Here is a 55,621-nt window from a genome sequence, read left to right as displayed (position 1 = left end):
CAGGTACGAAAGTAGGAGTTAGTGATCCGGCGGTTCTGTATGGAAGGGCCGTCGCTCAACGGATAAAAGGTACGCCGGGGATAACAGGCTGATCCTGCCCAAGAGTTCACATCGACGGCAGGGTTTGGCACCTCGATGTCGGCTCATCGCATCCTGGGGCTGAAGAAGGTCCCAAGGGTCCGGCTGTTCGCCGGTTAAAGCGGTACGTGAGCTGGGTTTAGAACGTCGTGAGACAGTTCGGTCCCTATCTAGTGTGGGCGCAGCAGGATTGAGGGAATCTGTCCTTAGTACGAGAGGACCGGGATGGATCCACCTCTAGTGTACGAGTTATGGCGCCAGCCGTAACGCTCGGTAGCTAAGTGGAGCATGGATAAACGCTGAATGCATCTAAGCGTGAAGCCAGACCCAAGATTAATCCTGACAGTGAGACTCCTGGTAGACCACCAGGTTGATAGGCTGGATATGTAAGTGCAGTAATGTGCTCAGTTGACCAGTACTAATCAGTCCCTTGGCTTGACCGTAAAATTTACTAGCAGCAACGCTCTTGAATTTCGAATTAGGAATCGCGACTTGCGAATTTCAGTTCGGAATTAAGCGCGCGAAGCTTTAGACACGGCACAGGCTTGCCTTGTCGCTATTCGATTGAATTTGTACTTGGTGCTTTGTACTTAGTACTTTGATTTCGTCTTTCAAAGTACCAAGCTCAAAGCACTAAGCACGTTTTTTAAGGTTCCGTAGCGCGGACTCAGGGCCCACTCAGGCGGTGCGAAGCAATTTGCACGCTGAGGCGCCGAGCCCCCGCTACCGAAAGAGATCGCGTTTTTAAATCTTTGATTTGAAAACGCTCACAAGTTTTCCGGTGGTTGTGTCGAGAGGGCCACACCCGTTCCCATCCCGAACACGGAAGTTAAGCCTCTTGGAGCCGATGGTACTGCGCGGGCAACTGCGTGGGAGAGTAGGAAGCCGCCGGGATTATTTCTGAGATTTCAGCTCCACCTGAGATCTCGACAAGTCGAAAAGCCTGCGAGAGAAATCTCGCGGGCTTTTTGTTTGGGCTCAGTCAATTAAGAATTTCGCTTTCAGTCTAATTTCCCGAGATCCCAATCAATCCCTTGTTGCTGAAAAGTCCGTGTAGCTTCACTCTTGTTTGTAGGTCTCTCGGCGCGCCCGAAACATTGTCCGGCAGTCGCACCACCACCTGGGTCACGTCTGTAACTCCGGCCAGAATCGTAACGTGCTCAACTACCAGCGTATAGCTCCCACCCTGATCGTCTTCCGCCACGACGGTAAGATCTGCGGCCCCGTCGCCGGGCATGAGTCCCAGGCGCCAGACAAAAAGCGAGACGCGCCGGCGCAGGTCGGGACTCAGGTTGAACGGGTTCGTCAGCGAAAAGGGATCACGCGTCTGCGTGACTAAATCGAGGGCAATGACTCGCTGCGAATCGTCTATCAGCAGCAGTGGTGCGTCCAGCACAACCTGCTCGACCTGCCCACTACTGGCGAGCCAGCCATTCGTCCCGGCAAAGTCTGCGGTGACGTTGTGGCTTCCGATGCTGAAAGCGGAATAGCTGAACAATGCGTGTCCGGCAGAGTTGAGAGTGGCGGTGCCGAGAACGGTGCTGCCTTCTCTGAATGTAACCGAACCGGAAGGAATCCCCGGCGCCCCGTTTGCCGCCGTCACGGTTGCGTCAAACATTATTGACTGTCCAAAGCTCGCAGGATTCGCTGACGAGGTGACCGCGGTTGAGGTTCCATTCTGGACAACCTGAACTATGCCTCCGGTACTGGCGGCAAACTGAGTGTCGGACGCATAAGTGGCCACGATATTGTGACTTCCCGGGACTAAACTGGTGCTGTTAAAGGTCGCGACTCCCGACGAATTAAGGGGTGCCTGCCAGACAACCGTCCCGCCATCCTGAAAAGTCACCATTCCGGTTGGCGTGCCCGCGTTCGTCGGAACTGACGACACGGTGGCAGTAAAGGTTACTGCCTGACCAAAATTAATCGGATTCTGTGACGAATTCAGCGTCAGGTTGGTAGCGTTCGCATGGACCTTCTGCACCATGGTTACGGATGAGGCAGGATGCCCGCCATCTCCGCTGTACGCCGCTGTAATGAAATGGCTGCCGCGAAAATTGCCGCCCGCCGCGAGCGCCGACGTGGTCATCGACGCCGTCCCATTCGCACTTAGTGGAACATTGGAAGCCAACGTGGTCGTGACGGGGGTGAGACCGTTGTAAGTCAGATCGGTGAACGTTACCGTGCCGGTCGGTGAGGCCGGCGTGCCGGTGACTGTAGCAGTAAAGGTAATCGCGCTCCCCACCACCACCGAACGTGAATCCGGGGCTGAAGAGTCTATAGTGACGTTAACTCCGGGCCGGTTCCCCAAAGCAAAGAAGATCCCGCCGTTAAGTGTGTAAACCGTTCCATCGGGACCAATGACAGTCGGCACGTAGGGCTCGAGCACACCCGGACTCAAGACCACTGACTGGTCCAGCGCATTTGTGGCCAGGTTCCAGCGATAACTGCGTCCGTCTTCGCTGGTAAAGTAGACACTCTTGTTCGCCGGGTTAACCGCCGGCGCGTTAATGCACCATTCTTTTCCCGCCAGCGGAAACACCGATGGATTTACGTCCGGATCCGGTGTCGGAGCGATTACCGTCAACACCTCTCTCATCTCGATCAGTCCGCCTGCCGAAGTGTGAGGATCGATTTGAGTAGCATTAGGGTCGAGCAGCGCCACGCGATTCACTCCGCTGCCGTCGGCAAACGGATAGTCGTTGTACTTGGCAAATATCAAGTATGACGATGATCCGGTGTAAGAAGGCACCATCGACGCGGGAACGATTCCGGGCGTGTAGTCCCAGCCAAACCCGCCCGGTGTCTTGGTTACCGAAAGGTCTCCACTGAAGCGCAAGAGAAAGCCGCGCGAACCGCTGTTGGCAGCTAACACTCCGAAATAGACATCGCCGTCCGGCGCGATTACCGGCGATGACGTAGCGTCGTCCGGAACTGAAGCGGGATTGCCATTGCGCGGGTCCCTGAGAAACATCGAATATTTTGTTGCCAGAGTGGACGAATTCAAACCCAAAAGGTACGCATAGCTGTTATTGGTCGCCCACTTGACCACGACATAGAGGGTGCTGCCATCACTACTCAACGCCGGCGCCACGTTGTGACTCACGCGGCTGATCGCACCGTCGCTTGCCGCGGCGGCGGCGAGCACATAGGTCGCATTTCCGTTCGCATCTATCCGGGCGATGCCGCTTTGAGTCGTATTCAGCGGTGCCGGAGCAGTGCCCTGTACGCGAAAGCCAAAATAGATATTTCCGTCCGCATCTGCCGTGAGTGGTGTGTTGACGAAGATCGCATTGTTGTAGGCTGCCGCGTTAGCGTTGTAGCCGGCCAGGGACGTGTAGAAAACCTGTTTTACCGGCGCGCCAGGCGAGTTTGAGTCAGGATTATCGATGTACAGGATGGTGCCTCCCGCTCCTGCGTAATACAGGCGGGTGCCGAACGATCCGGTAGCGATACAGGGGTTGTAAACCGGGACCCAATTGTGCGCCGGAAGAATGTAATCAGTATTGATGATGTACTTTGCCGTCCCGTTGTTACCGTTGAAAGCGTCGACCCGAAACCCATCGGTGGATGTTTTGACCGGGACCAGCACCGTGTTATTGGCGGTGATTACCGGCGCGCCATAATGAGCGGTTGTGGTGGGATGAAAGTCGATCGTCGTGGACCACTTAATGGCGTTCAGGTTTTGCGCGGGAGTGGTGTAGACGCTCGTATGCTGGGCGTTGCCGGCGAAGGTGGGTGCCTGAGCCAACACATTGGCGGAATTGAGAATTATGAAGCCGCAGAGTAACGCGCCAGTGAAAAGCCCGGTTATGTACCTGGTTGGAACAGACAGTTCGCTACTCATCGTTCAAATTCCTGATCGAGCGCCAAGTTATCAGTAATTTCCTGGAGAGACTATTGGCGAAACCCGATGTCCGATTCTACTTCGCTGACAACGGGCTTTGATGACATTGGGGCTTGGCGTGTTGCAGTTAGGGTAAGTGATTTCGTGAGGTGTTTCTGTGCAACTAAATAAGAAAGCCCGCGAGAGAAATCTCGCGGGCTTAGGTTATTTTAGGGGGGTAAGAATAAAATTCTTCCGACTAGCCGCAACGCAGTCTTAATTAATCACACGCAGGTCGCGCTCGCTGACGATCTTCCAGCCGTCATCGGTGCGCTGCCAACGAAGTTCCTGCACGACTTCGCCGCGTCGATCTTCGCCACCACCCTCAATCGCATATTTCTTTCGGAAGCGCATCGTGGCGGTGCGTCCGTCGCGGCTCACGCGGATACCGGGCGCCGCGGCCTTTATATCAACCACTTCGGCACGGGCGAAAACGCGTGACTTCTCGGCGCGGACCGCTTCGCGCGGCACGTTGCGCGTCAGATAGAAGGCGTTGACCGTCTGGTTGTAGAAATTCATCTGCCGTTGGATGTCGCGCGCATTCGTCGCGGCGATCCAGTCGTCGAGCGCACCCTGGAGCTTCGCACGCTCCTCGCCACCTTGCGTGTCAGTCATGGGCTCGCTTGTGGCTGCCTCGTCCGCGCGCGGACGGGTGGCCCGCGTTGCTTCCGCGGCCTTCGGTTCCACGTCATTTCTACGCTCTTCCGCAGCACCGGGCCGCGGAGGTGCTTCAGATTCCTTCTGCGTTGGCTTCACCATCGGGCCGGTACTGACATGGCTTCCTTCGGGCGCGACGTTCGCCGCCGGCTTCGAAACCTGCGAACTGTTTGCGTAGCGCGAGAGGGCCAGCCCAAGGACCGCACCCACGAGGCTCGACGCTAACATCAAAATCAGCGCGAGCGGCCACAAACGCCGCCCCTTAATCCGCCCGAGCGGCACTGCCGGTTGGGCGTTCTGAATCGATATCTCGTCGAAGTGCGGAGTATCAAGGGTTTGCTCCGATGTAATGCCATCATTATCGGAAGGACTTAAGGAACTGTCGTGAGGTCTGTTTTCCATTTTAAATCTCCTGTTAGGTGCAAAGCCGTACACAATTCGGCCCCACGGCGTGAGATAGCAATCAGCAGTCCGCAGCGCACCGGCGCGAAATTGTCAGGGCAAAAGAGGTCGCTCGGAGTAACCCTGAACAGGGTTTTGTCGTATAAATTCCCGAGCGCAGCTCATATCCTGTTAATTAACCCTGGTTCGGTAGTTTTCGCTAAGACTATGCTTATGAAGATTCTAAAGAGCTTTTTTCTCATTACCTGCCTGTTGTCTGCATTGATGCCGGTGACGGCCCAGAAGCCGGCGCCGAAAGGCGTCTTCAAAGTTGAGTACGAGAAATTCACCCTCGCCAACGGCTTACAGGTGATCTTTCACATCGACCGCTCAGATCCGGTGGTGGCGGTCGCCCTTACGGCGCATGTCGGTTCGGCGCGCGAGAAAGCGGGACGCACAGGGTTTGCCCATCTCTTCGAACACCTGTTGTTTCTCGAGTCGGAGAATCTGGGCAAAGGCGGTCTCGACAAGATGAGTGCGCGCATCGGTGGCTCGGGCGCGAACGGCTCGACCAACCGCGACCGCACCGATTATTTCCAGACTGTCCCCAGCGATGCCTTGGAGAAGATGCTTTGGGCGGAAGCCGATAAGCTCGGCTGGTTTATCAATACCGTAACCGATCCGGTCCTGGCGAAGGAGAAGGAAGTCGTAAAGAACGAGAAGCGTCAAGGCGTCGACAATAATCCTTACGGTCACACCAGCTATGTAATTGATCGAGCGCTTTACCCGGAAGACCATCCCTATAACTGGCAGGTGATCGGATCGCTCGAAGATCTGCAGCGGGCCACGCTCGCGGACGTCAAGGAATTCTTCCGGCGCTGGTATGTTCCGAACAATGTCACCCTCGTGGTGGCCGGCGATTTCGATCCGGTCCAAGCGAAGAAGTTAGTGGAGAAATACTTCAGCGAAATTAAGAGAGGCGAGGAGATCAAACCGCTTCCGAAAAGACCGGGGGTGCTCAAAGAAACGGTTAGCTTCTACCACGAAGACAACTTCGCCCGGTTGCCTGAACTAACCAGGGTTTGGCCCACGGTCGAAGAATACCATCCTGATTCATACCCGCTCGACGTGCTGGCCCGGTATTTGTCGCGCGGCAAGAAGGCGCCCTTCTACCAGGTTTTAGTTGAAGAGAAAAAATTGACTGACGCCGTCCGCATGTCGAATGAGACCTCGGAGCTTGCCGGCCAGTTTAGCGTCGCGGTCCGCGCCTTTCCGGACAAAGATCTCGACGAAGTTTCGAAGGCCCTGGATGAAGCATTCGCGAGATTCGAGAAAGACGGGATCTCGGAAAAGGATCTGAGCCGCATAAAAGCCGGTCAGGAAACTCAGTTTTACAATTCTCTCTCGAGCGTGCTCGGCAAAGGATTCCAGCTCGCTCAATACAATATCTTTGCCAAGGACCCCGGCTTCATTTCCAAAGACATCGAGAACATTCTCGCTGTCACGCCGGTGGACGTGACGCGCGTCTATCAAAAATACATAAAGAACAAACCATTCGTGGCGACGAGCTTTGTGCCGAAGGGTCAGCCGGCCCTCGCTTTGGACGGGGCGAAGAAAGCCGAGGTCGTCGAAGAGAAAATCGTTCAGGGCGCCGAGCAAGGTGTTGACCCGAGCGCCCAGGCCGCCTATGAACGCACCCCTTCGAGTTTTGATCGCAGTGTCGAACCTGGCTACGGCAAGGCGCCCGAGGTTAAGGTCCCCGCGATTTGGGAAGACAAACTTACAAATGGATTGCGTGTGCTGGGGATTCAAAACACTGAAGTCCCGCTGATGCAGTTCGATGTCGTGATCGATGGCGGACAGTTGCTTGAAGACATCAACAAAGTGGGCGTGGCGAATCTGATGGCCCGCATGATGACGCAGGGAACTCAGAAGAAGACTCCTCAGGAGCTTGAAGAAGCAATCCAACAACTCGGTGCGGCGATCAACGTGACGGCCTCAACTGAGAATGTCCGCGTCCGGGTGAATACCCTCGCAAAGAACTACGACGCGACCCTGGCGCTGGTGGAAGAGATCCTGCTCGAGCCGCGTTGGGACGCCAAGGAATTCGATCTGATCAAGCAAAGCACCCTCAGTCAAATCCGGCAGCAACAAGCCAATCCGAATGCGCTCGCGCAGAATCACTTCAACCTGTTGATTTTCGGGAAGGACAACATCCGTTCGCAAAACATTCTGGGCACGGTGGATTCGGTTAATGCGATCACGCTCGAGGATCTCAAGGCGTTCTATGCCCGAAGCATCTCGCCGTCGGTGGCGCGAGTGAACGTGGTTGGGGCTTTGGATAAAGCGACAATTACTTCTTCGCTAAAACGAATTGAGAGCAAATGGGCGAGCAAGAAAGTCGACATCCCCGCATACAAAACCCCGGACGCGCCGGCCAAGTCTGTCGTTTATTTTTATGACGTCCCCGACGCGAAGCAGTCCGTAATTCGGTTTGGTTATCCGGCCCTGGCCCAGACGGATAAGGATTTCTATCCCGCCACCGTCATGAACTACATACTCGGCGGCGGCAGTTTTGCTTCCCGCCTGACGCAGGTTCTGCGCGAGGGCAAAGGCTATACCTACGGCATCAACTCCGGTTTTGCCGGAACGCAGAGTCCCGGCGCCTTTACGATTTCCAGCGCCGTCAGGGCGAACGTCACCCTCGAATCGGCGCAGTTGATCAAGGACATTCTCCGGGAATATCCGAAAACCTACTCAGAAGCAGATCTCGAGACCACCAAGGGCTTCCTGATCAAGAGCAACGCGCGGGCCTTTGAAACCGCGGAGGCCAAGCTGAACATGCTGGAGAATATCGGCAAGTACGGTTGGAAATATGACTACGTGAAAGAGCGCGAACAGATCGTTCGAGGGATGACGGTTCAGCAGGTGATGGCTCTGTCGGGAAAATATCTGAACACCGACCGGATGATCTGGCTGGTGGTGGGAGACGCCAAAACCCAACTACCGCGCCTGAAAGAGCTCGGTTTCGGTGAGCCGATTGTGATTCGAAATTAATTTCGACCGCAGCCTTCGGGCGGTTCGGACTAAGCGCTTAAAGAAGCCCGCGGGGCGAAATCTCGCGGGCTTTTGCTTGCCCACAATTAAGGTAGTGGCTGAAACGTGTATTGCCGGATCGGGTCAAAGTTCACTCTGAGACTTGACGGCATGTTATGCTTGGTGCATGGCGCAGACCAAACCGCTAGAACAAGACGAGCCTCTCAAGTTCGCTCGCGGCATCCTCGATTCCATCATCGCCAAGCATGACCCGAAATCCGTTAAGGGTAAGGACGCGCAGAAGGTAGCTTCCGGCCTGCGCGGAGGCTCTAAGGGCGGCCACGAACGCGCTAAGAACCTCTCAGAGCGTAAGCGTAAGGCTATCGCCAAGAAGGCCGCTAAGGCTCGCTGGGCGCGGAAAACAGCTTAAAACGCGGCGTAACACAAAAGTAAGGGACTAGGTCATTGATATAGTCGAAAACCGCTTTACTCTGCCGACTCAACTATGATACTTAGCTAATACATACTCCGGCAGGATCGTAATGAGCATGTGTAAACGATCCTGCCGATATTTGCATTCTCTCGGCATAATTCTGGACATCGTGTTCGGAGTTTCCCCGCTCTAACCTTTGGGACAGTAATGGCTTCATTAAGAGTACCCGATAAGTATGTAGGAGGCTTGGCGAAGTTTCTGAGTCTGTCTGATGAGGATTCGGAGCGAGCCCTTGCGCTACTCGAAGGGCTTTCGGTCTCCGTCAAACCACGAAGGACAATTAAGGAAGCGTTTTTGTCGGCGGCGACGATTGCTCCTAATGAAGCAGATAGTATTGCGGACGCCGTGATGTCGCTTTTCACGATATTCAATTATGAATTCAAATCGCCGACTGAAGCAGCGCGTAACATCGCAGAAGCTATTGAAGAAAGCAGTGCAGAAGAATTAAAGGATGAAGATATCCGCAAGAAAGCCGAACCGCGTTTGACTAGACTGTTTTCAGCGACAACTTTGGCAGTATCAGTCAAAGCTGAAGCTAGGCGGTTTGATTATGATAAGGTCTTTGCTTACGCAAGAATATCGTCTGACATTCGGCCGATTTTTAGTGATAACGCCACCGAATTGCCAAGAGCAGCGGTGGTAAGCCACATGATGAATATTCATTATATTTCAGAGACTGAACACAAAGACTTCTACGTCGTATTAGATGATATTGACCTTAAGGAGCTTCAGCACCAAGTAGAGAGGGCGGTGTTGAAATCGGAGAATCTACAATCCCTGCTCCGTACAAACAACATTGAGTGTTTACCGGCGGAGTAAAGCCTTTTGCCATGGCAGGACTTGAGCACAGGAGAGAAAACTACGATGGATGCGATTTGCATTCGTTGCCGAACCGTGTCCATGAGTTGTGGCTAGTTCCGAAAAAATCCTACAAGATCGTACCAGAGAAAAGAGCTACTTGGGTAGGAAAACTACGTGAAGAAGTTGAGGCACAGTCGTCCCTTGACGCTTTCGCACGGCTAGATGCGGCTGCAAAATTCAAAAATGTCGCTGTATTTCTACAAGAAATAAAATCTATCGTTTGGTCTAATCAATCAGCGTCACACATCCTAAGAGCAGTCGATCTGTCTCTTGGGATAGGAGCACACGTTGCCGCTCGTGAGCTTGCTACTCAGGGTGCACAAATTCATCCGGAAAACGCAGAATTGCAAAAGTACGCGCGCATACTCGCTCCGGCGAGAATAACGGATAAGCGCCCCACTTTAGATGTTAAACCGAAGGCTAACATCGAATGGCTTAAGGCAAACCGATTAACATTTAAAGGCAAGTGGGTTGCTCTAAAATCCGGAGTATTGGTAGGCGCAGCCGACTCTCGCCAAGCACTCACAGATCAAGTTGGCGAGACTAAAGGCACCGGTATCTTACTAACTCTCGTCTAAATGCTGCTTAACTTTGAAGACGATACTCCCTTCGCCACAGGTGTCGCTACTTATGACGCTGAGCCGATCCCTGGCGGTGATGATACCCAGAGAATTCGTGTTTACATTGAAGTTGACGAGGAATTAGAACAAGCGATTTTAGACACTGGCGGCCAATACTTCTGGTGCACCCAAGAGATGGTTGGTCGCGTGGCTTTTAGTGAGACAATTGGCGATAAGAAGATAAACCTGAAGGGCCAAGACGTTCGTGGTACGCTTGCGAGGATTAGCATAGTTCTACTTGCAGACGAGGGCGAATCATTACGGCTTGAAGTTACAGCTTTTCTCCCCGATCTAAACCAAGAGTTTGGGCCAGCGTTTCTTCCATTTCCGTACCTCGGCTTTCACAATTGCATGGATCGGGCACGCTTCGCGATCGATCCATCACAAGACCAAAACAAGATTTATTTCGGCGCACAACCCTAACTAAGACATTCAGCATCTCTCCCTTCATGTAGAGGCCAAAAGCTAATGACCAGACCCTAGATCGAAATCTCCACTTGACATTCATCGCCGCCTAAGCATAATTGTGTTGCTACACAGAAGGCGGCTAAAATGGATTGTCCAACCTGCGATAAACCCTCAAAGCGATTCGGCAAAGACCGAAAAGGCAATCAGCGGTATCGGTGCTTGTCCTGTGGCAAGACTTTCGGCGAGCCGAAGATTAAGACCCTCGACAATATGTCGCTGGACGAGGGCAAGGCTCTGCAAGTTATCTCTTGCCTGATTGAAGGTTGCAGCGTTAGAAGTACCGAACGCCTCACGAATGTTGACCGCAATACGATCCTCAAACTTCTAGCCATCGTTGGCCGCAAGTGTGAAGCTTTGATGCGCGAACGAATTCATGGATTGAAGATTAATTTTGCCCAGTGTGATGAGGTTTGGTCTTGGGTGGCAATGAAAAATAAGACCAAGATTCGCAAAGGCGAAACATCTGACGAGGTTGGCGATTGCTGGACGTTCACTTGTATTGATTCAGAAACGAAACTCATTCTTGCTTGGCACGTTGGACATCGGGGTTACGATGATACGGTGGCCTTCACCGATAAGATCGCTCACGCAACGGCGGGAAGTTTTCAGATTTCAACGGATGGCTTTGCGGCTTACCGCGACGCGGTTGTAATGAGCCTCGGAATGCAACGAGTTGATTTCGCGCAGTTAATCAAAATTTATCGCTCGTCACTTATGGACGAGCAAAGATATTCTCCGGCTGAATGCACAGGCGCAAGGAAAGAAGCGATCATGGGCAACCCCGATATGGATCGTTGCAGCACGTCACACATCGAAAGACACAACTTGTCGCTGCGCATGGAAAACCGAAGATTCACGCGGCTAACGAACGCCTTTTCAAAGAAGCTGGACAACCACAAGGCGGCCTTGGCGTTGTATCTCTGCTACTACAACTTTTGCAGACCGCACAAGACACTTCATGGCGCGACGCCAGCAATGGAAGCGGGAATCGTGAGGCATTTGTGGAGTGTTAAAGACCTACTTCACGCAGCGGCTAAATTCTGATTCTGATTCTGATTTGCTGTTGCTTGGCGGTCTAGTTGCGGCTCATAATGACTGTTCATGGATGTCATAGAAACCCAAACTTCCCGCGAAAACCAATTCATCAAGCTAGTTCAAAAGCATTATCCCAAAGTACAGGTTCAACGAATGGTCAACGGCTTGTACTTTTTGACACCTGACCGGCTATTTCATCCGAGCCAGTCAATGTTCAGGGTTCATAAGAAAAATCAGGAGGCTTGGTTGTTTAGAGACGGCATCTGGGTGCCGATAGATATTTACGTTTACAACGAGGAGTTTTTTGCCTTGGCGCAAACGATTGGCAAAGAATACACCGAAGCAACTAATCAGCCCGTGAGGATCATTAAAGAATTCTGAATCGGGCAACACAACATTCAGACACTACCACAATTAATCACGAGCTGCGGCATTTCCATGTAAGATTCCATCATGAAATTTACTCGCCGGAACTTCCTGGGTGGGCTAGCGACGAGTGCGACCCTGCTTTTGCAACGTAACGCTACCTCGGGCAAAACGGATTTGCCTGCCGCTTCGCCAAAACCTTCGCGAGTGAATCGTCCCAATGTCATCTTCATTCTTGCCGATGATCTCGGGTGGGGCGATCTCAGCTGTTACGGTCGGCCAGACTATCGGACTCCCAATCTGGATCTGCTTGCTTCACAAGGCGCGAGGTTTACCGACGCATATTCTGCTTCAGCCGTCTGCACTCCCACACGCGTTGGATTTATTACCGGTCGATACCCGGCGCGGTTGAAGATCGGCTTACTCGAGCCGTTGCCCGCGAACAACCTGACCGTGGGCCTGGATCCGGGCCACCCGACGATCGCTTCACTTCTTAAAACGAGTGGCTATGACACAGCGCTGATCGGAAAGTGGCATCTCGGCTTTCGCCCTGAGTGGGGACCGAATGCGCATGGCTTCGACGAATTTTTTGGGAATCTCGCCGGCGCGGTAGATTATCACCTGCACAAGACCGGTCGCGGTGCGCCTGATCTTTATGAGAATCTAAAACCCGTTGAGCAGCATGGTTATATGACCGATTTGCTTACTGAGCGGGCGGTTGAATACGTTCGCCGGCGTCGAACCAAGCCGTTCTACTTGAGTCTTCATTACACGGCTCCGCACTGGCCCTGGCAGGATCGCAAAGGCGGCGAACGGATCACCTTCACCGACAAAACCATTGAACCGATAACCATGGGCGGCGGCGGCTCTCTCAAGTTGTATGCGGAAATGATGCGTAGTTTGGATGAAGGTGTCGGTCGTGTGCTGCAAGCTTTAAGCGCTGCGGGCAAGGACCGAAATACTCTGGTGATCTTTACGAGCGATAACGGCGGCGAGCGCTTCTCGTATCAATGGCCCTTCTCCGGCAGGAAAGGAGATCTGTTGGAAGGTGGCATTCGCGTTCCGGCAATTCTTCGCTGGCCGGGCGTCATTCCGGCTAATCGCGTTACTCATCAAGCGGCGATCTCGATGGACTGGACGGCGACCATTCTCGCGGCGACGGAAACAAAACCGGCAGACGGTTATGCGTTGGATGGAATTGACTTGTTACCGATAGTTAAAGGATCGAGTCCGGTTGAGGACCGCACGTTCTTCTGGCGCATCTACGATCAGGATGCGGTGCGTCATGGGAACTGGAAGTATCTTCGCAGCGGTAATCAGCGTCGTCTATTTGACTTGTCAGTCGATCACCACGAGCAAGCTGAGTTTGGGAAGAAGAACCCGGACGTGCTGCAGCGGCTCATCTCGGAATTTGATAATTGGAACCGGCAGATGTTGCCGCGTATCGACAGAGCAAACCCGTTAAGAACTTAAGTTCGGACGATTCGGGATCGCGGCCGTCGCTGAACTGACGGCTTCGATTTGTTTCCTGCTCCATCCGGTGCGGTGTCGGCCACCTCTGCGGTGAGACTCATCAGCGCAGCTTCCTTCAACTTCGGGTTCTTTATCCAATCCTTTGCGGACACAAACGAGACTTTGTCGTAAACCAGGACGATGGTTCCGACTTTTAAAAGCTTGCTGACTTCGCGGGCCGCAAAGAGTGGTATGCGAATGCAACCGTGGCTTGCCGGTTGATTGGGGACGTTGCGGCTGCCGTGTATGGCAACGCCGCCACTGATGTAGTTGGGGTAGTAAACCGATCCGAGCGGGCCCGTCTCCCATCCGACGCTCTTGTCATAAACAAGGAACCGGCCGCGCGGTGTGTAGGAGATGCTCTCCTGCCCGTCGTCCATGAACGTCTTGCCATTGCCAGTCGAAGTCGGAAGGACTTTGATGCGTCCTTCGCCGTTCACCAGCATGAGTATTTGACGATCGAGATCTACTTCAACGTGCTCGTATCCGAGTTCTCTCGCTTCCGGTCTCGAGCTGGTGCGAATGACGTCAAGTTCGTCGCTAGTGAGTTGGCCGGTCACGTCGCGACCGTGCCATTTCTGAAATGCAATCAACGCTGCGCGTGAGCCGTCGTCAAAGACTCCGTCAACGGGGCCGGTCCAGAAGCCGGCGTCAGCAAGTTGTTGTTCGGCCTCTTTGATTTTGACGCGGGAGAGATTACTGCGTTGGCCAAGCGCGATGGTCGGCAGGATAAACGCCAGACAGATCGTGATAAGAATTTTCATCAGTACTGTTGGAAGGAAAATATGACGGACACGGTTGCCAGTCAACAGTCGCGGAGCGGCGAAATGTTTATCGCACCCCGGCCGATTAGAACTTTGCACCTCCGTTAGGAGTGGAATGTTTCGCCCGTAAACGGGCTCGGATTGTCGAGTGGGGCGCAGTGTATAGACATTTCGTTCCTACGGAACGATAAACGCTGGGCAAGCCGCCCCGTGAACGTACGGATCTACCGGTCGGTTTGAAGGCTTTAGCTGTGCGTCCTAAAAATATCTGGCGGCCTTTCGAGGTCATTTGCTACAATCCTCACCCCTTCTCACCTTGTCCCGCCGAAAACCGTGAATGGTAAATCGTGAACCGTAAATGTATTCGCGCTTTCACGAGGATTTCCTAAGACCTAAGACCTAAGACCTAAGACCTAAGACCGGGGTTCTCTATGTGGTGTCCGCGATGCAAAAGCACACGTGTTCAGCGTGGCTATAACGATTCATCTTTTGTTTTGCAGATGGCCGGTCTGCACGAGCTGCTCTGCAACAATTGTGGCCTCGAGTTCAAGGGGTTCGATCCGCTACGCAAGCTGGAGCGCAAACCTACCTCGCATCGCGAACCGAACGAAAACAATCGCCGCTTTGCCCGCTACAAAGTTCATTTGCCGGCCACCATCAGCTTAGTCGAGCGACACGCGCTGAGTTGGGATGTTTCATACTCGACCCCTGCCCGCGGCCACTGCGAAACAATTAGCCAGGGAGGCATGGCACTGTCGTTTGTCGGCAGCCGGTTTCCTCAAGAGCAACTCACAAAACCTGGTTGCTTCCTGTACGTCACCGTCAATTTGCCGGCCGCGGCCGTGGCGGCGGTGGTCTCAATCATTAATTGTGAGCGACTGGGCGTTAACGGTCAGGCGAAATGGTTCGTGGGCGCCAAAGTGATGCAAATGAGCGATGCCGACGCAGCAAGGCTCGCCGCGTTTTTGGAAAAGCGAGGAAAAACAGAGCCGTTCGTAGTCCTGACCTGAGTGCCGCGAATGCCGCGATTATTAAAGGAAGTCCGCTCAGGGTAAACTTGAGCGGGCTTTTTTCATCAAAGCACGTTGCATGCAGTTTGGCACCTACTTCCGTCTGACTTCCTACGCGACGATCGCCGCCGCGGCGCTGGCGCTCTATGTCGCGGGCGGGGTGGGGCTGTGGTTGCTGGGCGCGTTTGCCCTGGTGATGGTCGTCGCTTTCAAACTTGAAGACAGCCGTTGGCAGTTGAGCGAGCGACTCGCGCTGGCAGTCATTCTGGTTTCGATTCCGTTTTTCTACCTTGATTGGCAGGTGCTCACACCGCTCCTGCTCTCAGGGCTCGGTGACGCCGTTGACCCAACGGGAACTGGCGCGACGGAGGGCGGCTCAATTCCGCGTGGTGGTGTCGAAGTAGCTGTTCTTTCGCACCTGATTCTTTTTCTCTCGGCCGTAAAACTTTTCCAACGCAAGCACGATCGGGATTGGTTCTTTCTCTACCTGATCTCATTTTTCACGGTGTTGCTGGCGGCCGGACTGACGGCGAGCCCGATGTTCCTCGGGGTACTGATTCTTTATCTGCTGTGCGCGCTCTCGACGATCGTCGCGTTTGAAATTCAGAAAGCGCGCAAGAAAGTTACCGCTACGCAGACGCGCCTGCTCGTTCCGCCGGATTCAACACTTTTTCAAAAGCTGCCGATGCGGCTTTGGCGCCGCCGGTATCTCGAGACGCGACGCTTGCCGCTGGTCTCCGTGGCCTTGCTGATCCTGATTGTGATTCTGGCGCTGCCGTTCTTCTTAATCGCGCCGCGTACTGCGTCCAGCGCATTGCGTCGCGGCGGAGCCGGGATTTCCGGTTTCGTCGGCTTCTCAGACAGCGTGACGCTCGGTCAGATCGGCCAACTTAAACGCAATGACGAAATTTTCATGCGTGTGCGTATTGATGAATTTGGCAGCGTGCCGCCGACGCGTTTGCGCTGGCGCGGAGTCGCTTTGGATAGCTTCACGGGTAAAGCCTGGAAGAAATCGGCTGGCGCGGAACGGTTTGATAAAAAGGAGAGTAACAACGGCCTGTTCAAACTTGGCACCGCTGAAAGCCTGGACCACCTGACGACGCAAACTTTTTTTATGGAGCCGGTGGATACTCCGGTTCTATTCGGCGCGCCGCGCGTGGTAGGAGTGAGAGGTAACTTGCCGTTTGTCCGCGTCGATGCCGAGGGGGCGATTCAGACGCGTCCGCACGATCAGGAGCGCCTGGTGTACCGAGTGCATTCCGATACATCCGAGCCAAGCGTAAATGCACTTCGCAACGATCGGCTTCAGTACGTGGTTGAGTCGGTGCGGTATCTGGAGTTGCCGGCGAACCTCGATCCGCGTATCCGCACACTCACGCGCGATGTCATTCAGCAGAGCGAAGCGCGCACCTGGTATGACGCGGCGCGCGCGGTTGAATCTCATCTGCGCGACGGATATGGCTACTCGCTCGAGATGAAAGCCAGCGGATCCGATCCGCTCGCGGATTTTCTTTTTAATGTGAAGCAGGGCCACTGCGAGTATTTCGCTACGGCCATGGCCGTCATGTTGCGCACGCAGGGCGTGGCGACGCGTCTGGTAAACGGCTTCCTGCCCGGTGAATTCAACGACGCGTCGGGCGCGTTCACAGTGCGACAGAGCGATGCGCACTCCTGGGTGGAAGTCTATTTCCCCGAAACCAAATCCTGGGTGACTTTCGATCCGACTCCGTCCGCGGGCCGCGCTGCGACTACGCGGACCGGCTTTGCCGGCATGCTGAGCAAATATTCTGAAGCGCTGGAGTTGATGTGGTTCCAGTACGTCGTGGGATACGACAAGCAGGAACAGCGATCTCTGGTAATTTCGGCGCGGAACAAGCTATTTGATCTGCAGCGTGGCTCAGTTAACAAATTCGCGCAGGCGCGGGCGGCATTTCCTGCGCTCATTGGGCCAATTCTGTTGGGCGTGACATCGTTGTTTGGACTGATGGCCGCCGTTCTGTTGACGCGCCGGGTGCGGCGATTTGGCTGGCGCCGGGGACTAACAGTGTGGCGAGGCGCGAATGAGTCGGAAGCAAGCCGCGTCGAATTCTATGAACGATTGCTAAAAGCCCTGGAGAAGCAGGGTATCAAGCGCGAGCTGTACGAAACGCCCTTAGAGTTCGCTTCCGCCACCGGCGTGAACGAAGCGCGAGATATTACGAACGCGTACAATCGAGTCCGTTTTGGGGAAGAGAAGCTGTCCGACGCGGAACGAAGTCATATCGAGAGTCTGTTGGCGCGACTTGAACAAAGTAGGAAGAATAATTGAATCGCGAGGACACGGAGGGAAGACAAAGCAGATAAAGATAGTTTAGAGGCGGGCTACTGCCCGCCAACGCGATATTGAAAACGGGCGGGCGGTAGCCCGCCTCTAAACAACTTCGATTTTCTATTCACGATTTGCGATTCACGATTTACTAAGCAAATGAACAAAGTTGGATTTATCAGTCTTGGCTGTCCAAAGAACCTCGTCGATAGCGAGGTGATGATGGGGCAACTCAAGCAAAAAGGTTTTGAGATTACCGCTGACGCGGAAGACGCGGACACGGTCGTCGTAAACACGTGCGGCTTTATCGATTCAGCAAAAAAGGAATCGATCGAAGCAATTCTCGAAGCCGCGCGTTTGAAGACTGAGGGGAAAGCCACGCGCTTGGTGGTCGCCGGTTGTCTGGTCGAGCGTTATCGAGATGAATTGAAGGCAGAGATGCCGGAAGTCGATGCGTTCATCGGCACGAGTCAGATCAACGAAATCCTGAGCGTTTGTGATCCGCAGACGAACACACGGTCGTTGCCGGTGATTCCGCTCGGGAATCAAAGCGCCACTTATCTCTACGACGAATCGACGCCTCGCGTGCTCGCGACGCCGAGTCATTACGCGTACATCAAGATTGCCGAAGGATGTGATCGGCCCTGCGCCTTCTGTTTTATTCCCCAGATGCGCGGCCACTTTCGCAGCCGTCGTTTTGGTTCGCTCGTAGCCGAAGCTCATCAGCTGGCTGAAGAGGGCGTGAGGGAACTGATTCTGGTGGCGCAGGACTCTTCGCGTTATGGCGAAGACCTGGGCAAGCCGGACGCGCTCGCGCGTCTCTTGCGCGAGCTGTCGCACGCCGATGGCATTGAGTGGGTGCGCGTGATGTATACCTATCCGACGCATATTAGCGACGGCTTTCTGGACGTGCTCGCCGAAGAGCCAAAGGCCGTGAAGTATCTCGACATGCCTTTGCAGCATGCTTCGCAGAATGTTTTGAAGCTGATGAAGCGAGGCGGGAACCGGGCGTCGCTCGAACGTTTGATCGAGCGAGTGCGCCGCCGCGTACCGGGAATTGGCGTGCGCACGACTTTCATCACTGGTTTTCCGGGCGAGACCGAAGAGGATTTCGATGAGCTGATGACCTTCATCAAGAACGTCGGATTCGATCGCGTCGGTGTTTTCACGTATTCAGATGAAGAAGGCACGCCGGCTTACGAGCTGCCGAATAAAGTCGATCCTAAAATCGCCAAGCGCCGTCGCGATCAGCTAATGAAAGAGCAATCGAAGATCGCCAAGCGAAAGCACGCCGCGATGGTCGGTAAGACCGTCCGGGTAATGTTCGAAGGCGAATCAAACGAGAGTGATTTGCTTTGGCAGGGAAGAATGGAAACCCAGGCGCCGGACATTGATGGATGTGTTCTGATCAATGACGCGCCTGAAGGTCTCGTTCCGGTTCCCGGCCAGATGGTTGATGTGCTAATCGAGGAAGCGCAGGAATACGATCTGGTCGGACGGATTATCTAATCAATGAAGCACCTTCTAAGTGCAGTGTTGTCGCTTCTCGTATTGGGCACTGCGTACGCCACCCGAGCGCAGGCGCCAGACTTCTGGGTTAAAGTCTCTTCTCCTCGGGATTACTTCCAGGTCTTGATGCCTCATCGGCCTAAGGAAGAAAGTTACACGAAGTTGAAGAGTAACTTCGGTGACCTCGACATCAAGGTAAAGTCCTATCAAGCTTCTGCGCCGAACGGCGCGACGTACCGACTTTGGGTGTTAGAACTCGCCGCTGGTTCCGGCGCCGAGCCCCTCATCACGGACACCTACCTTGATTCCAGCGCTGACGTCATTTGGGATGGTTTGCTGAAAAGCGAACGAGATAAACTTCCTGACGACCGGCGAGCAACAGCCGGGATGGCCTATGTCAAAGAGTTGGCACCGAAGCCGTTGCCGGGCCGCGAGTACACCCTCACGATCGGAAGCGCAACCGGGACGGCGCAGTTTTATGTTACTGAGTCGCGTCTTTATGTTTTATTGGCGATGAATTCGATCGGAGCGACCTGGGAGCAAGAACCGTTCTTTCAATCATTCGCCGTCGCGAAGGATGTGCCGGGACGGTTGCCGATTGACAGCGTTGAGCCGGGCACGCCCGGCACGCGGGTTCGGCACCCAAACGACCTCACCGACGAGAAAGTATTTAGAAGCAGCGAAGTCACCACAAGGGCACGCGTGCTGTCCAAACCTGAACCGTCATACACCGAAAGCGCGAGAAAGTTTTTGACCACTGGAACGGTCGTTTTGCGCTGTGTCTTTTCAAAAGACGGCAAGGTAACGAACCTCTGGGTTATCAGAAAACTACCTCACGGTTTAACGGTACGGGCTATCGACGCCGCGCGTCAGATACGATTTACGCCGGCCACCAAGGACGGGCAGCCGGTTTCGATGTGGATGCAGCTCGAATACAACTTCAACCTCTATTAGTTCGCCATCAACTCCGTCTAAAACTTCACGAACTCAAACTTCAATCTGATACCCCGGCGCGGACTGTTGTAGAACGAACCGAAATCTGGCGCGTGAATATTGTTTTGGAAATCGCGCGGGTTCCAGTGGTTGGTGAGATTGAACAGTTTTATGCCGAAGCGTCCAGGAAACTTCCGGCCGCGAAACTGCGCGGGAATGAATCCCCAATTCGGGACTCGTGGGGTCAGCCCCTTCGTAATCTGAAGATCGAGCGCAAAAAAGTTCGGATAGCGACCGGCGCGATTGCGCGCGCCCACAAAGTTTTGATTCTCATCGACCAACGAAAAGGGAAAGCCCGTGTGCCAGTCCATTACGGGCGAAACCGTGATCTGTTTCGGCAGGCCAATGTCGCCCCAGAAGAGCAGCCGGTTCGGCGCGTCGAACGGTTGCAGCGAGCGTTCGTTCGCGCGAATCACAGGATTGCGAATGTTGCCGAAGTAGTTATTGAATGGGTTGAGATCGCCCGTCGCGCGCGAATGTACATAGGCGAGATACAGATGCCTTCGCTCCTGTAAGCGAAACCGACCAGTCACCTGAAATTCGCGATAACGCGCTTCGCCATCATTTCTCAGCAGCAGCCGGCCATCAGCTGTCGGATCAAGAATGAAATCGCGCCGGGTACGTCGTTCTTCAAAACCAAATCTGAGAAGCAGTCTTTTGATTTCGTGATCGATCTGAAGAGTGCCAGCAACGCTGTAGGGGTTCCGCAGACCGCTGGGGTCGACGACGTGACTGAATGTCCGCGGGCCATCAATGATCACGGCGAGGGTTGGGGCAAACGTCGTCACCACTCGTTGTTGATATTGCTGAAAGATGCCGACGTTGATCGGAATCTTGTCGTAAAACAGACCGACTCCGCCGCGAATCACCGTCCGCTCATTCGCAAACGGCAGTAAAGCGAACCCGAGTCGCGGGGCAAAGTTGTTGTTCTTGCTGATGCTGTCCCTGTCCCAGCGCAAGCCAAGATCAATCGTTAACCTCTGGTGTGCATGCCACGTCTCCTGCGCGAAAGCGGCCAGCTCAGTGTTGTTTCGTTCTAAGGCACCCGCACCAGCAAAAGTGATGAGCTGACTGAGGGTGCCATCGCGGCGGACAATGCGAACCGGCGCCGACACATCGCTGCCGTCGAACGTCGTATGGCTGACGTTGATACCGAATCTAAGATCGTGTTTGCCGTAATACTTCTTTTCCGGCAGAGACAACGTCTCGAGCCATTCGGCCCGACGGCTCTCGCGGCCCTGCCGATTGAACCAACCGCCCGAACGTCGCTCCGGCGAGATCACAAAGGGCCCGCCGCTGTTTCCAAAGACATCGAGGTCAAACTGTTTCAGACTAAAACTTGATTGGAGCAGAGCGCCCTTCGCGAAAGTGGCCTGTTCATTAACGGCGAAGAACCATCCGCGTTGGTGCAGGTTCGCCGCGGTGTCGAGCGGCGTGAATGTATTCAGGTTAATGCCGTCCCGTTTCTGCGGGAAGAGCGAAAAGCTCACGGCCAGACGGTTTGAGTCGTTGAGATTGAAATCAAAACGCGTAAACGAATCAAAGCTTTCTAGCTTGCTGTCGCGCTGGGCGGGTGGCAGGCTCGTCACTTCGGATCGCACGAAGCGATATTCAAAACTCTGGAAGAAGAAAATTTTGTCTTTCTTGATTGGACCGCCGACAGCTATCCGGGGCGTCGCGGACTGGACGCCGTAAATCTTGCCGTCGCGAATGCGCGGACGCATCAGCACGTTCGTCACAAGATATCGCCAACGGTTGCTCCCGGAGCGAGTCTCGATCGCGGTAACCGCGCCGGTGAATCGGCCGTACTCAGCGGAAAACGGATTTGAGAAAACCTGCACCGATTCGACGGCTTCGAGCGGCAGGTCGATTGCGGCATCGCCGGTCACGGGATCGCTAACGTTCAAGCTCGAGACCAGCGTGCCGCTTTGGTCGGGTCGCGTCCCCTTAATGTTGAGAGCGCCGTCGGGACTTCGCGTCACTCCCGGAAGCAGCGGCAGCGCGTCCTGGAACTTTTCGTTCACCAGTGGCACGTCGCGCAGCTTCGTGGCCGATAACTGTCCGGCGACGGTGGTGTCGGTGGTGTTGATGCGGTCCGGTTCGGGTGCAACATCGACAATTACCTGAACGGTGCTGGGCTGCAAGGACACATCGAGATCGACTGTCGCGTCGATCGCCAGGGTTATTTTCTGTTCCGATCGTTCAAAGCCCGCATGAGTCGCGACCAGCGTATAATCTCCGGCCGCCAGGCGATTGAATGAATACTCGCCCTGATCGTCGCTGATGATTGCCAGTTTGTTATCGCCGAGTGCCGGGCCCGTGAGTACGAGCACGACGCGCGGTAAACGCTCACGCCGATCGCCGGTGACAGCGAGAGTGACTCCGCGAATCCGACCAGACGGTTGCCACGCGGGCTTTGGATTAGCGGTGACGCGAGCCGCGTAAGGCAAGCTCAGAACCATCATCAAGCAGACTACGATGCGTAGCGAAATCAGCTTTGACCGACTTGCCGCTAAATGATTTATCCACATGTCGTAGTTTGATGGCACTCGACACTTCAAGAACTTGTCTGATAAAAGACTCGGAAGTATTCGATGCAGCATTGCGGGCTGACGAAACGCGGTTGGTAAAGGGGAGGACGTTGACAGCATAGGCCTAAGCCGCAATCGAAAGCAATTAGCGAACCGGTGGGAAGTGGCACAGACTTCAGTCTGTGTTCCAAGCCTAAGAGAGGCTTTTGTTGAAATCACACACTGAAAGTCTGTGCAACTAGTTGAAACCACAAATCTGAAGTCCGTGACACCACCCACGCATGCCAATCAAAGAATCCAGTGATGAGTTCAATCCCGATGTCGTTGTTCCGGCGGCAGAAGTTCCCGCGCCGAAACGACGCTCAGCGAGCGATTACGTTGCCCTCGCAATTGCCACTTGCGGCGTCGGGTACTTGCCGGTGGCGCCGGGCACTCTGGGAGCTTTGGTAGGTGCTGGTCTGTATCTAAGTGTTTCGGGTTGGTTTTATGGAGTGCTTGAAGCGAATGCGCAACGAACAGGGGCGAGTCTGCTTTACGTGTTCACGCCGCAGTTAGCGTTCATGCTGCTGCTGACGTTTGCGACAACGATGCTGGGCATCTGGGCCGCGACCCGCACCGAAAAAGTAATTCAGCGGAAGGATCCGTCGATAGTCGTCATCGATGAAGTCGCCGGCCAAATGATCGCCCTCCTGTCAGGCCCGTTTTGGCTGCACACTTGGTGGAGCATCCTGTCGGCGTTCCTCTTGTTTCGTCTGTTCGACATTTGGAAGCCTTATCCGATTCGCCGCCTCGAGGGGCTGGAATCTGGATTGGGAATCATGGCCGACGACGTGCTCGCAGGAGTTTACGCCCTCATCGCCAATGCTCTACTTGTTTCGACTTATTTATTAATCGTCCGGTGAGCGGAATAGGTGAGTCGGATTAGGCGAGAAAAATCGTGTCGTAAACGGATTGGAATTTGAAGCCTGATCGTTTGTAGAAGTCATGGGCGGCAATGTTCTGCTCGTTTACGAGAACGCAAATGGAATCTACGCGCTGCAGCAGAAGATGTCCCAGCTCAGACATGCAATTCAAACCGTAGCCTTTGCCGCGATGTTCGGGCGCGGTCCAGACACCTTCAAGATAAACGACTGATTCTGTATACGAGACGATATCGGTCTTGAAGATAAGTTTCCCGGACTCGATCCAGACCCACGTCCGGCCCTGCTCGATCCGCCGCAGACATCGTTCGCGAAAACCGACGGGATCGACTTCGAGGGGATTGACGCCACTTTCATCAAACGCCATTTCCGCATGCACCGGCAGAATTAGTTCCAGATCTTCTGGGGTCGCCAGTCGCAGTCCCTCTGAGGGCTTGCGGACTTCGATGGGCCAGCGCAGCTCAAACAACAGCTCGCGGCAGGCGCGGCGCATTGTCTGTCCGTCATTGGAGTAACAGTTCCAGAACTCCTCGATGCGCTCTTGCTCGCCCATGATCATGCGAGCGGTCGTGCACTTCTGCGCGATTTCCGCAAAAGCCTGAAGCGCGCGCTCGGTGCGCGTCTCCATCAGCGTCGCATGGCCAATCAGCGCGACCCCTTCAAGTTCGCCCGCGCGGTTGCGGCAAGCGTAGAAATTGCCGCGGTTAAATGCACTGACAAGGCCATTGTCTCTGATGATTCCCACGAGCGTAACTGTGTGCAGCGGGCGTCGCGCCAGAAATTCGAGTACTTCCGATTGACACTCGTCTGTAAGTCTCTGGGTGATTACCTGTTGCGCCCAGCCTGACATCGTCGGCACGGGCGGGGGCATGATTTGGGCTTGGGCAGTCTGTCTATACATGGTGTGTTCTCCTCCAGTAGCAGCCCAAATCAATAGGATGGACTCATCGCGGACGTGTTATCGCCCTTTGAGATGGCGTCGGAAAGCAGCACGCCATCACTGAGAAGCACACCGTCGCTGAGCAGTACGCCGTCGCTCAACAAGACACCATCGCTCAATAACACGCCGTCGCTAAGCAGGACACCACTGGTAAACAGGGTGCCATCGCTCAACAGAACGCCGGTGACCGTTACCGGTCCCGCAGTAAGCGCGATACCGCTGGTAATTAGGGTCGTGTTGCGCACGATTACGCCATTCGTTATCGAAGTTGCGTCGGCGATCACTTTGCCATGCCCATACATGCCTTGCCACTTGGTCATTAAGTCGCTGCCATACAGCACGCAGTAATCGCCGACGATACCGCGTCCCCAATCAATGCGCTCGTTAGTGCTGGAAATGTAGTTGTCCTGATCGTTCTCGTCCCAGCTATTGAGCATCGCGCTTCCCTGCGACAAAGTGCTCGCATTTGACTTGACCAGGCTGGCGAGTTTGACTGCGCCTTCAGCGTTTACCTGTCCCGCGCCTTGCTCGAGTGTGTTGAAGCCGTCGATCGGCTGGGCTGAATACATCAGAATGGCCTTGACCAGGCTGGGAGTGAGGTTCGGATTCGCCTCCAACATTAAGGCAGCGATGCCCGCTACTATGGGCGCGGACATCGAGGTGCCGCTCAGGTACATGCACTGGTCTGTGGCGGTGGAGCTGCCGACCTTGAGCGACGGATAGAGGGTTACGAGCGCTGCCAATTTGCCACTGCTGCTGGGAGACATGGCGCCGATCAACTTGTTACCTGGCGCGACGATGTCCGGCTTGATCAGATTGTCATAACGCTTGATGCCCGATGAATCCTTCGTATAGCCGCGAGTCGGCCCGCGGGAGCTGTACGAAGTGATCCTGTCATCGTATCTTGCGTCAGTGCCGAAACTGTTGGTGGCGCCCACCGTAATGACCGACGGGTCAATGCCGGGTGAATCGATGCCGCCGTAGATCTTGTCGCCATCTAAATCTTTGCCACGGTTTCCCGCAGCAGCTACTACGACGATGCCGGCGTTGTGAGCGCGGCGGGCGGCCAGACACAATGGATCGTTCTTGTAGCTGTCTTTCGGCGGCGCGCCAAGGCTCAGGTTGATGACGCGGAGGTTATAGGTCGCCTTGTTCGCAATACACCAATCAATCGCCGCGATCACATTGCTGGCAGTCCCGCGGCCCTGCGCGTCAAGAACGGCCAGGCTAATGACTTTCGCTTCGTAAGCAATGCCGCCGTAGTAGTTGGACTTGAATCCCGGATTACCCATTAGCATTGAAGCTACGTGAGTACCATGTCCAAAGTAGTCTCGGTTCCCGGCGATACCGGTATAGGTCTTGGAATAAGCGACCCCGGGGCGACCCGTAGAAGCTTTAATCAGGTTGTGCGTGTCGTCTATGCCACTATCGAGGACGGCGATGCCCACACCCGTGCCGTTGAGGGAAGAGAAACCGGTAACCTCGCTGCGCGCGTCGGCTTGAGCGGCGGCCACTGAGGTCTCGATGTGTCCGTGGGAAACAACCTCGCGGTCCGGGCTAATGTATGCAACGTCCTCGTCATTTTCCAGATCGCGAATGCGCGACATCGGCAGATCTGCGGTAACCAATCCTAAGTTGCGATAAGCATTCTTGAAGCGACCCTTGCGAGCGGCGAACTTATTTTGGAGATCCGTATCGGTCGACTTCTGGGGGTCGTTTAGTTGCACAATAACGCGGGCAGTTTTGTCGGGCTTCTCGCCAGATGAGACGCGATTGACGTCGTCGTCCAGATCGGGGGCGATCTTCGATCGTTTTGCCGAACCTTGTGATTGCGGCCCGTTGTTTTTCGCCTGGTCGGCCCTGACTCCCATGGGGATCAGGGGCGCGAAGAATAAAGCCATTAGGGCTAAGGCGAATTGCTTCTTGAGGGTCTCTTTCAGTCTCATCGATCTCGTCTCTCCAAACTAGTCTCAGTACGCCACACGTTGGCGCGACCCTCGTTTGGCAACGGTTGTGCCGCAAGAAATATGAGCAGAAACTTCAACAAAATATGACAATTCACGAAAGTGAGACGTCGGGCCTGCGGGCTCGAGCGGTCAGACAGCACGACGCCTGACCGACTGAGCAAGTTAATCTGACTGCTAGTTTTGCAGGAAGGTTCGCAACCCGAAGGGTTGCCAGAGAGTAGCCGGGGGTCGCAGCGAAGCGTAGACCCCCGGAAAAGTCGGCGTCAAATTCGGCACCCTGGGAGGGCCTTTACGATCGACCAAGCCACCCGCGGGCCCAAAAGAAAAGCAGCATGCCGATGGCGACGAACACCATGATCGTGAGTACTACGAAATAGCCAAACCGCGTGGCCAGCTCAGGCATGTTTTCAAAGTTCATCCCGTACACACCGGCGATGAACGTCAGTGGCAGCATGATCGCGGAAAAGATCGTCAACACTTTCATGATTTCGTTCATGCGATTGCCGACCACCGACATGTAAGCGTCCAGGCAGCCGCTGATTAGATCGCGATAGCTCTCAGCCAGGTCGGTAATACGAATGATGTGGTCGTGAATGTCACGATAGAACGGCAGCATCGGTCCCGGAATCAATGCAAATTCGCCTCGGCTCGTGCGGAGGATCACCTCCATTTGCCGCGCTGAGATGCGCCGCAGACGAAGCACGCCACGTTTTAAATCCATAATCTCTTCGAGGATGGCCTGGTTCGGCCGGCTCAAAGTAAAGATGTCGTCTTCGAGTTTCGCTATCCGTTCATCGAAATCGTCGAGCACGGGCGAATAGAAATCGACAATCTGATCCAGGATTTGATGTAACAAAAACGCCGGCCCGCGTTGGCACGCGATAGGCGTCGTCATCACCAGCTTCTTCACGTTGTTGATACTGCGAAACATGTCGTGGTGATAAGTGATGACATAGTTCGGCCCGAGAAACGCATCGAGTTCGATCGTATTGAAATGATCGGGACTGGTGTCGGCGCGCACACCATGCACGATGAAATAAAGATAGCCGGGGAACTCTTCGACCTTCGGATAATTCCGCGTCTCGCGGCAATCCTCCAGGGTGAGCGGATGAAAGCGAAATACGTCTGCTAACAGCTGCTCGTCCGCTGCCGTCGGCGCCTCCATATCAATCCAGGTAACGGCCTTTTCATCTTTCAGAAGCTCAGCTAGCTGTTCAGCGGGGAAGCCGGATTCAACTCGTTCCGCGCCTTCGCGATAGACATAGATTTCCATCAGGGGGTTTCTCTCTTGGTTAGTTAATGATCTTAGTCGCCGGCATCTGCGATATTTGCCAGGCGATGAACGCAATGAAAACCAGCAGCAATCCCACGATGACGATGACGACCGGTTCCAGACCCAAAGCGCCGTTTCGATCTTCAGCCGCGGCCACCTCTTTTGCCAGTTCCGTTTGCGCGGCGCCGACGACAATTAATCCATTTTCCCGAGCCACGAGTTGCGAGGCATCGGTGTTAGCCTCACCCGACTCGCCCAATTCTTCCAAAGGCGCTAACTGTGCAGCTAGTTCGCGCGTGTCACCAGAACGGCGTCTAAGGCGATGCGCGACGAACTTTGAGAGTTCCTTGCTTTTCACAACCAATCCACTTTCTTCAGATAAGCATACAGCGCCAGGCCGACGGCGACGATACTCAAGAGCGCGAATACGTATCCGTAGCGCCATCTTAACTCAGGCATAAACACGAAGTTCATGCCGTAGATGCCCGCGATCAAAGTCACCGACATCAGAATCGTTGAGACTGAAGTCAGGCGCTTCATTACTTTGTTCATACGATTTCCTGAGACCGATAAGTAAGCGTCCATCGTTGAGCTCAACATATCGCGCAGCGTGTCGATGTTGTCGGCGACGCGAATCAGATGATCAAAAACGTCCTGGAAATAAACATGGGTCTCGCGCGGAAAGATCGGCTGTTCACGCCTGAGCAGGGTATTAAAAACATCGCGGAGGGGCGTAATGGCGCGGCGCAGGTAAAGCAACTTCTTCTTGATCATGAATATTTCTTCAATGACCGCAGCGCGCCATTCGCCGAATATCGAATCCTCTAAATCGTCCATCCGCTCGCTGATGATGTCGAGGAGGGGAAGATAATCATCAACCGTGGCATCGATGAGCAGGTAAGCCAGCAGTCCCGCGCCCGCTTCCGATCTATCGAGCCACTCTTCCCAAAGGCGGCGCGCGGTGGCGATAGCGCGGATCGGGCGACTGTGAACCGTGACCAGAAAGTTCTTGCCGAGAAAAATATTCAGTTCGCGCAACTCCAACGCGTCGTTCGGGCCGACCAGACTGGCTTCATAGAGCACAATGAAATAGTAGCCGGAATATTCCTCAACCTTCGGTCGCTGATGCTCGTTGCGGCAGTCTTCGATCGACAGATGATGGAAGTCGAACTCTTCAGCCAGGTCCGTAAAGTCCTGGCTCGTGGGATCGCTGACGTCGGCCCAAATTACATGCTGAGAATCCTGACGAAGGTCACTGATGTCCGGCACCGGACAGTTCTCTGAGATTTCCTTCGTCGCGGTGTTGAGGCAGGTTACGGTAATCAAGTCGATCTCTCCGGACCGCACTGCGTAACAAAATCGTTTGCGGCAGTGTATCACTAGTGGCGCGAACGACGCCGCTTGGGAAAAACCGATATAATCCGCGCACGATGAGTGCACCGAAGGTTTTAGTGGCCGATGATGTTAGTGACAGCGGGCTTCAGCCGTTGCGTGATGCCGGATTCGAGGTCGAGAAGCGAACGGGTCTGTCGCCGGCTGAGTTACAAACCGTCCTCGCCGATTGCGATGGGCTGGTAGTGCGGAGCGAAACGAAGGTCACCGCGGGGTTAATGGATTCAGCGCCGAGACTTCGAGTGATCGGCCGCGCCGGTGTCGGCGTTGACAACATCGACGTGCAGGCGGCGACGGCACACGGAATCGTCGTCATGAACGCGCCTGACGGCAATACGATCACGACTGCGGAGCACACTATCGCGCTCCTGGTAGCGCTCGCGCGTAACGTGGCGCAGGCCAACAGCAGCGTCAAAGCCGCGCACTGGGAGCGAAAGCGTTTTATCGGCGCGGAATTGCGCGGCAAAACGCTCGGCATCATTGGCTTGGGCCGCATCGGTCGCGCCGTCGCACAGCGGGCAGCGGCGCTGGGAATGAAAGCCCTGGCCCACGATCCTTTCATTGCGATTCAGCCGGCGGGCGAAGCGGAAGTCGAAACCGGGTCGCTGGATGAAGTACTCGCGCGAGCTGATTTCCTGACGATTCACACGCCGCTGTCGAATGAAACACGGGGACTGATTAATGCAGAGGCGTTCGGCAAAATGAAAACCGGAGCGCGCGTCATCAATTGCGCGCGCGGCGGGCTGGTCGATGAGGCGGCGTTGCACGACGCGATCCAATCCGGAAAGATCGCCGGCGCGGCGCTGGATGTCTTTGAAAAGGAACCGCCGCCGGCAGATCATCCTTTGCTGCGTCTCGATCAGGTAATCGCGACGCCGCATCTCGGAGCTTCGACGGCGGAAGCCCAGGAAGCCGTCGCTTTCACGGTCGCTGAACAGATGCGTGACTACCTTCAGACCGGAGCGTTGCGAGGCGCCGTGAACATGCCGGCTGTAGGCGCAGCCGAACTGACCACGTTGCAACCGTACTTGTCGCTCGCAGAAAGTCTGGGACGTTTTCAGGCGCAGTTGGCGGATAGCGCAGTTCGCGAGGTGCGGCTCGAGTTTGCCGGCGAACTCGTGGATGTTGATGCCGCGCCGGTCACGCGTTTATTTCTTGCCGGTCTGTTGCGCGATGTCAGCGCGCGCGTGAATGCCGTCAACGCTTTTCTGATTGCGGACGAACGCGGCATCGCGGTGACTACATCTTATGTGCGTGGTTCAAATGCCGTCTCGGCGATAAGAACTTCCGTGGTCACGGCAACCGGCGAGCAAACCGCGTCCGGCTCGGTTTTCAACACCGCTGAAGGTTACCGCGAAGGCCGTCTCACCAGAATCAACGGCTTTCGGATCGAGGCTATTCCCCGCGGCCACATGCTGGTGATGCACAATCGCGACGTGCCCGGCGTTATCGGGCGAGTTGGCAGCGTGCTCGGCGACGCGGGCATCAACATCAGCGCATTTCATCTCGGCCGGCGTGAACGGGGCGGGGAAGCGATGGCAATCATTCAAGTGGACGGGGCGCTGGATGAGCCCACGACCGGTAAGCTTCTTGAACTCGAGCCAGTGATCTCATTGCGCCAGATCGAACTCTAGCGTTCGAGACAAACCCATGAAGTGCAAAATCGGCGATACAGCCGCAGTCACAAAGACGATCACCCAGAACGACATCGAGAAGTTTGCGGAGCTTTCAGGTGATCGAAATTCGATTCACCTCGATCAAAGCTACGCGAAGGGAACCCGTTTTCACGGTTGCATCGCGCACGGGATGCTGACGTCGTCTTTTATCTCGAACGTTATCGGCAACGAATTGCCGGGCTTGGGCAGCATCTACCTCAGCCAGACCCTGAAATTTGTTGCGCCTGTCTTTCCGGGCGATACGATCACGGCGCGCGTAACCGTGACCTCCGTGCGCCCGGACAAGCCAATCGTGACGCTGGAGACAGTTTGCACTAATCAACGCGGCGAAGCGGTGGTCAAAGGTGAAGCTGTCGTACTGGTAGAGTAGGTCGCTTTCCGGAGCCGTCCCATGGCGTTGCCTCAAAGTGCTTAAGGCCTCACCTTCACTTGGTATCACAACCCGAAGGGTTCACAGAGAGTAGCCGGAGGTCGGAGCGAAGCGGAGACCTCCGGATCGGTGCGTTCGTTTGTTGCACCCTGGAGGGGTGCCAGATAATCCTCGAATTCTTGCATCCTTTCAGGATGCAACTCACTGGGTCCGCGGTTCCGGTGGTCTGCGACCACCGGCTACTATCTATCAGCCCTCCGGGCTGAAGGATTTATTCGAACTCCAGGGAACTTTGAGGTAAAGCATCAACCTAGTTGTTACGTTTCCGGGTGCGCGCCGCCCTCTTAGCTGCGCGCGAACGATCCTTCGCCGAACGTTTCTTCGCCGCTTTCTTAGCCTGTCGTGACAGAGCGAGTTTCGAACCAGCGCTGTGAGGTTCGTCCTTTAGTTTTTCTCTCATGGCGCGCGAACGCTTCGTGGATTTCTTCTTTGCCCCCTTACCTTTGCGCAGATCGCGTTTCGCTTGTTCTTTAATCCGCTTCGACCCTTTCTTTGGCGGCGGAAGATCTACGCCGGCGCGACGGGCTTTTGAGAGTCCAATCGCAATCGCCTGCTTTGCCGATCGTGCGCCGTGCTTGCCATCGCGAATGTGCTCGATCTCTTCACGAACAAATTCGCCGGCCTGTGTGCTGGGCGCTTTTCCTTCGCGCTTATCTTTCTTAGCTCGTTCAAGCGTCTCTTTTTCGGGCATAACTTCCTTTCAGCTAGTGAGCAAGATGCACAATCACAGTGACTTCGGGGTAGCTGATTTATATTTTGAAATGCTCGACGCGAAAGAAGAGGATATTGCCGCGCGCGTCGCCGGCCGCGGCTCGTAACTGCTGGCCGTCAAAACCAAAAGCACAGGACTCAATCGGTAGCTGCCACGCGTAATAACCCACCTCGATTCGCTGATCCAGATCCCACAAACGCATCGTTCCATCCCATCCTCCGGAAAGGAGCAGCTTCCCGTCAGGAGAGATCGCCAACCCCTCCACATAATTGACGTGACCTTCCAAAGGCGGAAAGATTTGCACCTTCTTCAGATCATAAATCCAAATTCTGCCATCAAGATCGCAAATAGCCGCCTTGGTACCGTCCGCCGCGACTGCCATCCCGGTAATCGATGACGGGCTGGTGGCGGGGAAGTTTCCAGCTTGATCTATCGACTCCCACTCACCGAGGTGGCGAGGACTGAATTTTTCAAATTCGAAGTCCCACAGACGAACATGGCCATCTCCACTAGAAACAATTTGGCGCGCGTCGCGTAAGAGAGCTAATCCTTCGACACTCGATGCATCGTCTTTCATGAGAGCCAGCGGTTGCTTCGTGTCCGGATGCCACAGTGAGACCTCGCCGGCGCTGGAACCCACCAGCACCTTGCCGTCGCCGGCATCTGCGAGCGAAGCAATAGTCGCGTCTTCGGCGATCGTTATTTTCTTTAGCGCTTCTCCGGTTTGAGTATTCCAGAAGCAAAGCTGTGTATCGCCGCCGCCACTGATCGCCGTATCTGAGCCCGTGATCAGGACGGCGTTCACGCCTTCGTCATGAGCTTTCCACTTCCGCAGCACCTCGCCCGTGTCAACGTTCCATAATTGCAGGAAACCGTCTTCGGCGCCGCTGATTGCCCGGTCACCGCTGATCGACATCGCCAATGCTTTTACTTTGCCTTCGTGGCCTTTGCGCAAATCAGGTGATTGGCCCGACCGCACATCCCACACGCGCAGCGCACCCTCGCCCCCGCCGGAGACAACGCGCTGACCGTCCGCGGTTAATGCCAATTCGAGAACGTGCCCGGTATGGCCGCGCAACGCAGCGCGCTCGTTTCCGGTGTCCAGATCCCACAGACGTACAATGCCTTCGCCTCCACCCGAAATCACCAGTTTTTCTGCTTTTGAAACCGCAACGGTATCCAGGAGCATATCGTCGGCGGCCTTCTCCCAAAGAGCTTTTGTTGTGGCGGTGTCGTAAACGCGTAGCATGCCGTCATAGCAGGCCAGCGCCAGCACACCACCATGTTCAGACAGGCCTATGCTTCTCACATCCCAACCGTTATCCCAGTCGCTCTGTCTTGTTCGCGACGAGGCCGCTTGACCGACGCGCCGCACGTCTGCAGGCGGCAAACCTGAGCTACTGTCACCTGCGCTTTGATCGAATAGACCTTCCAGTGGGCCAGGCACACTCCAGACCATGGCGTTCCCGTGGCCCGAAGCGACAGCGATGGTGCGACTATCCTGAGAAACAGTTACAAACCGTGCCGGTTCTATGGACCACGAACCCATTACCTTACCGGTTGCCAATTCGATAAGTTTGACCAGGCCTTTACCTGCGAGCGCCAGGGCGTGGCGCCAATCTGCGGTGATCACGACCGCATGCCAGGGGTCGGCTGCATTGTTAAGCGTCCGAAGTTCCAAACCAGTCGTCGAATCCCACAAGGTAACTATGTTGTCGCGAGATCGCGTGAGGGCCTGCTTCCCGTCCGGTGAGATCTTCACTTGCTCGGGACTGAGAGGGTACTCCTGTTGTTCGATGCTCAGTCTCCAACTGTGAATCATCTGTCCGGCTTCAAGGTCCCACGTACGGACCATGCCATCCCACCCCCCCGTAATCGCGAAGAGCCCGTCGGGAGTCACGCTCACGCTTCCGGTAGTGTGGGACTCGCGTTGGTTCGCGTAAAAAGTTCGACGGAGTGCCGGATCGACTGGCAGGGCATGCAGCGGCCTGAGCCAAACTCCTTCATGCTTGGGTGCATAGCCTTCAAGAAGTTTGTCGACCGCCCCGTCCTGGCCGCGATAGAGCCGGTTGAACAGCTGAACGTAAGCATTGTTAGGCCGCTCGCGCACGAAATGACTTTCGCGCCGCAATGCATCATCAAAATCGCGGACCAGGCCTGGGCCATCACCTGTCGTCAATAAGCGCACGGCCTGCCGGTAGTCCTGCTCGAGCGAGCCGGTTAATCCTCGTTCGCTCGAGATCCGCGCGAGGACGTAGGCCAGATCCGTCAGCAATTCAGTCAGATCCTTCGCCGGCTTTTTGCGCGCCAATTTTTGCGCGGGTTGATTCAGGTGGCCAAGCGCCTCAATTAAATGCTGGGGCGTGTGCCGCAAGGCGTACTCTTCTTCGCAGCTTGCCCATGCGTCTTTGTAAGTCGTCAGAAAAAACTGCGCGACGGCGGTGTGGGCCTCATGCGGGTAGACCTGGAATTCCGGATCGGAAAACAGGAAATCACGAAATGATTGGTGATAAATACGAAACGGGCCCTCGGGCTGCGGGCCGCTTAAATACTGCATACTGGCCTCTAAGACGTCCGCGGCGTGCGACTCAGCAATGCCGGTTACGCCGGCAAGTTGCGATCGAGTAAGACCATCGCCGCGGGCGACGGCGACCGCGCCCAGGACGGGCCGGTATCTTTCGGACCACGCTCCTTTATTCTTGCCGAGCTCGCGCCGGATGAATTCCCGATAGATCCCAGACAAGTCCTTCGGCAGCGGCAGTTTGGACAGGTCGATTTCACTACTAAGGTCCTTCGGCAAATCGTCCAGGACATAGCGGACGTAAAGGAAGTTTCCTTTTCCAGCTTTGGAGAGTCGGTCTGCCAAAGCTTCCTGCCGGTCTTTAGGCAGGAGACTCAAGCGCTTCAAGGCATAATCGTAAACGTCAGTTTCATTATCCGGGGCGTTCTTGATCAGATCCAAATCCGGCTCACCCAAAGCGGCCGTAATGCGTTCGTCGGGCCGGCTGGTAAGAACGAATCGAACCTGCGACGGCAGATCGGTTGCCTGTCCAAGCAAAGCCACGATGGTATTTTCCGCATCGTAGCTCAGCGATTCATCGAGGCCATCTATCAAGATGACAATCTGCTCTTTGAATCCCCCCGTGTACATTCCTTCCAGCGGTCCGCGCACAATGCTGTCAAAGGCCGCCCGGCTGGACAGGTTGCTGACATGGAGCTCCGCGATCTCTACCCCCGTCGCTTTATCGACCGCGCCCAGATTTTGTACGACGCTGATATTGACGTTGGTATCGCCAACCTTTAGCAACTCTTTGGTAAACGCGGCATACCGTTTCGCCAGGCCGCGCGACAAGTCTTCCACGAAAAACTGCGGACTGATGCTGCGGCCGGGTGTGCGACAGAAGTGATAAAAGGCGAGAATGTTTGGGCCAAGATTCTGATATGCCGGCGGCACTAGCCCATCGCTCATTTGTACAAGCCGGGCGGCGAGCGCCGACTTCCCGGTGCCGGGACCACCCTCGATCCGAAAGAAAGGCGATCCGGGCTGAGCCAGCCAATCGTTCAGCTTAGCGAAAATCCACTGGCGGCCGGTGAAATCCTTGGTGCGATCAGCGATGAACTCTGTGAGATTGTTCATGCCAAGCCTTCTGAGGCGAACGGGGTAGTCTTAAATCCAATGTGTGGGTTGGTGAACGGCGCTATCTTCTCAATTCTGCGCCCGCATTATATTATTGCTGGCCGTCAATGAATCAAGTCTAGCTCCCGAGGAGGAATTATGGATCCCATCACACTAGCCGCCACGGTAATCGGCGTCGTGTCTCCCTACTTCGCGAAGGGGGCCCAGGAATTGATCTCTCACGTCGGCCAGGAGGCCTACGAAAAGACAAAACAACTCGTCACATATTTGAAGGACAAGTGGATCGGAAATGACGAGGCGTCCTCGACGATGAAGAACTTTGAGCAAAAGCCTAAACGCCACGAAAGGGCTCTGCAAGACATCCTCGAAGAGCAGCTAGCCAACGACCCCCAACTGGCCGCTGAAGTGGAAAAGCAAGTCAACGAACTGAAACCTTATCTCGAAGTGTTTCAAAAGATGAAAAAGGGCGAAGACGTCGTCGGTATCGAGGCAGACGAAATGTTGTCCGGCACTGCTAAGGTCACGCAGGAAATCGACGATGGCAAGAACGTCAAGGGTTTCGTGGTGAAGCGTATTGGTTCTACACCTAAGTAGTCTCAGTTTCTGCTGATTATGCCCGAGTCCGAAACAGCCGCGAATCGCAATACGGTCGCTCAAACTGGTCGTCAACGCATCGATTCCATCGATCTGCTGCGCGGCATCGTGATGGTGATCATGATGCTCGATCACACGCGCGACTTTGTTCACTCCGGCGCGTTCAACTTCGATCCGACCGATCTGACAAAGACGACACCCGTGGTTTTCTTTACGCGCTGGATTACACATTTTTGCGCGCCTGTCTTCGTTTTTCTCGCCGGCACCGGAACGTACCTCCAACTGTCGCGCGGTAAGAGTAAGAAGGAACTATCAAAGTTTCTGGTTACGCGCGGGCTTTGGCTGATCCTGCTTGAGCTGACGATCGTGAAGTGGGGCGTGTGGTTCAACCTGGACTTTCGTCTGCTGGCGATGCTCCAGGTCATCTGGGTGCTCGGCGTCTCGATGATCGTGCTGGCCGCGCTGATCCATCTGCCGATCAGAGTGATTGCCGGGTTCGGCTTGTTGATGATCGCGCTTCATAACCTGCTCGACAGGTTTGAAGTACCGGGCTGGAACGGTCCGGGAACGCCGGTGCCGACGTTCGCGCAAAAGCTTTGGATCCTGCTGCATCAATCACCCTTCAAGGTATTTCCAATTCTTGGAGATCCAAGTCCGGTGGTCGTCGTCATCTATTCGCTGATTCCGTGGATTGGGGTGATGGCGGTGGGATATGCGTTCGGCGTTTTGTACACGAAAGATGCGCGCGAGCGCCGTCGCTGGCTTTTGATTATTGGAGGCGTGGCTACCGCTTTGTTCTTCGCTCTGCGGGCGATCAATCTCTACGGGGATCCATCACAGTGGGCGTCACAGAAGAACGCGTTGTTTACGGTGATGTCTTTCCTGAACACGACGAAGTATCCGCCGTCGCTGCTTTTCCTGTTGATGACGTTGGGTCCTTCGATAATGGCTTTGGCGTTCTTCGAAAAACTTCCCGCGGCGATTGCCTCGGCAAAATCTTTGGCCGCCCGCTTGCGCGACGCGCTGGTGACATTCGGCCGGGTGCCGCTGTTTTTCTATCTGCTTCAGTGGTACGTCGCGCACTTAATGGGTGTTATCGCCGGACTCATTGCCGGCCAGCCCGTCGCATGGCAATTTGCTAGTCCGGTGGATAAGTTCACGAATATGCCGGACGGTGTCGGTTTTCCGATCTGGGTGGTTTACCTTTGCTGGATTATCGGCGTGCTGCTGTTGTATCCGTTGTGCAAGTGGTTCGCGGGGGTAAAAGCCCGCCGTCGAGATTGGTGGCTGTCTTATTTGTGACCCTTTTCTTTCAATTTCGAATTCGTAACAACAAGGAGCCTGTGCCAAGCTGCCAAGGCAGAAACTGAAAGGAATAACTTAGAGAATGAAAAAGTACTTTGCGATTTTTATGCTGGCGTTCGCCGCGTCGATGGTGGCCTGCGCCAATCCGGCCGACAACAAACCGCACGCGACAGTTTCCGAAGCGACGCAGACCCCGGATGCTGCGAAAACTGCCGGCGCTGAGACGCTGGCGATCACCCCGGAGAATTCGAAAGTTGAGTTCGTGGGATCGAAAGTCACGGGCAGTCATAACGGCTCGTTCAAGCAGTTCAGCGGCTCCGTTGAACTCGCCAAAGAAGGCGTTGAAAAAAGCCGGGTGACGGTCGACATCGACACGACCTCGCTCGTGACCGATGCAGAGGGCCTGACGACGCATTTGAAGACTCCCGATTTTTTTGACGTCGCCAAATATCCGAAGGCAAACTTCACTTCAACGAAGATCGAACCGGCCACCACCGCCGGCGCTACGCACACGGTCACCGGAAATCTGGATTTGCACGGCGTTAAGAAATCGATCAGCTTTCCGGCGACGATCCAGGTGGCACCGGATGCCGCCTCAGTCAACGCCGAGTTCTCGATCAATCGCAAGGATTTTGGGATTAACTATGCCGGCAAGGCAAACGATTTGATTCGCGATGAAGTAGTCATGAAATTGACGGTGAAGGCGCCGCGGAAGCAGTAACACCTAACGTTTAGAGTCGGGCTACTGCCCGACTGGCGGGCGGTAGCCCGCCTCTAAACGATCTGCCGCTTGGGCAGTAGACCTAAACCCCAGATGCTGAACGAAGCTGTCGCCTACTATCACAAGCTGCTTGAAGATCGAGAGCTGGCCGATACGTCGCTGACGCTGCTCGATGAAGGGCTGGAACGCTCGAAGCTAATTTTCGGCGGCCGCCGTCTCTCGCCGTATCTTCGTCCGCATTTCGTCAGGGAAGAGGATTTCGCTCGCATTGTTCGCGTGTGCGAGACGGTCTGGAACGCAATTGAAAAGGTGAAGGACGAAGCGGTCGGTAATAATCAACTGCAGGACGAACTTGGACTCACGCCGATCGAGCGCGAGCTGGTGTCCATCGATCCGGGGTATCGGGCGGTGTCTCCGACCGCGAGACTCGATTCGTTCTTAACCGATGAAACCTACAGCTTTGTTGAATTGAACGGCGAAAGCCCGGCGGGGATCGCTTACGCTGACGCCGCGTTTGAGATTTTCGAATCGCTGCCGGTGATGAAGCGGTTCAACGAAAAGTACAACGTGCGCCGATTCCAGGGGCGGCCGTTGATGCTGCAGGTCCTGCTCGAATGCCACGAAGAGTTTCTCGGCCGTAAACCCGATCGCCCTCCGCAGATCGCCATCGTCGATCTGAAGGACCTGCCCACGCTCAAAGAGTTCGAGCTGTTTCGAGAATACTTTGAAGCGCAAGGCTATCCGTCTGTCATCGCTTCGCCCGATGAACTCGAGTTTGCGAATGGCCGGCTGCGCACGGGAGATTTCGAGATCGACATCGTTTACAAGCGGCTGCTCGTTAACGAGTACCTGCCGATCATGAACAAGCATCCGGCGCTGCTCGATGCCTATCGGGCGGGCGCGATTTGTATGGTGAACAGCTTTCGGTCGAAAGTCATTCACAAGAAGGCCCTGTTTGCCGTGCTGACGGACGCGCGTTACGCGCGGCTTTTCAGTGCGGAAGAGCGTGAAGCGATCTCCGCTCATGTTCCCTGGACGCGTCAGGTGCGCGCGGGCAAATCGGATTATAAAGGCGAGGAAATCGATCTGCTCCAGTTCATCAGCGAACGACGTGATCGGCTGGTCCTAAAGCCGAACGACGATTACGGCGGCCACGGAATCTACATCGGTTGGAACATCGACGAAATCGGCTGGAATGAAGCGATTCGGAGCGCACTCGGCAACGGCGACTATCTCGTGCAAGAGCGCGTGCCCACTGCGCGCGAAGTCTTTCCGGCGCTGACCGAGGACGGCGAAGTAAAGTTTGTCGAACAGCTGGTGGATCTGGATCCGATGCTCTTCAATGGCAAAGTCGGCTCCGCGTTCACGCGTCTCTCTTCCAACGAACTCGCCAACGTCACGGCCGGCGGCGGTATGGTTCCCACGTTCTTGATTAGCGAGAAGCAATAGTCGGCAGATTCAAGTGGTCGGCGTTTCAGCTCGTTTAGCGGGTTCGGCTTTGCCCAAGAAAGTCTTCGGTGTCGTAATCGCAGGCTCATCACGGAACGTGTGACCCACAATACACATCGAGCTCGGAGCAGTGCAGGTAGTTAAGCCCAAGGCGAAGCGAGCCTTGGGTAACCGGTGCGCACAATCGTTTGGAGCGGCGGAGCCGCGACCGATAAGCGCGCTGAGGGTCAGGCTTTGAAGCTGCAGGCCGACCCTCCAGCACGGTGCTCCAAAAATCTCTCTCGCCCGCTTCGCGGGCTCGGTTGATCTAAAAAACAGGTTACCCAAGGCTCGCAGAGCTTCGCCTTGGGCTTAACTATGACCGCTGCTTCGCAGCTCGACTATTAGTTCGCTGGGACTCTTCGACTATTAGGTTGCCGTCTTTTTGGGCAAAGCCGCGGGTATAATTCTATGCTTTTCGCCCTCTTATGCACTTTTTCTTAATCTGTGAAATCTGCGCAATCTGCGGATAGACTTTTTTCTTGACGCCTCGCTTTTTCGGGTGATAGGTTCAAATTGCTTCCTCTTCTGAGGCAGCTTCAGACGCCCACTCCTCTTACATCAGCCTTCGCATCGTTAAGACAGTGTCGCAGATTAACCCCATTCGTATTTCTCTCCTGCTTGCTGTTTTGGTCTTAGCAGCCGTCCTGGCGCTCAATATCAGCACCGGGCCACCCGCGAGCGGCAGCGAAGCCCGCAGGTCGAGTAACTCAGATCCAGTTCCAGTCACCGCCTCAGATCGCTCCATTGAACACAATCCAAACACCGATCCCGAACCTTCAGAAATTTCGACCAGCTCGGCGCCGAAGCCTTCATCCAGCGCTCTCAACAGTCCTGGGGAGGATTTTGATTTCAGTTCTTATCTAAGAAACGGGCGCGTAAGCATCGCTTACTTCTACGCAGATTGGTGTCCCGCGTGTCGTGAACTGAGTCCGGTGTTAGCAAGAATCAATCGTGACGATCCAAACACGCAGGTCCTGTTTCTGGATATCGGCGATTGGAATACCCCGATTGCAGATCGTTACCGGGTCAATTCCGTTCCGTTTCTGCGAATCTACGACAAGAAGGGTTTCTTCATTGCCGAAGGCGAGGAGGCGACCAACTGGCTGTTGCGGGAGTTTCGCCCTCGCAGCTAGTTGAGCGGCATAGCCCCGCTCGGCTTGGCCTTGCCGCCGTCCGCGAAACTTGTTAACGTGTAATCCCGTGATTCACACGGGTTCCAAATCCCAACTAAAAGCCGTCGCAGTAATCCCCGCTCGCTATAGTTCTACGCGTCTTCCGGGAAAGCCTTTGCTCGACATTGCCGGAAAACCGCTGGTCGTGTGGGTCGCCGAACGCGCGCGCGCGGCGTCGTCTATTTCGCGCACAATCGTCGCGACAGACGATCCCCGAATAGTCGATGCCGTTAGCGCGGCCGGCTTTGATGCCGTGATTACTCGCGCGGATCATTTGAGCGGCACTGATCGAATCGCCGAAGTTGCACATAATCTGAGCGCAGACATCATCGTCAACGTTCAGGGAGATGAACCGCTCATCGATCCCGAGACAATCAACCGCGCCGTGAATGCGCTGATCGAAGATCCGCAGGCGCAAATTTCCACCACCTGGGAACCGATTAATGACGCCGCGGACGTTTTGAATCCGTCGGTCGTTAAAGTGATGTTTGATGAGAACGGGTACGCGACGGGGTTTTCGCGTAATCCTAATCAGTTAAATAATTCGGGCCCAAAGAACGACTCGACTGGAAGCAGTCCCGATCAATCGGGACTGCTTTCTGGTTTTAGGAAGCACACCGGCCTGTACGCTTATCGTCGCGACTTCCTGTTGAAGTTCGCCCGCTGGCCGGCGTCAGAGTCCGAGACCCGTGAATCGCTCGAGCAGTTGCGTGCGCTCGACCACGGGGTCAAGATCAAAGTTGTCGAAGCGGCATCACCTTCGATTGGAGTGGACACGCCCGAAGATCTGGAACGTGTACGGGCGATGATGCTCGGTACGCACGCCTCTGGCGTGCCCGTTTAAGTAGCCCAGCGCTTCAGCGCTGGGATCAAGGTGTAGTTTTCTCCCTCTCCCTTTGGAAGAGGGTTGGGGTGAGGGCGCGAAGCTTGTGAACGCAAGTGATTGGATCGGTCTTGGAGTTATCGTGCTGCTAATCCTCGCGGCTTTGTTTGGCTTGAGCCAAATCAGCAAGCCTTATGACGTCAAGGACGAGGAAGAGTTTCAGAAGCGTCGGAAAGAAAGCGCCGGCATGATGGTCGCTGGTCTGAAGGGCCTGCAACAGATCCTCGACCCGGCCGAAAAGAAAGCCGCTATCGTTCAACAGGATCTCGCACGCGGTCTCTATGACGATGAGGAAGAGGCCGACGATCCGCCCGAGGCGGGCGGTACGCACGCCTCCGGCGTGCACTCGAAAGATCAATGAGCACGCCAGAGGCGTGCGTACCGACGGAGAACGAACTTATGCCTAAATACATTTTCGTAACGGGTGGCGTGGTTTCCAGCCTTGGCAAAGGGCTGGCGGCGTCTTCGATTGGCGCTTTGCTTGAAGCTCGCGGGCTGCACGTGACGCTGATCAAACTTGATCCTTACCTCAACGTCGATCCCGGCACGATGTCGCCGTTCCAGCACGGCGAAGTATTCGTCACCGACGACGGCGCGGAGACTGATCTCGACCTTGGGCATTACGAACGCTTCACGCACGCGCACCTTTCGCAGGCGAACAACTGGACGTCCGGCCGCATTTATCGTGAGGTGATCGAAAAAGAGCGGCGCGGCGATTATCTCGGGAAGACGATTCAGGTCATTCCGCACGTCACGAACGAAATCAAAGATGCAATTCGCGCGGTCACTAAGGACGGAGAAGTCGACGTCGTCATCGTGGAAATCGGCGGCACGGTCGGCGACATCGAATCGCTGCCGTTCCTCGAAGCCATTCGCCAGATGGGCAACGAAGAGGGAAGGGAAAGTGCGCTTTTCATTCACGTGACTCTCGTGCCCTACATCGCCGCCTCAGGCGAGCTGAAAACGAAACCGACGCAGCACTCTGTGCGTGAGCTGCGCGAGATCGGAATCATTCCCGAAATTCTTTTGTGCCGTTCTGATCGTCCCCTCTCGCACGATCTCCGCTCAAAGATTGCTCTGTTTTGTAACGTAAAAGAGGAAGCCGTCATTACTGCGCAGGACGTCGACACGATTTACGATGTGCCGCTGGCGCTTCACGATCAGGGGTTGGACGAGCAGATCATTTCATCGCTTCAGTTGAACGAACGCGCGGCGGGTACCGACCTGACTGCCTGGCGAAAGTTGGTGGGAACGATTCGCGAGCCTTCGGCCGGCGAGACTTCGATCGCGATCGTCGGCAAGTATGTCGAGCTGGAAGATTCTTATAAGTCTTTGCGCGAAGCGCTCACGCACGGCGGCGTCGCAAACAACCTGAAGGTGAACATCAAGTGGATCGAATCGGAAGACTTGATGGACGAAGACAATTTTGAAGGGCGCTTGCGCGACTTTGACGCGATCCTCGTCCCGGGCGGTTTTGGCAAGCGCGGTGTGGAAGGCATGATTCGCGCGATTTCCTATGCGCGCAAAACGCGTACACCTTACTTTGGGATTTGCCTCGGCATGCAGACCGCGTGCGTCGAATTCGCGCGCAACGCGTGCGATTTGAAAGAGGCCGATTCGACTGAGTTCAATGTCGAGACGCCGCATCCGATCATCTTCAAGCTGCGCGACCTGGTGAACGTCGAAGAGATGGGCGGCACCATGCGCCTCGGCGCTTGGGTGTGTCGTTTGGCTGAAGATTCCCTGGCGCGCGAGGTTTATGATGGCGCGGAAGAGATCAGCGAACGCCACCGTCACCGTTATGAATTCAATCCTGCGTTTAGAGAGAGGTTAGAAAAAGGCGGTCTTGTTTTTAGCGGCATCTCAACCGACGGCAAGTTCGTCGAGATCGTAGAGCTCTCGCGCGACGAACATCCCTGGTTCCTCGGCTGCCAGTTCCACCCCGAATTCAAATCAAAACCTCTCGCGCCTCATCCACTGTTCGCATCGTTTGTGCACGCCGCATTTCAGAATCGCTTGCAGACTGAGACGGCTCTGGAACAGATGCCTGAGACGGAATCAGCGGTGAGTGAAAGAGCGGCCGCCGGGAGTGAGAACTAGAGGGTGTGTCAGTATCCGGAGCGGTAGCGATGTGATCAGGGTGCTACCAGGTCAGGACGGGCTAGCGAGCTCGACTAAATCCGAGTAGCCTTTCGATCCAGTCGCTACCGCTCCCGGGACTGACACACGGCCACGCGGCGTTTCAGAATAGATTGCAGACTGAGACCGCGTTGGAGCAGATGCTGGAGAGTGGGGTTACCGGACACGAACGCGCGGCTAGCGCACGTGAAGGCTGAACTGGCGCTGCCAGGGCACGTTCGCCACATTGCGGTTTTGAGCGCACTTCTAAGCATGAACCTCAACTACGTTTGGCATATATCTCGAAGAAACGTTCGACGTTGGAATCAAACGTGTGAACTAAATAAGTCATTCCGCCTACTGTTCTGGGTGTGAGCCTGCTGCCCGGTATTTCAAGTTCAACCCCAATCGGAGTTGTGAGGTAGATCGATTCAAACCTCATGTTCTCGTTGCAGCTTGGCGCTACGGCGGGAAGGCCGTTGACTTCTTTCACATCGCTGCAACTGATTACCAACGTGGACCCCGGCAAGTCCAGGTAGCTGATCACTTTTCCGGTGGAATGCGTGATGTCAAACGGCGTGGCGGTTGGACCGACGGTGGTAAAACTCCCATCGCTAGCTTTGTAGGTTAACGGTCGGTACCATTTGTTTTCTGTTCCGAGGACCTCTCCATTGTAGGCAAACACGAGGTCCGGCGCAGCCTTGAGGACATCAGCGCGCCCTTTTCGGTAGAACGCAAAGTGGAACAACCTGCTGGTGAGATACGACCGGGCTAACGACTTGTCCGGTGGCAACAGTGGAGAATTCTCGGCTACATCAACCTTGTCAACGCCAAGTTTTTGGGCCTCGTTCTGTATCTTAAGTAAGTGGTCTTTGAATATAGGATGTTTTGTAGAGATTTTGACTGTCGGCGTAATTCTCAGTTCGACGGTGAGCGGGTACTGTCCGCGGTTAACATTAAATAGAACACGATTTGAACGCTCCAATTCCTCCATCATTTGCTGCCTCGCGAGCCGTTCGCCTCGATTGAAGCCTGCCAGTTGTTGCTGCGCCATCGACAGGTCGCGCCCCTGCTGGGCCAAAGCATTGTCCCGTTGTTCCTGTTTGACTTGAGTTAGGTGTTCTTCCTGCCGTCGCGCCCGCGCTTCTTCCTGCTGCTGACGCGTCAATTCATCGAGAGCTTTTTGTTGCTCCTTCTGGGCGGCTTCGTTACGGGCCTGATTGTCGGTGACGTTCTTGAGGACAGCGGTATTCAGGCTGATTACCATGCCTAACAAGGTGAAGGCGATGGCATACCGTCCCGCTTGAGTTAGGTGACGCTTGTTGTTTGCATCCTTCGTGTAAAGCTCGTGATTCAAACCCCAGATCGCCGAAACTCCGGTTAAGACCAAACCGGCATAGGGCAGGACAATGAGCAGCGTTTTCACCATCGTTTTTACCTCAGTGAGAAATTGAAGATCGTTTTCGACGCTTAACGGTGAGACCGACTTAACGGTCGCCGCCTGAGTTTATTTGTATTCCGGCAATTTCCAAAAACATTTCCGCAGCTCGGTCGATGCTGTGATTACTACGTGACGTCAATAGCTATGTCTCCCTCGTCAAAATCATTTCGGGCGCGTGAACTCTAAAGACTGATCCACTTTTCTGCGCAAGCGTGCTATTTTTAGTTCGAAATTCCCCCTGACAACTTCTGGTTAGAGCGACAACCCGGATGATCTGAAATGATCAATCCGGAGGGAGGCAACTATGTTGGCGAAGCGACGCTTGCTGTTCCCGATTTTCTTCCTGCTCCTGGTCTCGTGCTTAGTCTGTATCGCTCTTTCGACACGAGCCAACAACGAAACACGAAACACAGCCTCGACCGCAGAACCTAATCTCGCTCAGGGATTGGCGGCGTGGGAGCGCGTCTATTCAGTTCTGATCTCGCCGCGCTGCATCAACTGTCACACCGCGACCAACTATCCACAGCAGGGCGATGATCGGCGTCGACATTTCGCGAACGTTGTCCGCGGCGGTCCCGAAGGCAAAGGCGTGCCGGCGCTGACCTGCAACGGTTGTCATCAGGAAGTTAATGCCGACAGCACGGGCGTCCCCGGTTCACCCAATTGGCACCTCGCGCCATTATCGATGCGCTGGCAGGACACAAATGATCGACCGCTATCGAGTGCGGCTGTGTGTCGAGCCGTTACCGATCGCTCGCGAAACCACAACATGGATGGACGCGCGCTGCTGAAACATAACGCCGAAGACAAGCTGGTGCTTTGGGGATGGAATCCGGGTCGCAGGCCGGATGGAACGATGCGAACGTTACCGCCGCTGACACATGCAGAGTTTGCTGACGCCACTCGTATCTGGGTGGAAGCCGGGACGCCTTGCCCGCGTGGGAGATGAGGAGACCGAAAGCCATGGCAACTTATCAAATCAATGTTAACGGTCAGACGAAGAAGGTGGATGTCGATCCCGGAACGCCTCTGCTGTGGGTTCTGCGTGAAGAACTAAAGATGACCGGCACGAAATATGGGTGCGGCATCAGCGCGTGCGGCGCCTGCACCGTGCACGTTGACGGCATCGCCACGCGGTCTTGCGTCGTTCCGGTGTCGCTGATTGGCAATCGGAAGGTAACTACCATTGAAGCGATCGCGCAGGACCCGGTGGGCCGCGTTGTGCAGAATGCCTGGGTGGAAAAAGACGTCGTCCAATGTGGCTACTGTCAAAGCGGACAAATCATGAGCGCGGTTGCCCTCCTGAAAGCGACGCCGAAACCCACCGACCAAAACATTGAGGAGTCGATGGGTGGCAATCTTTGCCGCTGCGCGACATACGTGCGAATTCGTGAAGCCATTAAGAGTGCGTCTCAACAAATCTAAAGGAGGGACGGACGATGCCAGCCGCCATGAAAAAGAAAAATGATCTGCATCTGAACCGGCGAAGTTTCTTGTCTGTCTCGACGGCCGCTGCCGGCGGAATGTTGGTTTCGCTGTATCTGGATTTTCCGGCATTCGCTCAGGAAGGAAGGCCCGCGCCCCCGGCGAAAGTCTATCCACCGGATGCGTTCGTCCGCATTGAGTCCAACGGAAAAATCTTCATTACCGTGAATCGTCTCGAGTTTGGCCAGGGCGTGCAGACTGCTTTGCCAATGGTTCTAGCCGACGAGTTGGATGCTGACTGGTCGCAGGTCGTAGCGGAGCTAGCGCCGGCCGCCGAGGTTTACAAAGATCCGCTCTTTGGAATTCAGATGGTTGGTGGCTCCGGCTCGATATCACATTCATTCCAACAGTATCGCGAGTTGGGAGCGAAAACGCGTGCGATGTTGATTGCGGCTGCCGCCGAACGCTGGAAAGTTTCGCCCAACGATTGCCGTGCTGAAAACAGTGTCGTCTATGGCCCAGACGGGAGATCCGCACGCTATGCCGAGCTGGCCGAGCGCGCGGCGCGCGAACCGGTGCCCAATACAGTGAGGCTCAAGAATCCGTCGGAGTTTCGTCTCATTGGAAAGAAAGTGCCGCGGCTTGATAGCCGTGCGAAGTGTGACGGCTCACAAAAGTTCGGGCTCGATCTCGATCTTCCCGGAATGAAGATCGCGGTCGTGGCTCATCCACCCGTATTCGGTGGGCGCGTGAAGAGCGTTGATGACAAGGAAGCTCGCGGCCTCGATGGTGTGAAAGACATTTTCCAGATTCCCCTCGCAAAAGGGACCGGCGTGGCTGTAGTGGCCGATCGTTTCTGGACGGCCAAGCGCGCGCGCGATCTTTTGAAGATCGATTGGGACTTATCCGGACTGGATCTCGCCGACAGCACGCAGCTTTGGACTAAATATAGGGAATTGGCCCGCGGCGCGGGAAACGTCGCGGTGGCGCGTGGCGATGATAAAGCGATGAGTCGGACGCCGGCGGCGAGACGAATCGTGGCCGAGTATGAATTTCCTTACCTCGCGCACACGCCGATGGAACCTTTGAATGCCACGGTCAAATTTGAAGGCGACAAAGCCGAAGCGTGGGTGCCTTCGCAATTCCAGACCCTCGACCAGATGGCCATTGCTCAGGCGCTGGGAGTGAAGCCTGAACGGGTCACTTTTCACACGGAGTATGCGGGCGGTGGGTTCGGCCGGCGGGCGTCGATCGATTCGCACATCCCGGTGGAAGCGGCGGTGATTGCGAAGCGCTTCCGTGACACTCCGATAAAACTGGTCTGGCCGCGCGAGGATGATGTTCAGGGTGGCTATTATCGTCCGATGCATGCGCATCGCGTCGAGATCGGACTCGGCGCGGATGGCATGCCGGCGGCCTGGCGTCATGTCATCGTCGGTCAGTCACTCGTGGCCGGGACTCCGTTTGCCGCAATGATGATTAAGAACGGTGTCGATGGCACTGTGGTGGAAGGCGTGGAGGACACTCACTACGACCTTCCGAATTTCCATGTGTCGGCACATCACCCGACGGTTAACGTGCCGGTCCTGTGGTGGCGTTCCGTGGGCAGCACGCACACTGCTTTTGTGATGGAGACTCTGATTGATGAGTTAGCGACGCGCGCGAAGATGGACGCCTTCGCTTATCGCCGTAAGCTTTTGAAACCTGAGGCGAAGAAGCTGCGCGCGGTGCTCGATCTGCTGGAAGAAAAAACGGCCGGCTGGCGGAAGAGTCTGCCCAAAGGACACGCGGCGGGCATCGCTTCTCACGAATGTTTTAATACCGCCGTGGCCTGTGCCGTTGAGGTCTCAATTGTAAACAAGCGCCCGAAGATTCATCGCGCCACCGTGGCCATTCATTGTGGGCTGGCTGTTAATCCGCTATCGATTGAGAGCCAGTTTCAAGGCGGGCTGGGTTTCGGTCTGAATCAACTGATGGCGCTGGGCGCGATCACTTTGAAAGATGGGCGCGTGGAGCAGAGCAACTTCGATGGCTTCATGCCGGCTTACATGGGCGATGTGCCGGTCACAGTCGATGTGCATATCGTTCCCAGCGCCGACCCGCCGACAGGCTGCGGTGAACCACCGGTGCCGGTGATCTCGCCGGCTGTAGTGAATGCGTTGACGAAACTTACCGGAAAGCGTTATCGCAAGTTGCCGCTGACTGAGATCTAATTGTCTCTCATTCACACCGCGCTTCAGCGCGGTGACAAACGCACAAATTGAAATTGGAAACCATTTTAAACGGTTTCCAACTCTTGCCGAACTCGGATCACCGGGCTAAAGCCCGGTGTGAATGAAAGCTCGTAATACTACGAAGCCTGCCTCCTACCGTAGCGCGCGATGATGAGGCGCACGTAATTGCGTGTTTCGTTGTAGGGCGGGATGGTGTTGCCGTACTTCATGACAGCTCCCTCGCCGGCGTTATAACCTGCGAGCGCCAGATCCACTCGGCCGTTGAACATCTTCAGAAGATCTCGTAAGTAGCGCGTGCCGCCCGAAATGTTCTGCGCGACATCGTAGGGATTGGTCACGCCATATCGCGCGGCCGTTCCGGGCATCAGCTGCATCAGGCCTTGAGCGCCTTTGTAGCTGGTTGCACCCGAGACGAACTTCGATTCCTGCGACATCAGGCAATAGACGAGGTAAGGATCTACACCGTTCCGACCGGCGTAATAGCGGATGAGTCCATCGATTCTGGGACTGCCCGTGGACCAGGCTTGATTCGAAGCAGCCAAATTTACGGTCGCGGCGACCGGAGTTGGCTTGTTCGCTTCAGCAATCTGCCGCGCCACGTCTTCGACCTTCGCTCGCGCATCTACCAGGGCTTTCTCGCTGCTTTCGAATTCGACGCGCGCGATAAGGCCCTCCGTGTAGAGCGCTTTCGCTTCCGCGTTCTTCTTTTCCAGCTTTTGCACTTCGTTCTGGTAGAGAGCCGCAAGTGTTTCCAGAGTGCTCTTGTGCGTACTTGACCCCTCAGCGGGAACGGTGGCCTTATCCGGCTGAGACAGGCGAACTCCGGCCGCGCTCGTCTGCGCCATCGCGGCCCCGGCGCAAAGCATACAAATCGAGATCAGCGCGAACACACGCGAGATCATTGAGGATTGGGAAGACTCATTTTTCATGTTGGATTCTCTTATCTAGACACCGCTCGGCCTCTGTCGGTTACATGTGAGGCGAGGCCAAACGGGCTTTTTCTTGCGCCGAACTTGGATGTGTTTAGACGCCGGTTTACTGCCTGCCTGAGCCCGCAAAAGTCAGGGAGAAAGCAGCGTTATTTGACGTATTCCCAGTGCCAGGGTTCGTAGAAATATGGGCGGAAACCGAAGCGCTCGGCGTTCTTGACAAGCCACTTGTAGACAGGTGTATTGACCTGAATCGCGCGGTTGGCATCCTTCGTGTCGACGGGATCGCCGCCAACGTAGATGTCCAACGCACGGCCGGTGAAATGCGGACTGTTAACGGCGAGTCCGGCGCTTCCGGCTTTAGGTGATTCACGGCGCAGCTTTTCCTGATATTCGCGCGAGCGGAAAGAGGAAATGATCTTGAAATACTTCTCGGCCGGCGCGAGCTCAGTGGGGGAAGTGTGCGCCAGCTTCAGGGTCGGATCCGCAATCGCGGCGGCGAGCATTGCTTTGTAAGCCGCGTACGTGTTGCGCTCGACCTGACGCAGCTCATCAAGTCTCGTTGGATCGTAAAAGTCCGAAATCGGCGCGGTCAGCAGTTGATCAGGGGTCGCCGGTGTCTTGTCTTTCAGGCGGTTTGCTTGCCACTGCGCGACCAGGGCCATCCAGGAGTCCTCATCCAGCACGCCGGTCGCGCTCAAACCCTTCTGCTTCTGCCAACCGGCAATCGCGCTGGCGAAATCACCAGAGGACGCGTGGTGAGAAATGTTGAGCGTTTTTCCGATCAGCAAGTCGTAGAGGTACCAGCCGCGCTGGCCCTTCCTTCCGAATTCCCAAATCAGATCGTTTCGGAGCAGTGAATTGTGCGCCGCAGCCTCGGCAAATGGTGCGATGGTTACGGGGTTCGCGTTTGCCGCGGGGCGCTCAGTAATCAGGGCAGTTGGTTTGACGAGCGATTCGGTTTTCGGATTTTGCGGTTCAGTCTTGCCGGACGGCGACTGTCCTCGGCTATTGCGCGCCGAAAACGACAAAATCACAGCTAAAGCGACAATGATCGCAACAATTAAGACACCATGAATTCTGGGGTTCTTCATAAGCCTTTACTATCTGCTTTTCGTGAGGTTTTTGTATTGTCGGGTGAAGTACTGAGATGCGCGAAAGTCCCTCATGGTTCGACGGAAATTTACCACAGAGGACTGAAAAGAAGGCAGAGAAAAGAGGAGTCCCTCTCCCAACGGGAGAGGGTGAGGGGACCCTTGGATTCGTTCGTTAAGAAACTCATAAATGAAGACTCGAAATGTTTAGAGGCGGGCTACTGCCCGCCATCATCTGCCCCAAACCGGCGGGCGGTAGCCCGCCTCTAAACCATCCTCTTTCGGCGGGACTACCTTCGGCGTCCACTCTTGTCGCGGGTGACAGGTGGTTTCTTCGGCGCGTTTGCTGAGGTCACCGGCTGATTCTTTCCGGCTTCCAGCGCGCGTCCGGCTTTGATGTCGGCAATGCTGACGACGAACTCTTCGTTCATGGTCACGCGAGCGAGCATTTGCTGAAGCGTCCGGGCATCGAGCTGCGAATCTTCAACTCTCGCTTCTTTCAATTCCGCGCGCAGGTTCTCGATGGTGTTCGTCTTCTTACCATAGACGTCGGGATAAAGGTGGAGCACGCCTCCTTCAACGACTTGAGTGTCATAGCTGATGTCGACCACGAGTGGGGCGTCCAACTTAATGAAGAAACGATCCTTGCTCTTCTTTGAACGCTCAATATGCTCGCGCGAGCCCGGCAGAGAACGCGCGGCAATTATTCTGTCAATCAATTCATAAAGCTCGTCGAGGCGCACTCGCACGCAGCCGTGCGAGACAAGATGCCCAATGTCAGATGCCTTGAAGGCTTGATGAATCAGAATGCCGCCGCCGCCAATCGGAATCTTAATCTTTCCCAGCGGGTTGCGCGGGTCGTCAGCCTCAACACGCTCTCCAGGCTCGACATCGTGTTCATAAACCCACTCGCTGTCAGGCGGAATCCAATCCGGATTGAAAATGATTTGACGCGCGTAGCGCAGGCCGCTCGGCAGCGGGAACTCTTTGCGGCCAATTCCGATCTCGTAAATCCTGACCTCTTTTCCGCTTTGCCACAACGTGGTTTGAAAAGCGGGAATGTTGATGGTGATGCGAATGTCACCTTTGCCGGCTTGCAGCTCAGTCTTCTCAATGCGGCCCCCGGTCAATTTGTCCGAACGCGCGGATTCTTCCGTGTGTTTGTAAGACGCGTCGGCGAGTTCCTCGGGCGTGATGTCTTCCGTCGTCAGTGAAATTGGTTTTGTTTGTTTCTTCTCGCCGTTCGGAAACACGATTTCGGCCCAGACCTCTCCGGCGAAATCGACAGGCACTTTCACCTGGGTGGTGAATTTGCCGGCGTCAGACTGAGACGCCGGGACGGTCTTCTTTAATTGAACGTGACCTTCGGCGAAAGCGGGTCGATACAGAATCCTGACGGATTTCGCACCGGACGCGTTGACGGTGAACGTTACATTGTTGGAAGTGATGACTTGCCATTGCTCGCCGACTTTGGTCGTAGGCGAAGCGTCGATCGTGGGCTCTGATGGCGTGGGTGGGGTAGTCGGTTGATTGCCGGTGGAATCGGATGCTCTCTTGCACGCCGCCAAAGCCATCGCAAGGGCTGCCATCAGCGCCAGCAATGTAAGCCGGCGACCGACCGCCAGACTTCTGAACTTACGATTGAGCACAATTGCGGTCAACGCACCGACGGTCGGAAACGAAACGGGCCCATCTCCCGTCCACGAAACATCCGATCGAGAATTGCGGCGCGACAAATCAGGCAAATCGATTCCAGTGGTCGCGGAATGCCGCGTTCGATCGTCGAGCCACAGACGCGGCAGTGAGTTGGCGTGTGCATTTTGCGGTCAGCGTTTAAATTGAGGAAGCCCATGGCATAAATTCCTTGTTCGTATTTAGTTCAGTCGGGCAGGCAAAAATTAATCAGGGCAAAAACGATGCCAACAAGCGCCGGGGAATGAGCGGTTGTGCTTTTCTCTGTGCAGGCTCTGTGGTTCTCGGTGCCTCGGTGGTGATTTTTCTAAAGCGACTCACCACTGAGACACGGAGTTCCATAGAGTCCCGCAGAAATTCTGATATTGAGACACAACCCGGTGAACCGGAGAAGTTGCCTTAACGGCGGCGGCGGGTTCTGGGCTTTGGCTTAGCGCGCGTTGGCTTGGCGCGAGTTGGCTTAGCCCGAGAGGGCCTGGCCTTTTTCGTGGTTGTTTTCGCGGCGTCTTTCTCTTCCGCGTCTTCTTTCGAGGAAGGCCCTATTTCTTCCAGCGAAGCCGTCACTAACTCATCGCTGGGCCGCGTGCCGTCGATAAAGACAAACACGTGGATGTTCGCGGTCCGCTCTCTCAGCACTTCAATCCGGCCGGCTTGCTTCAGTCGCGCCAGCTCACTCATCACGAAGTTCTGTTCGTCGTTGCTCATGTAGCGATAGTCGATATCGAAAGCCAGGCCGGTTGAGTGCGGCGGAGTATCGATAACGGTCGCGCTGCGATTAACTCGGCGCAAAGAGTCCTGATACTGCTCAGGCCTGACGAGCGAACTTACCGGCAACGGACGATCAAACTGCCGGTGATACTTGGCCGCGATGTCTTCCATCAGCTTAAAAGCCTGCGGTCGCAGCGAACTGAGCAGAGTCTTTTTCAACTCCTGCCGATGCGCGGGATTCTCAAGGTCGAAGGTGCGGCCGCGGAAGTCTTTCGCCAGGGTTTGCAACGATTCGTAGTCCCGGAACAGACGCTCACGAGAGTCCGGCTGGCCGTAGACTTCGTGCAACTGTTCCTTGTGCTCGTCGTTCGATTTCAGTTGCGCTTGCTGGGTCGCGAGCTGTTTCTGCAACTCACTGCGACGCGTTCTATCGCGCCGATTCAAACCGGCAATTTGCTTGTTCAAGCTCGAGATTTCGGTGGTCAGATTCGCGCGCGCCGCATCAAGACGCGCGAACTCTTCCCGCAACTGGGCTTCGTTATAGAGTTCGACATTGCGATCATTTTCGTGACGAGCAAACGCATCGTCCCTGGCGATTTGCCCCACCCCGAACAAAACGTACGTGTCCGTGACCGCGGGAACGCCGACGAGGTCGCCGTTTTTGAGTTTTGTCGCGAGATCCAGATAGTCCTGCGAGGTCGCCAGGTTATGTTTTCGCACTTCAGCGACCTGCGTCGCCAGAAACCATCGGCGTTCTTCGTAATGCCTCAGCTCAGGCGGAATCTCCAGAGGCGCTGCGCCGGCAAGCTCACCCCGATCCTCTTTAACTCTCGCAATGGCTTGTTCCCACAGCTCGGTGGTGGAGCGGCTGGCGACGGGGGATGTTACTGTCGAAGTAATCGACTGCAGGAAATTCGGCGCCGTAAATCGCAGCGCGGCCCACACCGCCACACCGGCGGCCGCGCTCAGTAGCACTACGAGGATGGTACTGGTTTTCCGACTACGCATTAATCAAATCCAAGGAGAGCTACGACGATCCAGCGGCACGAAACTTCCAATGCAAGTTTTGGGGCATAGAAAGGGAGCCGAAAACATGGTGGTGTCTTCACGGCCCACCTTACACGTGTTTCGATTCTGAACAGGTGTTTGCATCGAAACGCAAGGGAACTGAAATCATTCTACAGGATTCCTGTGGGGTGCCGGTTCGCGTCGGAGTTTATGATGGGTGGGACAATCCATCGAGTTAGGCTAATGTAACATCATCTATGACCAGGTTTTATAAAACGGCTGTGACAGCGCTTTTGTCGCTCATCCTGCTTGCGCCTGTTTGTGCGCTTGCCGGGACGAAACGCGACAAGCGTAAAGTCGCTCAACCGACGCGGGCGGAGTTGAAGCAAGCGCAGGCGCGTCTGTCAGAAATGGGCTATGGCGCGGGACGTAACGCACTGGTGGCTTTTCAGAAATACGAAGGACTTAAGGCCACGGGCCAGTTCAGCCGCGCGGATGTCGAGGCGATCCTGAACGCGCGCGCGCCGCAACCGAGGGATTCAGGGTACCGGCACGTCGAAATCGATCTCGACCGGCAAGTTCTTTTATTAATCGACGACGCGGGAGCGGTACAGAAGGTTTTACCGGTCTCAACGGGAAGCAACAAACAGTATCGCGAAAAACGCGCCAGCGGACTGGCGTACACGCCTCGGGGTCGCTTCCGGGTTTATTCGAAATTGAAGGGCTGGAGAAAATCTCCGCTCGGACTGCTCTATTATCCGAATTACATTAGCGACGGAATTGCGATTCATGGGAATCCCTCGGTTCCAAACACTCCCCAGAGCCACGGCTGCATTCGCATCCCGATGTCTGAATCCGTGGCCATGAGCCGCGAGCTGCCGATTGGAAGCATCGTGCTGATTTACGACAGCAAGTCTTTCGTGTCGGCGAAAGATTGGGCGGACAGTAAGCAGTAAGCAGAGGCACAGACTTTAGTCTTGCATTCCCCCCGGGAATCACAGACTGAAGGTCTGTGCCAGTAGAAGCCAGTCCCCATTCTTTACCTCCGTTAACGCTCAGCGGTTGGTCTGGGCGATAATCAATCGCTCTCCATCCTTTCTATGCTCAAGTGTCCAAGGTGTAGCAAACAATATCCGGATGACGTGCACGTCTGTCCGTTAGACCTGACACCGCTGCACGCCGACGAGACGGTCGCGGACTTGATCATCGATCCGCTGCTGCGCCGGGTGTTTGAAGGGAAGTATCGCCTGGACGAGCGGCTGGGCGGCGGCGGGATGGGTACCGTGTATCGCGCCACTCACCTGTTAATCGATCGCCCGGTCGCCATCAAAGTCCTCAGTCAGCGATTCGTCGG

Annotated in this window: 44 protein-coding genes and 2 rRNA genes (1 of these 46 cut by a window edge); 30 read left to right on the top strand and 16 right to left on the bottom strand. The window is 55.3% G+C overall.

The window, feature by feature from the left end:
* Both VFX97_04190 and rrf read left to right on the top strand, forming a co-directional pair.
* A 23S ribosomal RNA gene (locus tag VFX97_04190) occupies positions 1 to 521 on the top strand; the annotation flags it as partial.
* Positions 522 to 855: 334 nt separating this feature from the next.
* Positions 856 to 972 (top strand): 5S ribosomal RNA (rrf, locus tag VFX97_04185).
* A 112-nt stretch (positions 973 to 1,084) separates the two neighbouring features.
* On the opposite strand, the gene VFX97_04180 is transcribed toward rrf, so the two are convergent.
* Together VFX97_04180 and VFX97_04175 are read right to left on the bottom strand one after the other, a co-directional pair.
* A complete protein-coding gene (locus tag VFX97_04180) occupies positions 1,085 to 3,925 on the bottom strand; it encodes an Ig-like domain-containing protein (GenBank protein HEX5702399.1) in 2,841 nt (946 codons plus the stop codon).
* Between the two features lie 255 nt (positions 3,926 to 4,180).
* The gene (locus tag VFX97_04175; GenBank protein HEX5702398.1) at positions 4,181 to 5,023 is read right to left on the bottom strand and encodes a nuclear transport factor 2 family protein; all 843 of its coding nucleotides are present in this window, start codon (positions 5,021 to 5,023) and stop codon (positions 4,181 to 4,183) included.
* 213 nt (positions 5,024 to 5,236) lie between these two features.
* Between VFX97_04175 and VFX97_04170 the strand changes: the two genes are divergently transcribed.
* The 8 genes from VFX97_04170 (at position 5,237) to VFX97_04135 (ending at position 13,354) form a co-directional block, all read left to right on the top strand.
* A complete protein-coding gene (locus tag VFX97_04170) occupies positions 5,237 to 8,059 on the top strand; it encodes a pitrilysin family protein (protein HEX5702397.1) in 2,823 nt (940 codons plus the stop codon).
* Positions 8,060 to 8,225: 166 nt separating this feature from the next.
* The gene (locus VFX97_04165; protein ID HEX5702396.1) at positions 8,226 to 8,468 is read left to right on the top strand and encodes a hypothetical protein; all 243 of its coding nucleotides are present in this window, start codon (positions 8,226 to 8,228) and stop codon (positions 8,466 to 8,468) included.
* Between the two features lie 210 nt (positions 8,469 to 8,678).
* Positions 8,679 to 9,350 carry a hypothetical protein gene (locus VFX97_04160; GenBank protein ID HEX5702395.1) on the top strand — a complete coding sequence of 224 codons (672 nt, stop codon included), beginning with the start codon at positions 8,679 to 8,681 and terminating at the stop codon, positions 9,348 to 9,350.
* Positions 9,351 to 9,361: 11 nt separating this feature from the next.
* Positions 9,362 to 9,970 carry a hypothetical protein gene (locus VFX97_04155; GenBank protein ID HEX5702394.1) on the top strand — a complete coding sequence of 203 codons (609 nt, stop codon included), beginning with the start codon at positions 9,362 to 9,364 and terminating at the stop codon, positions 9,968 to 9,970.
* On the top strand, positions 9,971 to 10,435 hold the full coding sequence (locus VFX97_04150; GenBank protein ID HEX5702393.1) for a hypothetical protein: 465 nt from the start codon (positions 9,971 to 9,973) through the stop codon (positions 10,433 to 10,435). It abuts the gene before it with no gap.
* Between the two features lie 402 nt (positions 10,436 to 10,837).
* Positions 10,838 to 11,524, top strand: coding sequence for an IS1 family transposase (locus tag VFX97_04145; protein HEX5702392.1), 687 nt, complete (start codon positions 10,838 to 10,840; stop codon positions 11,522 to 11,524).
* A gap of 57 nt (positions 11,525 to 11,581) precedes the next feature.
* Positions 11,582 to 11,896 (top strand): hypothetical protein, encoded by a 315-nt coding sequence (locus VFX97_04140; GenBank protein HEX5702391.1) that lies wholly within the window; start codon positions 11,582 to 11,584, stop codon positions 11,894 to 11,896.
* Positions 11,897 to 11,968: 72 nt separating this feature from the next.
* Complete coding sequence (locus VFX97_04135) at positions 11,969 to 13,354, top strand: sulfatase-like hydrolase/transferase (protein ID HEX5702390.1); 1,386 nt, start codon at positions 11,969 to 11,971, stop codon at positions 13,352 to 13,354.
* Here the strand turns inward: VFX97_04135 and VFX97_04130 are convergent.
* The gene (locus tag VFX97_04130; GenBank protein ID HEX5702389.1) at positions 13,351 to 14,157 is read right to left on the bottom strand and encodes a L,D-transpeptidase family protein; all 807 of its coding nucleotides are present in this window, start codon (positions 14,155 to 14,157) and stop codon (positions 13,351 to 13,353) included. The two genes, VFX97_04135 and VFX97_04130, sit on opposite strands and share 4 nt — an antisense overlap.
* Before the next feature lie 431 nt (positions 14,158 to 14,588).
* Here VFX97_04130 and VFX97_04125 point away from each other — a divergent pair, with 431 nt between their 5' ends.
* The 4 genes from VFX97_04125 to VFX97_04110 all read left to right on the top strand — a co-directional run bounded on the left by VFX97_04125 (position 14,589) and on the right by VFX97_04110 (position 19,935).
* Complete coding sequence (locus tag VFX97_04125; GenBank protein ID HEX5702388.1) at positions 14,589 to 15,167, top strand: hypothetical protein; 579 nt, start codon at positions 14,589 to 14,591, stop codon at positions 15,165 to 15,167.
* 79 nt (positions 15,168 to 15,246) lie between these two features.
* Positions 15,247 to 17,475: a transglutaminaseTgpA domain-containing protein gene (locus tag VFX97_04120; GenBank protein HEX5702387.1), complete on the top strand. Its 2,229-nt coding sequence runs from the start codon at positions 15,247 to 15,249 to the stop codon at positions 17,473 to 17,475.
* A 156-nt stretch (positions 17,476 to 17,631) separates the two neighbouring features.
* Positions 17,632 to 18,981 (top strand): 30S ribosomal protein S12 methylthiotransferase RimO, encoded by a 1,350-nt coding sequence (gene rimO, locus VFX97_04115; GenBank protein HEX5702386.1) that lies wholly within the window; start codon positions 17,632 to 17,634, stop codon positions 18,979 to 18,981.
* A gap of 3 nt (positions 18,982 to 18,984) precedes the next feature.
* Positions 18,985 to 19,935: an energy transducer TonB gene (locus VFX97_04110; protein HEX5702385.1), complete on the top strand. Its 951-nt coding sequence runs from the start codon at positions 18,985 to 18,987 to the stop codon at positions 19,933 to 19,935.
* A gap of 17 nt (positions 19,936 to 19,952) precedes the next feature.
* Here VFX97_04110 and VFX97_04105 read toward each other — a convergent pair whose 3' ends face one another.
* On the bottom strand, positions 19,953 to 22,439 hold the full coding sequence (locus tag VFX97_04105) for a TonB-dependent receptor (protein ID HEX5702384.1): 2,487 nt from the start codon (positions 22,437 to 22,439) through the stop codon (positions 19,953 to 19,955).
* 347 nt (positions 22,440 to 22,786) lie between these two features.
* Between VFX97_04105 and VFX97_04100 the strand changes: the two genes are divergently transcribed.
* Entirely contained in the window at positions 22,787 to 23,407 is a 621-nt protein-coding gene (locus VFX97_04100) for a phosphatidylglycerophosphatase A (GenBank protein ID HEX5702383.1), read from the top strand.
* A gap of 19 nt (positions 23,408 to 23,426) precedes the next feature.
* On the opposite strand, the gene VFX97_04095 is transcribed toward VFX97_04100, so the two are convergent.
* From VFX97_04095 to corA (VFX97_04075), 5 genes are all read right to left on the bottom strand, one after another.
* Positions 23,427 to 24,326, bottom strand: coding sequence for a GNAT family N-acetyltransferase (locus VFX97_04095; protein HEX5702382.1), 900 nt, complete (start codon positions 24,324 to 24,326; stop codon positions 23,427 to 23,429).
* Positions 24,327 to 24,355: 29 nt separating this feature from the next.
* Entirely contained in the window at positions 24,356 to 26,266 is a 1,911-nt protein-coding gene (locus VFX97_04090) for a S8 family peptidase (protein ID HEX5702381.1), read from the bottom strand.
* 355 nt (positions 26,267 to 26,621) lie between these two features.
* On the bottom strand, positions 26,622 to 27,605 hold the full coding sequence (gene corA / locus VFX97_04085) for a magnesium/cobalt transporter CorA (protein ID HEX5702380.1): 984 nt from the start codon (positions 27,603 to 27,605) through the stop codon (positions 26,622 to 26,624).
* 19 nt (positions 27,606 to 27,624) lie between these two features.
* Positions 27,625 to 27,963, bottom strand: a complete 339-nt coding sequence (locus tag VFX97_04080; GenBank protein HEX5702379.1) for a hypothetical protein — start codon at positions 27,961 to 27,963, stop codon at positions 27,625 to 27,627.
* Positions 27,960 to 28,931 (bottom strand): magnesium/cobalt transporter CorA, encoded by a 972-nt coding sequence (gene corA, locus VFX97_04075; protein HEX5702378.1) that lies wholly within the window; start codon positions 28,929 to 28,931, stop codon positions 27,960 to 27,962. Before corA (VFX97_04075) ends, VFX97_04080 begins: the two co-directional genes overlap by 4 nt.
* Before the next feature lie 104 nt (positions 28,932 to 29,035).
* On the opposite strand from corA (VFX97_04075), the gene serA reads away from it, so the two are divergent.
* Complete coding sequence (gene serA / locus VFX97_04070) at positions 29,036 to 30,631, top strand: phosphoglycerate dehydrogenase (protein ID HEX5702377.1); 1,596 nt, start codon at positions 29,036 to 29,038, stop codon at positions 30,629 to 30,631.
* Positions 30,632 to 30,647: 16 nt separating this feature from the next.
* Positions 30,648 to 31,043 (top strand): MaoC family dehydratase, encoded by a 396-nt coding sequence (locus VFX97_04065; protein HEX5702376.1) that lies wholly within the window; start codon positions 30,648 to 30,650, stop codon positions 31,041 to 31,043.
* 310 nt (positions 31,044 to 31,353) lie between these two features.
* Here VFX97_04065 and VFX97_04060 read toward each other — a convergent pair whose 3' ends face one another.
* Together VFX97_04060 and VFX97_04055 are read right to left on the bottom strand one after the other, a co-directional pair.
* Positions 31,354 to 31,794, bottom strand: a complete 441-nt coding sequence (locus VFX97_04060; GenBank protein HEX5702375.1) for a DUF6496 domain-containing protein — start codon at positions 31,792 to 31,794, stop codon at positions 31,354 to 31,356.
* 58 nt (positions 31,795 to 31,852) lie between these two features.
* Positions 31,853 to 35,452, bottom strand: coding sequence for a WD40 repeat domain-containing protein (locus VFX97_04055; protein ID HEX5702374.1), 3,600 nt, complete (start codon positions 35,450 to 35,452; stop codon positions 31,853 to 31,855).
* A 138-nt stretch (positions 35,453 to 35,590) separates the two neighbouring features.
* Here VFX97_04055 and VFX97_04050 point away from each other — a divergent pair, with 138 nt between their 5' ends.
* The 8 genes from VFX97_04050 to VFX97_04015 all read left to right on the top strand — a co-directional run bounded on the left by VFX97_04050 (position 35,591) and on the right by VFX97_04015 (position 43,718).
* Positions 35,591 to 36,046: a hypothetical protein gene (locus tag VFX97_04050; protein HEX5702373.1), complete on the top strand. Its 456-nt coding sequence runs from the start codon at positions 35,591 to 35,593 to the stop codon at positions 36,044 to 36,046.
* A gap of 18 nt (positions 36,047 to 36,064) precedes the next feature.
* A complete protein-coding gene (locus VFX97_04045; protein HEX5702372.1) occupies positions 36,065 to 37,348 on the top strand; it encodes a heparan-alpha-glucosaminide N-acetyltransferase domain-containing protein in 1,284 nt (427 codons plus the stop codon).
* A gap of 85 nt (positions 37,349 to 37,433) precedes the next feature.
* The gene (locus VFX97_04040) at positions 37,434 to 38,072 is read left to right on the top strand and encodes a YceI family protein (protein ID HEX5702371.1); all 639 of its coding nucleotides are present in this window, start codon (positions 37,434 to 37,436) and stop codon (positions 38,070 to 38,072) included.
* Positions 38,073 to 38,165: 93 nt separating this feature from the next.
* A complete protein-coding gene (locus VFX97_04035; protein HEX5702370.1) occupies positions 38,166 to 39,521 on the top strand; it encodes a hypothetical protein in 1,356 nt (451 codons plus the stop codon).
* Between the two features lie 668 nt (positions 39,522 to 40,189).
* Complete coding sequence (locus VFX97_04030; GenBank protein HEX5702369.1) at positions 40,190 to 40,696, top strand: thioredoxin family protein; 507 nt, start codon at positions 40,190 to 40,192, stop codon at positions 40,694 to 40,696.
* A gap of 67 nt (positions 40,697 to 40,763) precedes the next feature.
* Positions 40,764 to 41,579, top strand: coding sequence for a 3-deoxy-manno-octulosonate cytidylyltransferase (gene kdsB / locus VFX97_04025; GenBank protein ID HEX5702368.1), 816 nt, complete (start codon positions 40,764 to 40,766; stop codon positions 41,577 to 41,579).
* 85 nt (positions 41,580 to 41,664) lie between these two features.
* Positions 41,665 to 41,979: a hypothetical protein gene (locus VFX97_04020; GenBank protein HEX5702367.1), complete on the top strand. Its 315-nt coding sequence runs from the start codon at positions 41,665 to 41,667 to the stop codon at positions 41,977 to 41,979.
* Positions 41,980 to 42,017: 38 nt separating this feature from the next.
* Positions 42,018 to 43,718 carry a CTP synthase gene (locus tag VFX97_04015; GenBank protein HEX5702366.1) on the top strand — a complete coding sequence of 567 codons (1,701 nt, stop codon included), beginning with the start codon at positions 42,018 to 42,020 and terminating at the stop codon, positions 43,716 to 43,718.
* A gap of 298 nt (positions 43,719 to 44,016) precedes the next feature.
* Here VFX97_04015 and VFX97_04010 read toward each other — a convergent pair whose 3' ends face one another.
* Positions 44,017 to 45,165, bottom strand: coding sequence for a hypothetical protein (locus VFX97_04010; protein HEX5702365.1), 1,149 nt, complete (start codon positions 45,163 to 45,165; stop codon positions 44,017 to 44,019).
* Positions 45,166 to 45,481: 316 nt separating this feature from the next.
* On the opposite strand from VFX97_04010, the gene VFX97_04005 reads away from it, so the two are divergent.
* Genes VFX97_04005 through VFX97_03995 form a run of 3 tightly spaced genes read left to right on the top strand, consistent with a single transcriptional unit; the run spans position 45,482 to position 48,815 of the window.
* The gene (locus VFX97_04005) at positions 45,482 to 46,126 is read left to right on the top strand and encodes a hypothetical protein (GenBank protein HEX5702364.1); all 645 of its coding nucleotides are present in this window, start codon (positions 45,482 to 45,484) and stop codon (positions 46,124 to 46,126) included.
* A gap of 14 nt (positions 46,127 to 46,140) precedes the next feature.
* Positions 46,141 to 46,602 carry a (2Fe-2S)-binding protein gene (locus VFX97_04000; protein HEX5702363.1) on the top strand — a complete coding sequence of 154 codons (462 nt, stop codon included), beginning with the start codon at positions 46,141 to 46,143 and terminating at the stop codon, positions 46,600 to 46,602.
* 26 nt (positions 46,603 to 46,628) lie between these two features.
* Complete coding sequence (locus tag VFX97_03995; protein ID HEX5702362.1) at positions 46,629 to 48,815, top strand: xanthine dehydrogenase family protein molybdopterin-binding subunit; 2,187 nt, start codon at positions 46,629 to 46,631, stop codon at positions 48,813 to 48,815.
* A 137-nt stretch (positions 48,816 to 48,952) separates the two neighbouring features.
* Here the strand turns inward: VFX97_03995 and VFX97_03990 are convergent, their stop codons facing one another.
* The 4 genes from VFX97_03990 to VFX97_03975 form a co-directional block, all read right to left on the bottom strand.
* A complete protein-coding gene (locus VFX97_03990) occupies positions 48,953 to 49,765 on the bottom strand; it encodes a transglycosylase SLT domain-containing protein (protein ID HEX5702361.1) in 813 nt (270 codons plus the stop codon).
* A 149-nt stretch (positions 49,766 to 49,914) separates the two neighbouring features.
* Positions 49,915 to 50,859, bottom strand: coding sequence for a D-alanyl-D-alanine carboxypeptidase family protein (locus VFX97_03985; GenBank protein ID HEX5702360.1), 945 nt, complete (start codon positions 50,857 to 50,859; stop codon positions 49,915 to 49,917).
* A 290-nt stretch (positions 50,860 to 51,149) separates the two neighbouring features.
* On the bottom strand, positions 51,150 to 52,604 hold the full coding sequence (locus tag VFX97_03980) for a L,D-transpeptidase (GenBank protein HEX5702359.1): 1,455 nt from the start codon (positions 52,602 to 52,604) through the stop codon (positions 51,150 to 51,152).
* Positions 52,605 to 52,950: 346 nt separating this feature from the next.
* The gene (locus tag VFX97_03975) at positions 52,951 to 54,267 is read right to left on the bottom strand and encodes a DUF5715 family protein (protein ID HEX5702358.1); all 1,317 of its coding nucleotides are present in this window, start codon (positions 54,265 to 54,267) and stop codon (positions 52,951 to 52,953) included.
* A gap of 257 nt (positions 54,268 to 54,524) precedes the next feature.
* Here VFX97_03975 and VFX97_03970 point away from each other — a divergent pair, with 257 nt between their 5' ends.
* Together VFX97_03970 and VFX97_03965 are read left to right on the top strand one after the other, a co-directional pair.
* On the top strand, positions 54,525 to 55,223 hold the full coding sequence (locus tag VFX97_03970) for a L,D-transpeptidase family protein (protein ID HEX5702357.1): 699 nt from the start codon (positions 54,525 to 54,527) through the stop codon (positions 55,221 to 55,223).
* Positions 55,224 to 55,367: 144 nt separating this feature from the next.
* Positions 55,368 to 55,621, top strand: partial view of a protein kinase gene (locus VFX97_03965; protein HEX5702356.1) — the 5' portion only. Its footprint extends 1,231 nt past the window's final position; 254 of the gene's 1,485 nt are visible here — the first part of the coding sequence; it begins with the start codon at positions 55,368 to 55,370; the stop codon falls past the right edge of the window.

Source organism: Pyrinomonadaceae bacterium (genome assembly GCA_036277115.1).
GTDB lineage: Bacteria > Acidobacteriota > Blastocatellia > Pyrinomonadales > Pyrinomonadaceae > UBA11740.
This window is presented reverse-complemented; position numbering and strand designations above follow the sequence as displayed.

Bases quoted from the DNA above. Each gene is read 5' to 3' on its own strand.
- VFX97_04180 (HEX5702399.1), bottom strand. From the start codon at position 3,925: ATGAGTAGCGAACTGTCTGTTCCAACCAGGTACATAACCGGGCTTTTC.
- VFX97_04175 (HEX5702398.1), bottom strand. From the start codon at position 5,023: ATGGAAAACAGACCTCACGACAGTTCCTTAAGTCCTTCCGATAATGAT.
- VFX97_04170 (HEX5702397.1), top strand. From the start codon at position 5,237: ATGAAGATTCTAAAGAGCTTTTTTCTCATTACCTGCCTGTTGTCTGCA.
- VFX97_04165 (HEX5702396.1), top strand. From the start codon at position 8,226: ATGGCGCAGACCAAACCGCTAGAACAAGACGAGCCTCTCAAGTTCGCT.
- VFX97_04160 (HEX5702395.1), top strand. From the start codon at position 8,679: ATGGCTTCATTAAGAGTACCCGATAAGTATGTAGGAGGCTTGGCGAAG.
- VFX97_04155 (HEX5702394.1), top strand. From the start codon at position 9,362: ATGGCAGGACTTGAGCACAGGAGAGAAAACTACGATGGATGCGATTTG.
- VFX97_04150 (HEX5702393.1), top strand. From the start codon at position 9,971: ATGCTGCTTAACTTTGAAGACGATACTCCCTTCGCCACAGGTGTCGCT.
- VFX97_04145 (HEX5702392.1), top strand. From the start codon at position 10,838: ATGCGCGAACGAATTCATGGATTGAAGATTAATTTTGCCCAGTGTGAT.
- VFX97_04140 (HEX5702391.1), top strand. From the start codon at position 11,582: ATGGATGTCATAGAAACCCAAACTTCCCGCGAAAACCAATTCATCAAG.
- VFX97_04135 (HEX5702390.1), top strand. From the start codon at position 11,969: ATGAAATTTACTCGCCGGAACTTCCTGGGTGGGCTAGCGACGAGTGCG.
- VFX97_04130 (HEX5702389.1), bottom strand. From the start codon at position 14,157: ATGAAAATTCTTATCACGATCTGTCTGGCGTTTATCCTGCCGACCATC.
- VFX97_04125 (HEX5702388.1), top strand. From the start codon at position 14,589: ATGTGGTGTCCGCGATGCAAAAGCACACGTGTTCAGCGTGGCTATAAC.
- VFX97_04120 (HEX5702387.1), top strand. From the start codon at position 15,247: ATGCAGTTTGGCACCTACTTCCGTCTGACTTCCTACGCGACGATCGCC.
- rimO (HEX5702386.1), top strand. From the start codon at position 17,632: ATGAACAAAGTTGGATTTATCAGTCTTGGCTGTCCAAAGAACCTCGTC.
- VFX97_04110 (HEX5702385.1), top strand. From the start codon at position 18,985: ATGAAGCACCTTCTAAGTGCAGTGTTGTCGCTTCTCGTATTGGGCACT.
- VFX97_04105 (HEX5702384.1), bottom strand. From the start codon at position 22,439: ATGATGGTTCTGAGCTTGCCTTACGCGGCTCGCGTCACCGCTAATCCA.
- VFX97_04100 (HEX5702383.1), top strand. From the start codon at position 22,787: ATGCCAATCAAAGAATCCAGTGATGAGTTCAATCCCGATGTCGTTGTT.
- VFX97_04095 (HEX5702382.1), bottom strand. From the start codon at position 24,326: ATGTATAGACAGACTGCCCAAGCCCAAATCATGCCCCCGCCCGTGCCG.
- VFX97_04090 (HEX5702381.1), bottom strand. From the start codon at position 26,266: ATGGCTTTATTCTTCGCGCCCCTGATCCCCATGGGAGTCAGGGCCGAC.
- corA (HEX5702380.1), bottom strand. From the start codon at position 27,605: ATGGAAATCTATGTCTATCGCGAAGGCGCGGAACGAGTTGAATCCGGC.
- serA (HEX5702377.1), top strand. From the start codon at position 29,036: ATGAGTGCACCGAAGGTTTTAGTGGCCGATGATGTTAGTGACAGCGGG.
- VFX97_04065 (HEX5702376.1), top strand. From the start codon at position 30,648: ATGAAGTGCAAAATCGGCGATACAGCCGCAGTCACAAAGACGATCACC.
- VFX97_04060 (HEX5702375.1), bottom strand. From the start codon at position 31,794: ATGCCCGAAAAAGAGACGCTTGAACGAGCTAAGAAAGATAAGCGCGAA.
- VFX97_04055 (HEX5702374.1), bottom strand. From the start codon at position 35,452: ATGAACAATCTCACAGAGTTCATCGCTGATCGCACCAAGGATTTCACC.
- VFX97_04050 (HEX5702373.1), top strand. From the start codon at position 35,591: ATGGATCCCATCACACTAGCCGCCACGGTAATCGGCGTCGTGTCTCCC.
- VFX97_04045 (HEX5702372.1), top strand. From the start codon at position 36,065: ATGCCCGAGTCCGAAACAGCCGCGAATCGCAATACGGTCGCTCAAACT.
- VFX97_04040 (HEX5702371.1), top strand. From the start codon at position 37,434: ATGAAAAAGTACTTTGCGATTTTTATGCTGGCGTTCGCCGCGTCGATG.
- VFX97_04035 (HEX5702370.1), top strand. From the start codon at position 38,166: ATGCTGAACGAAGCTGTCGCCTACTATCACAAGCTGCTTGAAGATCGA.
- VFX97_04015 (HEX5702366.1), top strand. From the start codon at position 42,018: ATGCCTAAATACATTTTCGTAACGGGTGGCGTGGTTTCCAGCCTTGGC.
- VFX97_04010 (HEX5702365.1), bottom strand. From the start codon at position 45,165: ATGGTGAAAACGCTGCTCATTGTCCTGCCCTATGCCGGTTTGGTCTTA.
- VFX97_04005 (HEX5702364.1), top strand. From the start codon at position 45,482: ATGTTGGCGAAGCGACGCTTGCTGTTCCCGATTTTCTTCCTGCTCCTG.
- VFX97_04000 (HEX5702363.1), top strand. From the start codon at position 46,141: ATGGCAACTTATCAAATCAATGTTAACGGTCAGACGAAGAAGGTGGAT.
- VFX97_03995 (HEX5702362.1), top strand. From the start codon at position 46,629: ATGAAAAAGAAAAATGATCTGCATCTGAACCGGCGAAGTTTCTTGTCT.
- VFX97_03990 (HEX5702361.1), bottom strand. From the start codon at position 49,765: ATGAAAAATGAGTCTTCCCAATCCTCAATGATCTCGCGTGTGTTCGCG.
- VFX97_03985 (HEX5702360.1), bottom strand. From the start codon at position 50,859: ATGAAGAACCCCAGAATTCATGGTGTCTTAATTGTTGCGATCATTGTC.
- VFX97_03975 (HEX5702358.1), bottom strand. From the start codon at position 54,267: ATGCGTAGTCGGAAAACCAGTACCATCCTCGTAGTGCTACTGAGCGCG.
- VFX97_03970 (HEX5702357.1), top strand. From the start codon at position 54,525: ATGACCAGGTTTTATAAAACGGCTGTGACAGCGCTTTTGTCGCTCATC.